The following is a 52,274-nucleotide window of genomic DNA, read 5'->3' as shown; positions in this document are numbered from 1 at the left end:
AAATAAAAACCCCGCCGGCAAGGTAACTTGCCGGCGGGTTTTTTTTGTTGAAACAGCTTATTTCGACGTCGTTGCCTTGGCGCCGCTTTCGCCCTCTTTCGCCACCTTGGCAAAGTCGCCTGCCGTCACCACCGAGACGGCCGTTGGCTTCAGGTATTCGCGCAGGCCCTGGTTCACTTGCGCCAGGGTCAAGGCGGCCACTTTCGTTTCCAGGTCCTTGTCGTACGCCATGGTGCGGTCCTGTGCCAGGTAGCCGGCCAGTTCGCGCGCCAGGCCCGCGTCTTGCGTGCGGCCCACTTCTTCCGATTGCAGCCAGCCTTTCTTCGCTTCGACCAGTTCGGCTTCCGTGAAGCCATCGGCCAGCACCTTGGCGATTTCCTCGCGCAGGGCCGCTTCCACCTTGACCGTGTTTTGCGGCGCGCTGATGGCGTAGGCCATCCAGTAGCCGGCCGGCTCGCGCGACGGGATGCTCACTTGCGAACCGACGCCGTACGACAGGCCTTCCTTCTGGCGGATACGGTCGGCCAGGCGGCTGCGCAAGGCGCCGCCACCGAGCATGTGATTGGCGATCAGCAGGGCCGGATAGCTGGCGGCGTCATCCTTGAGGGGAATCGGCTGGATGGCGAACAGCACGCTGTTGGCCTTGTCCGGCGTTTCCAGCGTGACTTTCTCGCCGCTGACCGGCTTGACGGCATCCAGAATGCGCACGTACGGCTGCTGCGCCTTCCAGCCGCCGTACAGGCTGGCCACTTGCGCCTTCAGCGCGGCCGGGTCAAAGTCGCCCACGGCTGCAAAGGTGGCGTTCGACGCGCCATAGTAAGCGCCGTGGAAGGCTTTCACATCGGTAACCTTGATGGCTTTCCATTGCGCCAGTTCGGCTGGCAAGGTGGCCACGTGGCGCACATGGCCTTCCGGCGTCGCGTCGAGCAGGCGGCGGAAGGCGTTCACGGCCAGCGGCTGGGGCTCAGGCAATTCCTGCTCCGCGCGGCCGACTCTTTCGCGCTGCAACTCCAAAAATTCCGTTTCGTTCAAGGCCGGCTTTTGCAGCACTTGCGCCAGCAAGTCCATGGCGGCCGGCAAGTTCTCGCGCTTGCCCGTCAGCATCGCGGTGACGCCCTCGGCGCCGCCCGTGATGGCCACTTGCGTGCCCAGCTGGTCAAACTTGTCCTTCACTTCCTGGCGCGACAGCTTATCCGTGCCGCGCGACAACAGATTGGCCGTGTAGCTGCCCACTTGCGCCTTGCCGCGCAAGCTCTCTTCGCTGCCGATCTGCAATTTCAACACGACGCTGACAGTATTGCCCTTGGTTTTCTTCGGCAGCAAGGCACCCTTCAAGCCGTTCGGCAAGGTGAAGCGCGTCGTGCGCGCTTCGATATTGTCAGGGCTCGGGTCGAACGCTTCGCCCTGCGCCACGACGGCGCGGCCCGTGTAGCCGGCCAGTTGCGGCGCCACGTCGGCGTAGGCCGGCACGACGGTGCGGTCCGGTGCATCGGTGGGGATGAAACGGCCCAAGGTGCGGTTCGAGCTCTTCAGGTATTTCTCGGCCGCCGCCTGCACCTGCGCCGTCGTCAGCTTGTCGAGCTGGTCGCGCTGCAGGAAGAACAAGCGCCAGTCGCCGGCCGCCAGCGATTCCGTCAGGGCAATCGTCATGCGCGCCGTGTTCGACGTGATCAGTTCGACCTGCTTGTTCAGCTGCTGTTTCACGCGCGCCACTTCCGCGTCCGTGACCGGTTGCGACTTCAAGTCCTCCAGCACTTTCAGCATGGCCGCTTGCGCCGCGTCGAGGTTGCCATCGACGGGCACCAGCGCGCCAAACAGGTTGTAGCCCGGCTCCAGGTTGCTCACCGCGTTGTATTCAATCTTGCTGGCCAGCTTGGTTTCCACCAGCGCCTTGTGCAGGCGGCCAGCCGGTGCGTCCGTCAGCACGTGGCCCAGCACCTCGATGGCGACGGCGTCCGGGTTGCCGGACGGCGCCACGTGGTAGCCGGCTCCGACAAACTGCGTGCCGCCGCTGCGGCGCACCGTCACGGCGCGCTCGCCATCCTGCACGGGTTCCGCCGTGTAGGTCGGCTCGATCACGCGCGTCGGTTTCGGGATCTTGCCGAACAGCTCATTGATCTGCTTCAAGACCTTGGCTTCGTCGAAGCGGCCCGCCACCATCAGCACAGCGTTATCGGGCTGATAATATTTATGATAAAACGCGCGCAGGCGGGGAATGTTCACCTGCTCGATGTCGGAACGGGCGCCGATGGTCGACTTGCCGTAGTTGTGCCAGTCGTAGGCGATGGCCTGGATGCGTTCGCTCGTCACGCCGATCGGATCGCTCTCGCCCATCTCGAACTCGTTGCGCACGACGGTCATTTCGCCCTTCTGCGTCTTTGGATTCCACAGGTCGTTCTGGTCGATGGCCGCGTTGACCATGCGGTCCGCTTCCATGGCCAGCATCTGGCGCAGGTTGTCATCGTTGGCGGGGAAAGTGGCGTAGTAATTGGTGCGGTCGTACCACGTGGTACCGTTGAAATCGGCCCCCGTCGAGTTCAGGATCTCGACCGGGGTTTTGCTGCCCTTCTTGATGCCGAAGTTGGCGCTGGGCTTGAACAGCAAGTGCTCGAGCAAGTGGGCCATGCCCGTTTCGCCATAGTTTTCATGGCGCGAACCGACCAGGTAGACGATGTTGGTGGTCAGTGTCGGCTTGCTGGCGTCCGGGAACAGCAGCACGCGCAAGCCATTGGCCAGGCGGTATTCGGTAATGCCTTCGACGGACGTGACCTTGACGGCGGCGGCGCGGTTCGGCGCAGCCTTGCCGGCTTTCTGGGTCGGCGCGGCTTCCACCGGAGTGGCGGCCAGGATGAACGACGGCGACAGGATGCCGGCGGCAAGCAGGAGAGCGGTAATTGGTTTCAAGGCAAGGTCCTGGTAACACTACATGATTAGGCAAGGCGCAACGGCAAGCGCCATGGAATACATACTGAGTGCAAGAATGATCACGGAGCTCGCGCTGCGTCTTCGCCGCCACGTGAAATTATTGCCATTTCATAATTTACGTCATGCTTATCAGTTACGCAAGCCCCTGTCATCAAGCTGTTATGTGCGCGTGCTATACTCCACGGTTCCAGAACTATCTGCCTGTATATGAGACGAGCTCTCGTCCTGCTCTGCCTTTTTGTTTTCATCGCGTTACCCCAGGCGTTCGCCAGCATGGCCTACGCCAGCCCTTCCCCATTCCAGCACCTTGATGTGGCCGGCGTTGCCGCCACGCCTGCCGCAGATTGCATTGACCCCAGCGCCCATGCCGGATTGCCCGGCGACAGCTGCGCCGCCGACGAATGCGACAACGACCCCATCACGCTGTACCCGACCTCGCGCCAGGCGGTGCCGTTTTACGCCATCATTTGGCAAGCGGGACCGGGCGCACTTTCCGAAGCGGACGTGCGGCTGGCCACCCGGCCGCCGCGCGTCCGCCACTGAGACGAACACAGCAGCACCCATCACGCCCGGGGCACTAGCCGCCAGGCAAGCTTGATACTTACTGACTTTACAAGGTTACACACATGGAATGGTTATTTGACCCGACAATCTGGGTCGGCCTGCTGACGCTGGTCGTACTGGAAATCGTACTGGGTATCGACAACCTGATCTTCATCGCCATCCTGGCCGAAAAGCTGCCGCCGCACCAGCGCGACAAGGCACGCGTGCTGGGCCTGACCCTGGCCCTCGTCATGCGCTTGGGCCTGCTCTCGCTGATTTCCTGGCTGGTCACCCTGACGACGCCATTGTTTTCCATACTGACATTCTCGTTTTCGGGGCGCGACCTGATCCTGCTCGTCGGCGGCCTGTTCCTGCTGTTCAAGGCCACCAGCGAGCTGCACGAGCGCCTCGAAGGCGTCACGCACGCCCAGACGGGCCCGAAAGTCTACGCCGGCTTCGGCCTCGTGGTGGCGCAGATCGTCGTGCTCGACGCCGTCTTTTCGCTCGACGCCGTCATCACGGCCGTCGGCATGGTGGAAAACCTGTACGTGATGATGGCGGCCGTCGTCATTTCCATCGTCGTCATGATGCTGGCCTCGAAGGTGCTGACGCGCTTCGTCAACGCCCACCCCACCGTTGTCGTGCTGTGCCTGAGCTTTTTGCTGATGATCGGCCTGTCGCTGGTGGCCGAAGGCCTGGGCTTCCACATTCCGAAAGGCTACCTGTACGCCGCCATCGGTTTCTCCATCGTCATCGAGTTCTTCAACCAGCTGGCGCGCCGCAACTTCCTCAAGCTGCAATCGAACGCCCCGCTGCGCGACCGCACGGCGCAAGCCGTCCTGAGCCTGCTGGGCGGGCGCAAGGGCCGCGAAACCGTCGAAGAACACGAAGTCAAGGAATTGCCCGACGTCTCCGCCTTCGGCGTGGAAGAGCGCAACATGGTCAGCGGCGTGCTGACCCTGGCCGAACGCTCGATCCGCTCCGTGATGACGCCGCGCGGCGACGTGTCGTGGGTCAACCTGAACGACAGCAGCGACAAGATGCTGCAACTGCTGCGTGAAACGCCGCACAGCATGATTCCTGTCTGCAATGACGACCTCGACAATGTGGTCGGCATCGCGCGCAGCAAGGACCTGATCGAAGACCTGGTATCGCACGGCAAGATCGACCCGGCCAGCATGCGCGAAGCCGTCGTCGTGCCGGAAGCGGCCGGCGTGCTGAAAGCCATGGAAACGCTGAAGCGCTCGCGCGGCCAGCTGGTGCTGGTGGTCGACGAGTTCGGCACCGTGCAAGGCGTGCTCACGCCGATCGACATCCTGGAAGCCATCGCCGGCGAATTCCCCGACGAGGACGAGCAGCCCGACGTGGAAGTGCTGGGCCCCGGCCACTGGCGCATCGACGGCGCGACGGACCTGCATTACCTGGAGCAAGTGTTCGAAACGGAAACCCTGGTCAGCGAAGACGGCGAGTACAACTCGCTGGCCGGCTTCCTGCTGGCGCATTTCGAAAACATGCCGGCCGTGGGCGAAGTACTGGAACTCGACGATTTGCGCTATGAAATCGTCGAGGCGGACGAGCGCCGCATCGCCTGCGTGGACGTGCGCCGCATCGAGCCCGATCACAGTTTGTAACACAATGGCAAGCGTGCCCCGCTTGCCATGCCGTATGCTGGGGTCTGCCTTTTCTGGAGACGCCAACATGAAACATTCTTTGCTAAGCCTCAGTTTACTGGCTTGCGCCGCCTTGGGCAGCCAGGCCAGCGCCCAGGCCGCCTCGTCGTCCCCCACCATCAAACCGGGCCTGTGGCAGGTCGACAGCAAGATGGCGTCGCCGGACGCCGCCACCGACAACGCCATGTCCATGGTGCTGCAGCAGCTGGGCAACCTTCCTCCCGATCAACGCAAGCAGCTGGAAAGCATGGCGGCCAGCCGCGGCATGGCCATGCCCACCGTGGACGCCAGCGGCGCCGTGCGCGTGACGGCTTGCGTGACGCCGGAAATGGCCGCGCGCAAGCAGATTCCCACGGGCCAGCCCGGCGATTGCACCTCGAAGAACAAGGACATCGCGGGCGGCATGCAGGTGTCGTTTACGTGCGCGAATCCGAAATCGAGCGGCGAAGGCAAGGTGATATTCAGCGGCGAGCAGGCGTTCAACATGCAGCTGGCGGTGACGACCAGCGCGCGCGGCACGCCGGAACAGGTGAATGTGACGAGCAACGGCAAGTGGCTGGGAGCAACGTGTCCTGCGCCATCAAGCGCTGCTGGTCAGAAACCGTGACGGAAGCCCATGTTGAAGGCGGCGTCGCCACGGCCCGCGTCGCTGGCATTGCCCACCGTGTAGCGGGCGCCATTCTTGTTGTGGATCTTCGCGTAGGACGCGTAGAAATCGCTGCGCTTTGACAGGGAATACGTGAGGCCGACGGCTACCTGCTTGGCGTCGCGGTCGGCCAGGTCGCGGTCGTCCTTGCGCACGTACGAGGCCAGCAGCTTGAAGCCGCCCACGGGCACGGACACGCCCAGCAAGGTGTCGCGGCTGTCCGACGACGACATCGACAGGGCCAGCGAGCTGTAGGCATTGTTCGGGTCCCACGGCGAACTGCCATAGCCCTTGTTGACGCCCACGGCGGCAAAGGCGGTGGCCACTTTCAGGTCAATGTTCGCCGCGATGAGGGTGTTGCGGGCCGACATGTCGATGGCGGGCAAGGTGCCGGAGGCGAGGATGAAGTTGTTTTTGCGCTGGTGCGACACGCTGACATTCACTGCGCCGGACGAATAGCCGAGGGTGGCGCCATAGGCGCGGTTGTTGGCGCTGCTGTACGGCGACTCGCCAAAGCTGTAGATGGCGCTGGCGGTTACGCCGCGCAAGGCCGGTGTCACGTATTTGACGGTATTGTCGTAGCGTTTCACGCTGTAGCCGGCCAGGTTGCTGGCGCTGCCGGCCATGCCGCCCTTGAACGGGTCGGCCACGTCGGTCAGGGTCAGGTATTGCAGGTTGTACTGGCGCCCCAGGGTCAGCGCGCCCAGGCGGCTGTCGAGGCCCACGTAGGCCTGGCGGCCGAACAAGCGCCCCTCTTCCGACTGGCCCGTGTCGTTCTGGATGCCCGCTTCCAGGGTAAATACGGCCGATACGTCATTGCCCAGCGCTTCGCGGCCCTGCACGCCCAGGCGCGAACCGGAGGCGACACCGCCGGACACCTTGGCGCCGGCGCAATTGGCGGCGCAGCCCCGTTCGGCCACGATGCCCGCGTCGAGCACGCCGTACACGGCAACGTTACTGGATGCGGCACTGCCTGCGCCATCGGCAGCCTGGGCCGTCGCGCCCAGCGCGAAAGGCCCCATCCCTATCACAGCAAGCGCAAAATACGAGGTCTTCATGATAAATATCTCGGTAACGTGAATGAAACTTCCCGGTATTGATCAGGACATGCGCTGTGTGTCTGATCTCAGTGTTACCTTATCCCCGCTTTTTGTCCAGCCATCCGTGCGTTGTACAACAGAAACTTCAGCTTAGTCCCGGGAAATGCGTCGTACCCTGACAACACGCAAGATTGACCATGATTGTGGCAATTTGCGGCGAAATGGCGGTAATTGCAGGCCCTGCCGTAAAGCAATGTTCGGTGGCGAACGTTGCGCGATCTGACGCAGGCGGTACACTACTGGTTTTACCGACAGCGGCTCGCCCGTTTTTTCTGCATGCTAGCTATCCTCGAACGCATTGACCCCAACTCCAGCAATATCGACTTGCTGGTGGAATTGTTCAACTCACTGCGTCCCAAGCGCTCCCACGACAGCGCTACCGCGATTGCCAACGTGCGCACCCTGCGCCAGCTTCTCAAAGGTAACCCCGCCCAAGCGCGCGCCCTGCACGAATACGTGCTGCGCGTGCTGGCCGCGCGCCGCCACGCCAGCCTGTACACCGATATCGGCGTGCTGTCGAACAGCGGTTTTTTCACGGAATTGAAACGCCGCATCGCCTACCGCATGCTGCCGCCCGCCTTGGGCGACGAATACCTGAACGACGCGCTCGACCAGGTGCTGTACCTGAAGACCGATTATTTATGGATCAGCAACGTGCCCGCCACGGACTGGCTGGAACTGTTCGACGTGCTGACCAGCGACGAGATCGAACTGGCCGTCGGCGATGGCAACATCATGCTGCCAGGCATGCTCGACGCCATCCGCACCCTGTCCTACCGCGTCTGCGCCATGGGCCTGGAACCGGAACTGACGCGTTTTCACAATGAAATCGAAGTGTTCCAGTCGCCGTTCATGGTGCAGAATACGGAAGTAAACGCCTACCTGGACGCCTACACGAGCCTGCTACAAGGCGATATCGAACACATCGAGGACGCGCGCCATTTGCTGGTGATGCTGGACCAGTGCGACGCTGTCATCGCCAAGATCCGCAAGAAGGCGCTGTACCAGGGCACCAGCATTCCTCTCACGTATTTATTGGTGGCGCTGGCGCAAAGCATCGAACGCCTGCGCAAGCTGCTGTTCCTCGTCGACACGAGCGGCGAGCTGCCCGCATCGAACAACGTGGACATCGCCGCCATCACCGTCGACGCCACGCAGGACTTGCTGCACCCGCAGCCCGTCAGCCGCCGCCGCGCGGGCGCCGTCGGATTGGCGCTGGAACTGATACGCGCGCATAACCACAAGTACAAGGTCAGCGACCTGTTTTCCGACAATATCAACTTGCTGGCGCGCAATGTGACGGAAAACGCCAGCCGTACGGGCGAGCACTACATCGCGGAAAACCGCCGCGAAATGGGCGCCATGTTCCTCTCGTCCGCCGGCGCGGGCGTGATCATCGGCTTCATGGCCCTGTTCAAGATATTGATGTCCTACCTGCGCTCGGCGCCGCTGGTCGAAGCGTTCATGTTCAGCATGAATTACTCGATCGGTTTCATGTTCATCCACTTGCTGCACTTCACGGTGGCCACCAAGCAGCCGGCCATGACGGCGTCGCGCATCGCGGCCGGCCTGCACAGCAAGGATGGCCGGAACATCGACCTCGACAGCATGGCCGAACTGATCAACAAGGTCTTCCGCACGCAAAACATGGCCGTGCTGGGCAACCTGGCCACCGCCATTCCTACGGCCTGGCTGATCGCCCTCGGCTACAAGGCGATCACGGGGCACAATCTGGTGACGCCCGAAAAAGCCATGCACTTGCTGCACGATATCGACCCCATCGGCAGCCCCGCCATCTTCTACGCCATGATCGCCGGCGTGTGCCTGTTCGTGGCCGGCCTGATTTCCGGCTACTATGACAACCAGGCCCTGTACACGCGCTGGGCGCAGCGCATCGCGCAATTGCGCGGCCTGGGCCGGGTGATCGGCCAGGAACGCCTGCAGCGCCTGGGCCTGTACCTGGAAAACAACCTGGGCGGGCTGATGGGTAACTTCTATTTTGGTATCTTGCTGGGCTCCATCGGCACCCTGGGCTTTTTGATCGGCTTGCCGATCGATATCCGCCACATCACCTTCTCGGCCGCCAACTTTGCGACAGCCCTCGTGGGCCTCGACCACAACATGAGCTGGCAACTGGCCGTCAAGTCACTGTCGGGCATCTTCGCCATCGGCACGGCCAACCTGCTGGTCAGCTTCGGCCTGGCCCTGTGGGTGGCCCTGCGTTCACGCCAGGTGCGCTTCAAGCACGGCATGCAATTATTGAAGATTCTGGGCAAGCGCTTCCTGCGCTCGCCCATCGTCTTCTTCTTCGGCTCGAAAAACCCGCCACCCCTGGCACTGCTTGACGAGTCGGCAACCCTGTCACTGACGAACAAGGCTCAAAAATGACCGCTCGGCGCATGCAACCCTGTCTCACCGCCCTACTGCTGTGCTGGACCCTGGCTGCATGCGCCTCGCTGCCCAATGTCAAGAATCTCAATACCACCCTGGAGCCGGTGGCCAAGCCCAAAGTCATCACGGGCAAGGGCGCCGTGCTCAACGTCAACAGCCGCGCCGCCCTGCTCAACAAGCGCTGGGCCAAGTCCGGCATGGACTTGAAGACCCAGGCCGCGCTGGAAGAGGCGGCCACGGGCGTGCCTTTAATCAAGGGCAACAAGGTGACCCTGCTGTTTGACGGCCCGCAAACGATGGCCGCCATGTTCCAGGCCATCAGCGAAGCGAAGACCAGCATCAACCTGGAAACGTATATCTTCGACCAGGACCCGCTGGGCCTGAAATTTGCCGACATGCTCATCGAAAAGCAGCAGGCGGGCGTGACGGTCAACGTCATCTACGACAGCGTCGGCACCATCGGCGTGCCGCAGGCGTTCTTCGACCGCATGCGCGCGGCCGGCATCCACCTGGTGGCGTTCAACCCCGTCAACCCCGCCAAGCTCAAGGGCGACGACTGGAAGATCAACAACCGCGACCACCGCAAGGTGCTGATCGTCGACGGCAAGATGGCGTTTACGGGCGGCATCAATATCAGCGATACCTATGCGAAAAGCTCGCTGTTCCGCTCGAAATCGAAACCCACGGACAAGAAGGACGTAGGCTGGCGCGATACCCACGTGAAAGTGGAAGGCCCGGCCGTGGCCGCCTTCCAGTGGCTGTTCATCCGCACCTGGGCCCAGCAAGACCAGGCCGACTTGCCTGATGCCAATTACTTCCCGACCCTGTCTGAAGTGGGCGACAAGCTGGTGCGCGTGGTGGCCAGCGAGCCGGAGGGCGGCTTCGAGATCTACAAGGCGTACATCCTGGCCATCCAGGAAGCAAAGAAATCGATCCACATCACGTCCGCCTATTTCGTGCCCGACCAGCAGACGGTCGACGCACTTGTAGCCGCCGCGAAACGGGGCGTGGACGTCACCGTGGTGCTTCCCGGCGTGTCCGACAGCGGCCTCGTGTTCCATGCGGGACACGCGCTGTACGACCAGCTGCTGGCTGGCGGCATCCGCATCTTTCATTTGAAACTGGCCGTGCTGCACGCCAAGACGGCCGTCATCGACGGCGCCTGGTCGACCGTCGGCTCGACCAACATCGACATGCGCAGCTTCCTGCACAACAGCGAACTGAACGTGATCGTGCTCGGTGACAGTTTCGGCCGTGAAATGGAAAACGCCTTCCAGGAAGACTTGCGCGACTCGGAAGAGATCACCAGGGCGAAATGGGAAACACGGCCGCTCTCCGACCGCATGAAGGAGTGGGCGGCGCGTTTCATGAACTACTGGCTGTAGGTCGGATTAGCGGAGCGTAATCCGACATCACCACAGCCATTACCAAAGCCAACAATCTTGTCGGATTACGCCCGGCTTCGCCGCGCCAATCCGACCTACGGGAAACCTACAGCGGCCGCAAGCTGGCCCACACGCCGCCCTGGCGCTCGAACGCTTCCGTGCTGACTTTTTCAAAGTCGGCGCTGTCCTCATTCCAGCTGTAGCGCTCGACCCGGATGCAGCTGTTTTCCACGCGCAGCACATTGAAGGAGTTCGACTCGCCCCTGCCCCGCGTGGACGTGGCCGTGCCCGCCTGCACCATCAGCGCAGCATAGCCGGCGATCTTGTAGCGCTCGGCCGTATTGCCCGCCACGCTCGCATGCAAGTGTCCCGCCAGCAGCAAATCGACGCCGCATTCGGAAAACATTTGCAGCGCCTGCGGCGCGCGGTCGACCAGGTCATCCTTGTCGAAGTTTTCCGGCAAGTCAAATGGATGATGCGTGACGATGATGCGCGTCAAACCGGGCGGCAAACTGCCCAGGCGTTCACGCAGGAAATCGATCTGCTCGTGGCTGATGCGCCCATCCTTGAACGTCAGGGAACGGGCCGTGTTGATGCCCAGCACGGCGATTTCCTCGTCCACATATTCGGGCGACAAATCGTCCGTCACATGGCGCCGGTACTTCACCAACGGCGTGAGGAAGCGGGAAAAGACGTTGTACAGCGGCACGTCATGGTTGCCCGGCACCACGATCTGCGGCCCCGGCAAACTGTCGAGAAAGTGCCGCGCCTGCTGGAACTGGGCGCTGCGGGCGCGTTGCGTCAGGTCGCCCGAGACCACCACCACGTCAGGCTCCAGGCGCTCGACCAGTGCGCGCAAGGGCGCCAGCAGGTCCGCATCGACCCTGCCAAAATGCAAGTCGGACAAATGCACGATGGTACGCATGGCCTTACTCCCCAGAAAGTGCCGGCGCCGGCACGAGCACGGCCAGCGCGGCCGTGCGGATACGGTACTGCAGCGGCGTATTCATGATGGTCACTTCGCCATCGGTGGCCACGCGCAGGCGGCGGTGATGCGTGGCGATTTCCAGGTCGGTGGCCGTCAGCACATCAAAATCCTTGGCCTGCGACAACTTGCCGAACAGCGCGTGCAATGCCAGCTTCAACAAGCCCAGGCGGCCCGGACGCTGCGCCACGTACAGGCTCAGCTGGCCGCCATCAAGCCGCTCGCGCTCACCGATATTCAAGCCTTCCATCATGTATTCATTATTACCGATGAAGACGAATGGCGTGCGCCGCGCATGCACGGCGTCGTTGAGTGTCAATTGCACGCTGAGGAACGGATAGCGGCGCAAGGCGGCCAGCAGGGCCCAGCTGAAGGCCAGCCACTTGCCCCGCCCCAGCCGGCGCTGCTGCTTTTCGCGGTCGCGCACGATATCCGGATACAGGCCCAGGCTGGAATTGTTCAGGAAGATGCGGCCATTGACTTCGCCCACGTCGACCTGGTGCGGCACGCCCTGCGCCACGTTGGCAATCGCCGCATCGAGCTCGAGCGGAATATTCAAATCCTTGGCGAAATGGTTCAATGTGCCCAGCGGCAAGACGCCGAACGGCGTGCCGCTGCCGACAACGACGGAGGCGACGGCATTGATGGTGCCGTCGCCTCCCCCGGCCACGACGACGGGCGCGCCATCGCGCAGGGCTTGCTCGGCCGTGGCAATCATCTCGGCGCCGCTTTGCGCCAGGGTAATGTCGGCGTCGAGCCCCACGGCGGCAAATTTCGCTTCGAGCTGCTGCGCCCAGTCGGGCGCATAGCCGCAGCCGGCGCCCCCGTTGATGATGACTGCAATCTTGCTCAGGATCGTTTCCCCTTATTTGGTTTGCCGGATGTGCCGGCGCCGGCGCAGGGTCGACACGCCGGCGATACAGATGGCCAGCCAGCCATAGCTTTCCGCCATGGCCGCCAGCACATCGCTCAGGTAATGCGCGCCCAGATAGATGCGGCTGAAGCCCACGAGTGACGCCATCAGGAAAGCACCCAGCGCGATGGCGATGCGCTTGCCCCAGGCACCCGGCGCCGTCTGGCAAATCAGGTAGGCGGCCAGCAAGCCGTACAGGGCAGTCGAGGTGGCGGTATGGCCACTCGGAAAGCTGTACGTGCTCAAGGCCGTCTGCAGGATGGGCTCGTCAAAACTGGGCCGCGCGCGGACAAAAATGTACTTTAGCAGCAGGTTCAAAAACATGACGCCCGGCATGGTGATGATCAGGGTAAACAGCCAATAGTCGGCACCCTTGCGGTGCAGATACCAGCCCAGCAAGACAGCCAGGGTGATGGCGCCGATCACGCCATGCATGTGCGTGACGACCAGCAGGAAACTGGTGATCCACGGCACGGCATGCTGGTTGAACCAGTGCGCCACCTGCAAGTCGATCACGGTGATTTGCTGCATGCCCATCACGGCTTCGGCGATCTCGTGGAAGACGACAATGGCCACCAGCATCAGCGCCACGCCCACCGTCATATGCAAACCCAGTTCGCCCTCGGGCGACAGACGCGCCTCGACGAAGCGGCGCAGTTTCGTGGTCCAGCCCGTGGTCATGCCCAGGTCATTTTTCTCTTGCAAACTACTTACTCCTCAAATTAAGCGTGGTGATCAAAAAAACCACACCAGTAAAAAAATACTGTTTATTCATACAGTAGCTGTGTATTCATACAGTAGTTATGCTATTCTGATGACTCGTTCAACACATCTCCCTCAAAGGAATTGTCATGGCAACATTGAATAGCGGTTTTGGCTCACGGTTCGGCCTGGAATACGCCCCAAGCTCTTTCCTCGTCCGCATGGGCAAGCGCGAAATCCTCGTCTGCCGCGACTTCCGCAAGCGCTACTACACCGTCAATCCCCTGATCGAGTGCGGTACGGGCATCGAGCCGGGCTATGTTGAAGTGCTGCTGATGCGCCGTTGGTTGCTCATTCTATCCAAGGCACATTAAGAATGACTTTAAAACAAGGTACTCGCACCCTGTTGTAAAGTCAGCTCCGTCCGGCCACGCCTGGAGCGCGCCAGTACTGGCCAGCGGCAACGCTGGCCAACCCCTCATTACTGTGTGCGTTCTGGCGCGGCCGGGCTGGCAGGTGTTTGCACTGGCAGCGCCTTGTCAGAGACGTTCGCTTCGTACCAAAGCGTGACGAACAGCACCATCACGACAGGGCCGATGAACAGGCCCACGAGGCCCAGGGTTTCCACGCCGCCCAGAATGCCGAACAGCACGGCCAGGAAGGGCAAGCGCGTGGCGTTGCCGATCATTCCGGGGCGCACGAAGTGGTCTGCGACGAACAGCACCACGGTGCCCCAGACGGCCACACCGATGGCGGCGCCCACATTACCCTGGAAGACCAGCAAGGCGGCCGCGCATAGGTAAGCGAGCGGCGCGCCAAACGGAATGATGGCCAGGATGCCTGTGGCGAACGCCCACAAGGCCGGCGACGGCAAGCCGGCGATGGCGTAGGCGATGCCGATCAGCACGCCTTCGGCCAGGCCCACCAGCACCAGGCCATTGACGGTCGCGCGGATGGCGGTCGGGATCTTTTGCGCATAGCGGCCCCACCGTTCTGGACGCAGGAAATGGCTGCCGACGGCCGTGATCTGGCGCGTCAGCGCTTCGCCATCCTTGTAGAAGAAAAACAGGCACAAGAAAGCCAGGCCGAAGTCGACGAGGCGGTGGAACACGTCCGCACCCAGCACCTTGAGCATGTCGCGCGCGGAATGAAAGCCGCCCACGGCGCTGCCCGCAAAGAAATGGCCGAGGCCGTGGGGCTGGCTCAGGGTGGCTTGCCACCAGTCGCCGATGGCGCTGCCAGCCAGCGGGATATGCGCCACCCAGTCCGGCACGGGCAAGCCGTCCGTATTTGCATGCACGACGAAATTGGCCAGCGCTGGCACTTCGCGCGCCGCCTGCGCCACGCCGAACAGCACGGGAATGATGAAGATGCAGGCGAACGCCAGGGTCAGCACGGCCGCCGCCACGATGGGGCGCTGGCCCAGCGCCGCGCGCACGTGCAGGTACAGTGGCCAAGTGGCTACGCACAGGATGCCGGCCCACACGAGCGGCAAGAAGAAACGCTGCATGACGAAGGCCGTCACGGCAATCAGAGCCAGGGAAAAACCTGCGCTGACAATATCGCGCTGGGTATCGTTCATGCCACTCCATTCGTGCCCCGCACACTGTAAAGGTGTGCAGGCTTATAGCGCCTAACAAAACCGTAGCGAGCGGAAGGAAGTTGTGGCTGAGAAGCGCAACTGTACGAAGGTACAGTGAGCATCGCAGGCCGCAAATTACGACGCGCAGTAGGTTTTGATAGGTGCTAGGCTACGCGCCAGTTGCGCAGGCATAGCGTAACACGACGGTTCGCTGCATCACACGAGACCCAGCTCCACCGGCTTGACGCCGGCAAACACGTGATCGAGCTGCGCCGGCGTCAAACCGAAGGTGCGGCGCAGCAAGCCGCCCAGCACGGCCCGGTATTCGTTGAGCACGGGCATGTCGCGGTTCTGGAACAGCGTCGCCTGCGAAATCGCCACCTGCTCGCCCGCCACCTGTTTCCCATGTATAGCCCCGCCCAGCACCCAGAACACGCTGCCATGGCCGTGGTCCGTGCCGCGGTTGCCGTTTTCGCGGAAGGTGCGGCCAAATTCGCTGACCACGACGACGACGGTATTGCGCCACTCGCTACCCATTTCCTGCGAGAACGCAGCCAGGCCACGCCCCAGCTCATCGAAACGCCCCGCCAGGTAGCCGTTGGCGCCGCCCTGTCCCACGTGCGTATCCCAGCCGCCCACGTCAACGAAGCCAAGATTGTATTTGTCCTTCATCAGGCGGGCGATGCGCTGCGCTTCCAGTTCAAAGCCCTTGGTACTGATGGCGTTGCGGTTGGCCGCCTGCATCTCGCCCGTCAATTCCTTCGTCACATCGTCGCGCACGGCAAATCCCGCGCTGACCGGTTGCTGCAGGGGCGTACCCTTGTACATGGCCGCGATGACCTGGCTTTGACGCGCATCAATGCCCGACTTGCCCACGGAACGCAACGCCATGTTCGGCACCTGCACGCCGCCCTGGAAGATCAGCGGCAGCTGGTCCGTGAAGGAAATGGCGTGGTTGCCTTGCTTGGCATTCAAGCTTTGCGCCAGCCGGTTCAAAAAGCCCGAGCGGAAATCGCGGCGCCCGCCCAGTTCCTGTCCCAGCTCGATGCTGTCCTGCGTCTCGAAATGGCTGCGCGTCAAATCCGTCGTGCCCCCAAACGGAATGAAGGCCGCCTCACCGCCCATAAACATGGGATAGATGGTTTCGCGCAAAGCCGGATGCATGGCCCAGTCGGCGTTCAAGGCCAGCGCGCCGTTTTCCTCGCCCGGCTTCGCGATGGCGATATTCGGCCGCGATGCATAGTAAAAATCGTTGCCGATGGGCACCAGCAAGTTGTTCGCGTCATAGCCGCCGCGCAAAAAAACGAACAATAGCTTCGCATTCGTGGCGGGCGCGGCCAGCAAGCTGCCCGCGTGCGACAACATGGGCGCGGCGGCCAGGGCTTTCAACAAATCACGACGATTCATGGCGATTCCTTCAGTTTCAACTTAGCGGTGCATCATTTCAGGGGATGACAGCAAAAAGGTATTCCACTCCTGCGGCGAAGCGGCCTGTTCCAGAGCCTGGCGCGTCGCCGGACTCAAGGTTGGCTGCAGCGACTGGAAGTACAAGGCGCTGGCCAGCTGAGGAAACGCCACCTTTTCCTGCGGCTGCGGGCCATCCGTCTTGAACAGGCCGGCGCTGCCCGAACCGATGGTGCGGGCGATATCGAAACGCGTCGTCATCTGGCCGGGGCTGGCCCAGGAGGCGTCCGTCAGAGGATAGCCGTCCGGGGTCTGGCGTCCGTACAAAGACTGGCCCATGCGCGAGAGCCAGCTCAGCATGGGACCCGCGTTCAGGATGGGCTTGTCGTCATAGCTGAGGCGCACGGCCGACACCACGTAATGCATGGGGTCCTTGAATTTCTTGCCCAGCGACTGCTTGAATTCGGGGCTGTTGAACATGGTTTGCAGCACGTCGGCGATCATGCCGTCGCTCTGCTGGAAGGTAGCCGCCATGCGCGCCACCAGCGGCGCGGGCGGATTGTCGCCAACGAAATACTGGGCCAGCTTGCCGCTGATAAAGTGCGCGGTGGCGGGACTGCGGCTCAGGCGGTCCAGCGCTTCATCGAGCTCGGCCAGGCCTCTGCCCTTCACCGTTTGCCCGAGGAATTGCTTGTCGCCATAATCGTGGCGGTTCGGGTTGAACTCGAACAAGCCCCGGCGCACGTATTGCGACTGCAGCGCCGGTTTCACCTTCGGCGTGTCCGCGCCCAGGTTGACGCCCACGCCCGTCAGGATGCGCGCCAGCTCCTGCACGTCCGCCTGGCTGTAGCCGCCGTTCACGCCCAGGGTGTGCAGCTCCATCAGCTCGCGCGCATAGTTTTCATTGATGCGCTTGACGGCGTTGGCTTCATTGTCCAGGTAGCGCAGCATGGCCGGATGGTGGACGGTCGCGCCCAGCAAGTCGCGGAATTTCCCCAACGCGTGCGGGGCGATGGCGTTCGCCTCATAATCGCCGACCATGGCGCGCAAGTTGTGCTTGCCCTGGTGCACGCTGAAATGGTTGAGCCAGAACCAGCTCAGCTGCTGTTGCAGCTGGTTCGGCGAATACACGTCCAGCAACAGCGAACGCGTGGCCGCTTCGCGCGCCAGACGGTTGAGTTCTTGCTGGTAATCCTTTTGCGCCTGCTGCTTGGCCATGTCGTCCATGACGGCAGCCGACTCCTTGCGCTTTTGCTCCACGGACATGACGAGTTGATCGAGCGGTACCTGGCTGATCGTCATGGCGTCGATCTGCGCCTGCACGGCGGGCGGCAGGCTGGCTTTACCTGGATGCAATTGCGCCTGCAGGTAAGCGCTCCAGCCTTCCTTTTGTAACTGGCGCGCGCTGCCCCCGTTCACGCCCCAGCTGACACGCTCGAGCATCGCGATGCCTTGCGCGGCATTGTCTGGCGCGACGACGGCATGCTGCGCGGCCGGCGGCGCCGTCGCGGCGCAGCCGGCCAGCAACAACAGGGAAACCAAGGTCGTCGGCAATATTCGGTGAGGGGTCATGGCAGTCCTTCAAGCGGTTTCAACCAGAATGCCTGAGGGTACGCCCTGGTTGACCTGCGCATGATTGCCATTTGCAACGAGTTGTAATCAATAATGCTATTTTTATAATTCAGCACACTTGTCGCGCAGGAAATCGCGCAGCTGCAGCACCAGCGGCGTCACTTGCGCCCGGTGCGTGCAGACCAGGTGCAAGGGCGTAGCCTCGCCCGCCACCTGGGGCAACAGTGCTTGCAGGCGGCCGGCGGCCAGGTCGCCAGCCACATCGAGCCGCGATTTATAGGCGATGCCCAGGCCCGCCACGGCCCAGCGGCGCACCAGGTCGGCGTCGTCGGCGCTGCGGTTGCCGCTCACGGATATCGTCACTTGCTCGCGCTGCGGCAGGCGGTAAAAGGTCCAGCGGTCGTGCAAGCCGTCTTCCAGCGCGAAGCGCAGGCAATTGCGCTGCGCCAAGTCTTCCAGCGCCAGCAGGGGGCCGTATTCGCGCAGGTAGGCGGGCGACGCCACCAGCACCCGGTCGTTGGCGGGCGCGACCGGCATGGCGACCATGCTCGAATTGTCCTGCTGCCCATAGCGGATGGCCACGTCGACTTGCTGGCGCACCATGTCGGCCACCCGGTCGCTGACGCTAAGCTGGTAGTGCAGTTTCGGATGGCGCGACTGGAACTCGTCGAGCCAGCCCAGCATCAGGTTGCGGCCCAAATCCGAGGGCATGGCAATTTTCAAAGTTCCGCCGAAACTGTCCTTGCCAGCCAGCAGCGCAGCGTGGCCGGCGCGCAGCAGGCGCAAGGCTTCGCGCGCGTGTTCCAGGTATAGCGTGCCTTCCGCCGTCAAGCTCAGCGAACGGGTCGTGCGGGCCAGCAGGCGCAAGCCCAATTCCCCTTCCAGGCGCTTGACGGCGGCGCTGGCCAGCGCGGGCGAAATGCCGATCTCGCGCGCGGCCGCCGACAAACTGCCCCGGTCGGCCGTGCGCACAAATACCTGCAAATCATCGAGTCGCAGCAATTTTCAGCATTCCTTTGAAAGTGTTTCGGTACGCGCCCCCTGTTTCCAGGGCGAGAAAATGTTCATGATACGTCATCAAGCCTGTATGGCGTAGGTCGGATTAGCGGGGCACAGCCCCGCGCAATCCGACACCGCCATCGGCCGCGCCATCACTGTTTACCGAAGGAACACCCATGAAAGCCATCGCCTACCGCCACAGCCTGCCCATCACGGATGACAACGCCCTGCTCGACATCGAACTGCCCGTGCCCGTCGCCACGGGACGCGACCTGCTCGTCGCCGTCAAGGCCATTTCAGTCAACCCCGTCGACACCAAGGTGCGCAAGAACCGCGCGCCGAAAGACGGCCAGCCGGAAGTGCTGGGCTGGGATGCGGCCGGCGTCGTCACTGCCGTCGGCCCCGACGTGACCCTGTTCCAGGTGGGAGACAAAGTCTGGTACGCGGGCGCCATCAACCGCCCCGGCAGCAACAGCGAATTCCAGCTGGTCGACGAGCGCATCGTCGGCCACATGCCGGCCAGCCTGGACTTTGCTCCGGCCGCCGCCCTGCCTTTAACCGCCATTACTGCCTGGGAATTGCTGTTCGACCGCCTGCAGATCAGCCGCGACAAAAATCTCACCGGCAAGTCCCTGCTGGTGATCGGTGCGGCCGGCGGCGTCGGCTCCGTGCTGGTGCAACTGGCGCGGCAGTTGACGGGTGTCACCATCATCGGCACAGCGTCGCGCGCGGAAACGGCGGACTGGGTCAGGGAACTGGGCGCCCACCACGTGATCGACCACAGCCTGCCGCTGGCGCAGGAAATTACGCGCCTGGGTTTGCCGCCCGTCAATTATGTAATCAGCCTGAACCAGACGGACAAGCATTTCGAGCAAATCGTGGAACTGATCGCGCCGCAAGGCAAGTTCGCCCTGATCGACGACCCCGAGCACATCGACGTGCGCAAGTTCAAGGGCAAGAGCGTGTCGCTGCACTGGGAACTGATGTTTACCCGTTCGCTGTTCCAGACGGCCGACATGGTCCAGCAGCATGAACTGCTCGAAGAGCTGGCGCAGCTGGTGGACGCAGGTGTCATCAAGACGACCCTGGCCGAGCGCTTCGGCACGATCAACGCGGCAAACCTGAAACGCGCGCATGCCCTGCTGGAAAGCAATACCGCGAAAGGGAAAATCGTCCTGGAAAATTTTAACTAATCAGGTAATCAAAATAGCCCGGAAATCATTGACGTTCGTCAATGTCGGACCCGTGATCACGCTATCTCCCAGCGCCTGGAAGAAGCCGTGTCCATCGTTGTTGTCCAGGCTGTCGCGCGGCTTGATGCCTTGCGCCCAGGCCCGTTGCAGGGTGTCGGGCGCCAGGACCGCACCGGCGATGTCTTCCTGGCCGTCGACGCCATCCGTGTCGCCGGCCAGCGCGTGGATGCCCTCGTGGCCGTCCAGCGCGATGCCCAGCGCCAGCAGGAACTCCACGTTGCGCCCGCCGCGGCCGTTGCCGCGCACGGTGACCGTCGTTTCGCCGCCCGACAGCAGTACGCACGGGGCGGGAAACGGCTGGCCCCGTACGGCCGTCTGCAGCGCGATGCCGGCCATGACCTTGCCCACGTCGCGCGCCTCGCCTTCCAGGCTGTCGCCTAATATATACGGCGTGACGCCGGCCGCGCGCGCCACGGCAGCGGCCGCTTCCAGCGCCATCTGCGGCGTGGCGATCAGGGTCGTGCGCGTGCGCGCCAGGCGCGGATCATCGGGTTTCACGGATTCGCCGCGCCCGCTTTCCAAGGTCTTTCTTATGCTGTCCGGCAAATCCATGCCATAGCGGCGCACGATGGCCAGCGCATCGTCGCACGTCGTCGCGTCGCCCACCGTGGGGCCGGAAGCGATGTCGCCGAGCTTGTCACCGGGCACGTCTGAAATGGCTAACGTCACCACTTGCGCCGGATGGCAGGCAGCCGCCAGCCTGCCGCCCTTGATGGCGGACAAATGGCGGCGCACGCAATTCATTTCGCCGATGGTGGCGCCCGACGCCAGCAGCGCGCGGTTCAGCGCCTGCTTGTCTTCCAGGCTGATGCCGTCAAGTGGCAAGGCCAGCAGGGACGACCCCCCTCCCGAAATCAGGCACAGCACCGTGTCGTCGGCGTGCAGGTTGCCGACCAGCTCGAGCATGCGCCGCGCCGCCTGCATGCCGGCAGCATCGGGCACGGGATGCGACGCTTCCACGATCTCGATGCGTTCGCACGGTACGGCATAGCCGTAGCGCGTCACCACCAATCCCGACAGCGGCCCCGGCCAATGCCGTTCCACGGCTTGCGCCATGGCGGCCGACGCCTTGCCGGCGCCGATGACGATCAGCCGGCCCTTGGGCGCGGGCGGCAGATGGGGCGGGATGCAGTGCGACGGCTGGGCCGCGGCGATGGCGGCCTGGAACATGGCTTGCAGCAAGGCGCGCGGCGCCGCAGTGGTCGTCATTCTCAATTCCTCCTTCGATGACATCAGCGATTCACAATGCGCGCGGGAACGCGCAGCACCAGTATGGCGCCCAGCAGCATCACTGCGGAAAGAATATACAGGGCCACGTCGGTGCCGCCCGTCGCATCCTTGATCCAGCCGACGAGGAAGGGGCTGACGAAACCCGCCACCTGGCCCAGCGAATTGATCAGCGCCAGGCCGCCGGCCGCCGCCGCGCTGCCGAGAAACGCCGTCGGCAAGGGCCAGAACATGGGCAGGCCGGACAACGCGCCCATGGTCGCCAGCGACAGGCCGATCAGGGCGATAACCACGTTGCCGTGCGCCTGGGTCGCCAGCAGCAAGCCGCACAGCGCCATCAGCAGGGGGCCGCTCAAATGCCAGCGGCGCTCCTTGTGCTTGTCGGCCGATCGGCCCACCCAGATCATGAAGATGCTGGCGCACAGATAGGGAATGGCGCTGATCCAGCCCACGGCGACGGGGCTGGCGAAACCCAGCGACTTGACGATGGTGGGCAGCCAGAAGTTGATCGCGTACACGCCCATCTGGATACAGAAATACACGAGGCCCAGCATCCACACATGCTTGTTGCGCAGCACGCTGGCAAAGGTGTCGGCCGTATTCGCGCTGTTGCGACGCTGGCGTTCATCCTCGTCGAGGTCGGCGCGCAGCAGCTGCTTTTCTTCGGTATTGAGCCACTTCGCCTGGGCGATGCCATCATTGAGCAGTACGTACACGAGAAAGCCCAGCAGCACGGTAGGAATGCCTTGCAGCAGGAACATCCATTGCCAGCCGGCCAGGCCGCCGTGGCCCGCGAACGATTGCATCATCCAGCCCGACAAGGGGCTGCCCAGCAAGCCGGAAATGGGGATGGCCGACATGAACAGGCCCATGATGCGGCCCCGGCGCGACGCGGGATACCAGTTCGTAAAGTAAAGCACGATGCCGGGGAAGAAGCCCGCCTCGAACACGCCGGTGATAAAGCGCAGCGAATAGAACGCGGCCGGCGTGGTGACAAACATCAGGCAGGCCGAGGCGATGCCCCAGGCAATCATCAGGGTGCCGATGACCTTGCGCGCGCCCAGGCGGTGCAGCAGCAGATTGCTGGGCACGCCGCTGGCCACGTAGCCGATGAAGAAAATGCCCGCGCCCAGGCCGTACACGCTTTCGCTCCATTGCAGCGCATCGAGCATTTGCAGCTTGGCAAAGCCGACATTCACGCGATCCAGGTAATTGAACAGGTAGCAGATGAAGATAAAGGGGATCAGATGCAAGGTCACCTTGCGGTAGGCGCCTTCGCGCACGCGGTCCTGCGCGGACGCGCCGGCGGACAGGCTGGCGCCTGGATGGGTGGTCATGGGTGTCTCCTGACTATTTTTTATGGGATACGGCCAGCCCATCGTACAATCGCCCACAGAAACAGTCATCGTGCGGATGCATGAAGAAATATGGTGCTTTATACGATGATTCCATGCATATGCACAAGACGGACACCACATGCCGAATATTGACCTTCCCCTGGCGCAGGACATCGTCCAGCGCACCATGCACATCATTCCCTTCAGCGTGAACGTCATCGATGCGCGCGGCGTGATCCTGGCCAGCGGCGATCCGCAGCGCGTGGGCGACCTGCATCCGGGCGCGCAACTGGCGCTGGCCCGGCGCGCCAGCGTGGAAATCAGCGCGGCCGACATGGCCAGACTGCCCGGCACGCGGGCCGGCATCAACCTGCCCCTGACGGTGCGCGGCGAGATTTGCGGCGTGCTGGGCCTGACGGGCGAGCCGGACGCCGTGCGCCAGTTCGGCGAACTGGTGCGGGCCATGGCGGAAATGATGCTGGAGCAGGCGCGGCTGGTCAGCGAGCTGCAACACGAAAAGCGCTACCGCGAGGAATTCGTGTTCCAGCTCGTCTATCGCACGGGCATTTCGGACGCCAGCATGCAGGCGTGGGCGGCGCGCCTGGCCGTCGATTTGCGCGTGCCGCGCGCCATGTTCGTGCTGGAAATACCGGATGCGGGCGAAGGCCCGGGCGAGCGGCTCGACCAGGTGCTGACGCAGCTGCAACAAGTGCAGTCCGACCTGTCGGCCCGCTGGCCATCCCTGCTGATGGCCGTCGTCTCGCCGGGCGAACTGGTGCTGCTAGACGCCTTTCCCGCCAGCGGCCCGCAGCAGGCGCGCGCGGCGCAGGCCAGGCAGCGCCTGCTCGAACTGCACCAGGTGGCGCAGCAGGCGCTCGCACCACCGGCCACGCTGGCCATGGGCGTGGCCTTGCCGGGCCTCGATGGCGCGACGGCCTCGTATGAATCGGCGAAGCAGACGGCGCGCGTGGGCCGCGCCCGCGATGGCGAACAAACCACTTTTTCCTATCTGGAACTGAGCCTGCCCGTGCTGCTGTCCGGCCTGCAAGCCGGTTGGCAGGCGGAGCAGTTGCGCCAGACCCTGGCGCGCCTGCAGGCGCACGACCGCAAGTCGGGCACCCTGATGCGCACCTTGGCCGCCTGGTTCCGCCACCACAGCCACCCGATGGCCACGGCCAGGGCCTTGCACATCCACCGCAACACGCTCGATTACCGGCTGCAAAAGATCGCCGAACTGACGGGGCTGGACCTGGACGACACGGATGACCGCCTGCTGCTGTATGTTGCCCTGCAGCTCAATGAAGGCTCACCCGTCTACAATGGCGGCTCGACTGAAAAAACAGGAATGCAATGAACGACGCCATCGAATGGACCAGCCTTGCCCGCACTTTCGGGCTGTTTACTGTCACGGCCGTGGCCGAACTGCTGGGCTGCTACCTGCCCATGCTATGGCTGAGCAACAAGGGCAGCGCCTGGCTGCTGTTGCCGGCCGCCCTCAGCCTGTTGATCTTCGTGTGGCTGCTGACCTTGCATCCGGCCGCCAGCGGCCGCGTGTACGCCACGTATGGCGCCATCTATATCGCCACGGCGCTGGGATGGCTGTGGCTGGTGGACGGCGTCACGCCCGCCTGGACCGACGTCGCCGGCGTGGGCCTGGCCCTGGCCGGCGCCGCCGTCATTGCCATGGGGCACAAGGCGCAGTAATTACGCCGCATGCCGGCGGAAGTTGGTTTCCGCCGACCATGCCGCGCTGGCGCGGGCCAGCAACACGGCTTCGCCATCGGCCAGCCAGTCGTCCGCATCGGCGATCTTCCACATGGTTTGCAGCAGCTTGCGGCGCAAGTCCGGGTCGGTGATTTCATCGAGCAAGCTGTCGATCACGCCATTGGCCAGTTGCACGGCGCCATGCACGGTCGATGTCAGCATGTCATCGCACAGGTCTTGCAGCAGTTGCTGGAAGGCGGCCGGCTCCAGGTCGATGTGATCAAGGATCTTGCTGCGGTGCATCGCTTGCAGCTCGGCGCTGGCCAGGTTGCCATCGACCACCATCATCAGGGCCAGAATACGTCCCGCTGCCTGGGGACTGTTCATTGCATAGGTACGCATAGTTCCTCTTTCCATTCTTGGTTAAAAAGCGCGCCCCGCCATTGCAGGGCGCGCGGTACGGCATTTACTTCTTGTCGCTGCGGGTGATGAACACGCTCGCCACGCAGCTAGCCACGATCAGGACCGCCACCACCAGCAAGGACGCTTCGACGGGCACGTGATACCACGGCATGATCAGCATCTTTGCGCCAATGAACACCAGCACCATCGCCAGGCCATACTTGAGCATGTGGAAGCGGTCGGCCACGTCCACCAGCAGGAAGTACAGGGCGCGCAATCCCATGATGGCGAACAGGTTCGACGTGAAGACGATGAACGGGTCCGTCGTGATGGCGAAAATCGCCGGGATCGAATCGACCGCAAAGACCAGATCCGTCACCTCGATCAGGATCAGCACGAGGAACAAGGGCGTGACATAGCGCAAGCCATTCTTTGCGACGAAGAAACGTTCGCCATGGTCGCCGTCGGCCACCCGCAAGTGGCGGCGGGCAAAGCGCAGCACGGGGTTGTTCGCCACGTCCGGTTCCGCATCGGCCGCCACCAGCATGCGTATACCTGTAATCAACAGGAAAGCGCCGAACAGGTACAGCACCCAGCTGAACTCGCTCACCACCCACGCGCCGGCCATGATCATCACGGCGCGCATGACGATCGCGCCCAGCACGCCATAAATCAACACGCGGCGCTGGTACTGGATCGGCACCTGGAAGGCGCTGAAGATCAGCAGGAAGACGAACACGTTATCGACCGACAGGGCTTTCTCGATCAGGTAGCCGGAGAAAAATTCCAGTGCCTTCTGGTTGGCGATCTCGGGACCGGCCGTGCCGTTCAGATACCACCACAGACCGCCGTTGAACAGCAGGGCCAGGCTGACCCACACGAGCGACCACGTGGCCGCTTCCTTGACGCTGACCTTGTGCGCTTTGTTGCCGCCAAAGACGAACAAGTCCAGCGCCAGCATCACCAGGACAAAGGCGATGAAGCCGGCCCACATGGGTGCCGTAGCAATACTTTCCAGGCCATTCATCGGCGGCCTCCGCGACCATCTGTCTGTATTCTGAAGTCCATGACACTCTCCTTGCATGAATTGAGCAGCCATCATAGTCCGAATACAAACATCGAACAAATCGAATATAATTTAATAATACATCGGAAAAATCGATGTATTAACCTGCCGGGAAACACCATGTCGACACTCAATTTCAAGCACTTGCGCTATTTCTGGATGGTGGCCAAGACGGGCAGCATCGCCCGCGCGGCCGAGCAGCTGCACCTGACGCCGCAATCGATTTCCGGGCAGCTCAGCGAATTTGCCGACACCCTGGGCGTGGAACTGTTCCGCCGCAGCGGGCGCCAGCTGGAATTGACGGACACGGGCAGGCGCATCCTCAGCCATGCCGAAAGCATTTTCAGCACGGGCGATGAATTGCTGGAAATCGTGCGCGACCAGTCGCGCACCACGACGACGACGTTTCGCGTGGGGTGCGCCGATTCCGTGTCGAAACTGATCGCCTGCCGCCTCGTGGAACCGGCGCTGGGCCTGGCCGAACCGCTGCGCATCATTTGCCGCGAAGGCCGGCTGGCCAGCCTGCTGGCGGACCTGGCCGTGCACCGGCTCGACCTGATCATGGCGGACCGTCCCATGCCGGCCCACTTGAGCGTGCGCGGCTTTAACCATCTACTGGGCGAAAGCGGCATGACCCTGTTCGGCACGCCAGCCCTGGCCGCCACCCTGACGGGCGGCTTCCCGCAATGCCTCGACGGCGCGCCGCTGCTGCTGCCCGGCGAAGACTTCGCCATCTACGGGCGCTTGCTGCAGTGGCTGGGCGATAACAACCTGCACCCGCGCATCGTCGGCGAGTTCGACGACAGCGCCATGATGAAAGCCTTCGGCCAGTCGGGCGCCGGCCTGTTCTTCGCCCCCACCGTCATCGCGCCCCAGGTGTGCGAGCAATACGCCGTGGTGGCGCTGGGCAGGGTCGACAGCCTCGTCGAGCAAGTCTACGCGATCACCACGGAGCGGCGCTTGCGCCACCCGGCCACCGTGGCCATCAGCCAGAGCGCGCGGCGCGAGCTGTTTGTGTAAAAGTCCACAATGGAAGCGCCACAACTGGGCAGGCAAATACATTCGAGCAAATACATCTATATAATGGCAAGTCTCCCCGACGCCCTGCGCGCCCCTTCCTGGACTTGCCGCAATGAAGCACTTGCACGATATTCCCTCTGCCTTCAAGCATGAATTTGCCAACCCGCGCCTGTGGTGGTCGCGCGCCGTCGTCGTCGGCATGGCCGCCATCGCGGGGCTCGTCGTCGTGGGATTTACGTGGCTGGCGGAGGAAGCGCTGGACCTGTTTCTCTTTTTTAACGGCAAGGCCTGGTGGTTCGCCCTGCTGTGGACGCCGGCCTGCGCCGCCCTGCTCGTCTGGCTGACGCGCCGCTATGCGATGGGCGCGGCCGGTTCCGGCATCCCGCAAGTGATGGCGACACTGGACCCGGCCGTCGCGCCCGAGCAGCGCTCGCTATTTGTCTCATTGAAACTCAGTGCCGCGAAGATCGTCCTGACGGCGGGCGGCTTGCTGGGCGGATTATCGCTGGGGCGCGAAGGGCCGTCCGTGCAGATCGCCGCCGGCGTGATGCTGTCCGCGCGCCGCTGGCTGCCCCGTCACTCGCAGGTCAGCGCCCATTCCCTGCTCGTGGCGGGCGGCGCGGCCGGCATCGCGGCCGCCTTCAACACGCCGCTGGCCGGCGTCATGTTTGCCATCGAGGAACTGTCGCGCTCGCCGGAACAGCGCAACAGCGGCCTGATCGTCGCCGGCATCGTGTTGGCCGGCATGATGGCCGTGTCGATCCACGGCAACGCCACACACTTCGGCATCATCCATCCTGGCCCCATCGGCCTGGCGCTGGCCTTGCCGGGCTTGCTTGTGACCCTGGTCGCGGGCGTGGCGGGCGGCTTGTTTGCGCGGCTGCTGCTGGCCTCCTCCCGGGGCAATCCGCTGGGGAAATTGTTTGCATGGCGGAAAGGCCGGCCCGTGCTGTTCGCCGCCGTGTGTGGCCTGCTGGTGGCGGCCATCGGCATCGCCAGCCACGGCGCCACGTTCGGCAGCGGCACCGTGGCCACGCGCGCCATGCTGGAAGGCTCGTCCGACGTGGCGCCCGCCTTTGTTGCCTTCAAATACGTGGCGACGTGGCTGACCGTGTGGTCGGGCGTGCCGGCTGGCATTTTCGCGCCGTCCCTGGCCATCGGCGCCGGTATCGGCCACGATATCGCCGCGCTGCTGCACTACCCGCACGCACCGGCCCTGATCGCGCTGGGCATGGTGGGTTTCCTGGCCGCCGCCACGCAGGCGCCGCTGACGGCGTTTATCATTGTCATGGAAATGGTCGACGGCCACGGCATGGTGCTGAGCCTGATGGCCTGCGCCGTCGTGGCCAGCACGGTCTCGCGCGTCCTGAGCGAACCGCTGTACGGGGCGCTGGCGCAGCTGCAGCTGCAACGGCTGCCGCAGGCCAGTCGCGACACTACATCGTAAACGGAAACGGCTGCATGCCGGCCAGCCTGTCATCGGGAGCGATGACGGCCAGCAAGGCGCTCAAGCCCTGGTTCAGGCGCGCCAGGCTGGCGGCATCCAGCTGGCTCAGGGCGCTGGGCAGCAAGCCGCGCGCCGGCTGCGGCGCGCCGGCGATCACGGCCTGGCCTTCCAGCGTCAGGGTCAATGTCACCACGCGCTGGTCGGGCTGGTCGCGCGCCTTGCGCACATAGGATTTTTTCACCAGCGCGTCGACCAGGTTGCTGGCCGTCGTCTGGTGGATCGACATCTTGCCGGCCAGCTCGCCCATGCGCAGGCCCGGCCGCTCCAGCAATTCCTGCATCACCCACAATTGCGCACCCGACACGCCGCACTGCTTCTCGATCTGCGCCGAGTGCCGCTGCGCCGCGCGCATGACAACGCGCATGTTTTGCAAGGCCATGCCCTGCGCCCTGGCTATCGCCGATACTTCCGCTTCCGCCACCATTGCCTCCAGTTATCCCGCCGGCTTCGCGCCTGCTGGCGGGCCGGAATACATACATGATACCTGCAATGGCGGCGCGGAACTAACTGCCTGTCACCGGCTGGTCATCACGCCAAGCCTGTTCCAGCACCAGCTTGCCGGCCTTGTCCCACTGGCGCTCGATGCCGTGCTTCTTGCCGTGCTCGTACGGCACGATCTGCCGCAGGCTGCCATCGCTGTACCAGGTTTGCAGCAAGCCGTGGCGCTGGCCTTTGACGAACGGGGTCACGCTGGCGCGCACGCCGTTGGCATGCCAGTCCGTCGTGTCGCCATGGTCGCGCCCCTGCGCGTCTTTTTGCCAAGCAAACACTGGCCGGCCACTAGGGCCCCACGTTTGCAAGCTGAGCACGGCGCCTTTCCGGTACAGCGTTTTGTTCGACATGACGCCATTGCCATGGCTTTCAAACGACCAGCCGTCGGGCTGGCCGTGCACCCAGACGGTTTTGCCCAGCACCTTGCCGTCCTGGGCATACGTGACAAACTCGCCCTCGCGCTGGCCATCGACGAACTGTCCCCGTTGGAACAGCTTGCCATCGTCATAAAACGATTCCTGCACGCCATCCATCTTGCCATTGCGTTGATACGAGCGGTTGCTGACGGCCCCGTTCGCGCCATACGACACGTGCTCGCCATCGGCCATCTCGTCGTCGTGATACAAGGTGCGGCTCATCAACTGGCCATTCTCGTGATACGTTTCCGAGATGCTGTCGCGCCCGTTCGGCAAGGCCGTCACCCGCTGCTTGACCTGGCCATTTTCAAAGTACACGCAGCCGCCGAGCAGCTCCTCGCCCTGGTCATTGAAATAGGTTTCGCGCAGCAACTGGCCATTCTCGTAGTAGTGCTTGCGAAAACGCACGAACCTGACCTGGCTCAGGTCCAGATCCGTGGTGTAGGTTTCAAAGGCCAGCACGCCCGGCGTGTCGGGAAATTCCAGCCGCACGTGCCAGGCGCCAAGCGCCTCGTCGCGCACGGGCGGCGTGCGCAGCGCATAGGTGGCGCGGCGCTGGTTGCTTGGCATGAAATTTTGATCCAGATACATGGTCTTGTCCTCTTCCTGTGCTTGATCGATTGCGCTTGCCGGCATTGGGGTCTGGGCTCGCGCCGCCAACGGCAAGGCCGCGCTCATGCCAAGCGCGGCGGCCAGCACCCAGCGCATCGTTTGTTGATTCTTCATGTTGCTCCATTGATCATATTGCTTTGCGGCCACCATCATAAAGGCAAGCGCCCTGCGCCATGGGCACGATTGCCGCCCCATGAAAAAAGGCCGGGACGGACCTGCTGGTCAGGCTCCGGCCCGGCGGATGCGCTGGCGCGCCACACCTCAGCCCAGGCTATCCTTAACTGGCGACAACTGGCTCGCATGCAGGCGCGCATACGCGCCGCCCTGCCGCAGCAAGTCCGTGTGGCTGCCCGACTCCACCAGGCGCCCGCCCTGCATGACGACGATGCGGTCGGCGCTTTCGATGGTCGACAAACGGTGGGCGATGACGATGGTGGTGCGGTTACGCATCAGCACTTCCAGCGCCGCCTGCACGGAGCGCTCCGACTCCGTATCGAGCGCGCTGGTGGCTTCGTCGAGCAAGAGAATCGGCGCGTCCTTGTACAGGGCGCGCGCGATGGCCAGGCGCTGGCGTTGCCCGCCCGACAGGCGCGAACCGTTCTGGCCCGCCTGCGTGGCATAGCCTTGCGGCAGCTGCATGATGAAGTCATGCGCGTAGGCGGCGCGCGCCGACGCTTCGATGCGGGCCTGGTCCGGGGCCGGGTCGCCGTAGGCGATGTTCGCCGCCATCGTGTCGTTGAACAGGATCACATCCTGGCTGACGAGGGCGAACTGGCGCCGCAGGGCCAGCAAGGCGTAGTCGCGCAGGTCGACGCCGTCGAGCAGGATCTGGCCGCCGCTGACGTCATAGAAGCGCGGCAGCAAGCCCAGCAAGGTTGTCTTGCCGCCGCCGGAGCCGCCCACCAGGGCCACCGTCTCGCCGGCGCGAATGTCGAGCGTGATGTCGCTCAAGGCCGTGGGCGCGTCAGGGTCGTCGCTGTTGTAGCGGAACTGCACGTTCTGCAAGGACAAATTGCCCTGCACGGCCGCCGGGGCCACTGTGCCCGGGTCCGGTTCCAGCGGCGTGTCGATCAGGCCGAAAACGGACTCGGCCGCCGCCAAACCCCGTTGCAGCGGCTCATTGATCTTCGTCAAATTCTTGATCGGCGACTGCATGGCCATCAAGGCGCCCATGAAGGCAACGAAGGCTCCCGGCGTGATGGCACCGCTTTGAGCGCGCAGCATGGCGAAATAGATCACGGACGACAAGGTGATACCGACGAGCATCATGATGAAGCCGGAATTCATGGCCGACGTGGCCGCATGCTTGACGGCCAGCTGGCGGTTGCGCTTGACCACGTCGACAAAGCGCGCCTGTTCATAATCCTGGCCGCCGAAGATTTTCACGACGCGCTGGCCGGCGATGCTTTCGTCGAGCACGGACGTCAACTCGCCCACGGCTTGCTGCGAACTCTTGCTCAGGTGGCGCATGCGGCGCCCCGCCAGGGTCACGACGATGGCCACGATGGGCATCGACGCCATGCAGAACAGGGCCAGCTTCACGTCGATGCTGAACAGCAAGATCAAATAGCCGACGGTGGCGACGGAATCGCGCACCATCACGTTGAGCACGTTCAAGCCTGCCTGCGACACCTGGCTCGCGTCGAAGGCCACGCGCGACTGCGTCAGGCTAGTGGTGGTGGTATCGAAAAAGCGGCTGGGCAGGCGCATGATGGTGGCGAACATTTTTTCGCGCAAATCGGCCTGCACGCGGCTCGATAGCCAGACGGAACCGTAATCGCCGGCAAAACTCGACACCATGCGCAGCACGGCCAGGCCCAGGATGGTGGCGGGAATCACCCACAAGTCCACCTGCCCCGCCTGTGCCGGCAAGAAACGGTCGACCCAGCCCTGTAGCATGCCCATCACGCCCGATGCGGGCGCCACCTGCGTGCTGGCCGTCTCGCGCATGGCGTCGACGACGTTTTGCAACTGACGGATTAACAGCACATCGGTGGCGGACGCCACCCCGACAGCCAGCAAGGTGACGGCAACGATGGCGCCATAGCGGCGAAACTGGCCGGCCAGGCGGAAAAACAGGAGGCGACTTTGCTGCATGCAGGTGAGAAAAGTGAGGGTAAAGCGTGATTCTAACCGCTGCAACACTTACTTATGAGAAAGTCGCACCTTGCCGGTGCAGAGCCGGCAAGGGAACAACACGGACGATCAGCTCTTCGCCACTTTCCACGCGGCCGTGCCGGCCTTGCAGACCTTCAGCTTGAGCGTCTGTTCCTGGCCCTTGGCGCTCAAGCCCACCTGCACCTTGCGGCAGGTTTGCGCATCCGTCTTTTCCGTGTCGCTGGCCGTGATTTCGGCGGCGATGCGCACGGAATTGCGCAAGCCTTCATTGCTCCATTGCACGGTTTCGCCATCCTTCTTGTCATTGAGCACGTCGGTGACGGCCTTCACGAAGACGGGCTTGTCGTTCTTGTTCAGGTAAGCCATCGGCGTATCGGCCAGGAAACCCAGGCCGACGGCGGAAGCGGAAGCGCTGAAGACGACGCTGCCGAAGATCAGGGCGGACAGCAATGTGGCGGGACGAATACGCATGGAAAACTCCTAATAAAAGTAAAAATCGGAACCGCCGGGGCGGCCCTTAGCCGGGATCCGCCGGCGAAATGCCCACGGCCAGCAAGGCATCGATGCTGGGCACGAAATAGATCGCCGACGACAGCGCCGTGGAAAAATCCAGCAGCCTGTCCGTCTTGGTGACGCCATCATAGCCTACGCCGTACATTTGCCGCAGCATGCCCATGGTCACCGTGATGTCCTTGCAGAAACCGACAAACATGACGCCCGCCTCGCCGGCACTGGCGTAATTGGCATTGCGGCGCACGATGTCGACTTCCTCGCCATCGCGGATGAATTGGTTGCGGCCCACGTGGGAATCGACGGGCAGCGGCGACAATTCATGGCTGCCGGCCTTGGTGCGGCCCCATACCTGCTCGGCCGCGTGCACGGGCAAGGCGCGCAGGCGCTCCACGTCCATGCGCCATTTCTGCAGCAGCACGGTCGAACCGCCCGCGCCCGCCTCGCCGTCCGGAATGATGGCCACGCCATTGGCGCGGAACGGATTCGGGTTGGCGACGCCGTCGGCAAAGCCGTCGAAGGTCACGTTATTGTGATACGGAAAACACACCTGCTCGCTGGCCAGCTCGGCGAACGGGCTCAGCAAGGTGAGCGTCGTGCGCATGCTGTCATACAAGGTGGCCGCGTTCGACTGCGTGATCCAGACCCAGAAATCGTGCTGGGTGGCCGGCGCCGTCTTGCCGTTGGCGCCCACCAGGTCTTGCGTGAACGACGCCATGTTGTCCGGCACGCAGCCGGGGCAAGCGGCGCGCCACAGCTCGGGCTTGAATCCCAGCACCACATTGGCCGTGCCGCCCGTCAACTGATGGTGGCGGTTCAAGGTGGGGTCGAGGATGCCCGTGACTTCGGATTCCCACAGCTTGCCCAGCAGCTTGAACAATTGCCGCATATCGACGCCGGCCTTCACATTGAACTGCAAATGCACTTCGTCGCGCGCGACGACAGACAACATGCTTTGTGGAATTGCCATGACCAATGTTCCTTTTTTCGTTTTCAAGGTGGATCTTAAACCAGAAGTGCCGGATGGCAGTTTCATTTAGGCAACATGCGATAACTGTAACTATAGGTAGTCATGAATTGGACGATAATGCAATGACGTAGAGCAAGAATCAAAGAATGGATACCATTGCATGAAACTGTATGAAAAGCTCGTCGGCGACATCGAGCAACTGGTGGCCAAGGGCGTGCTCTTGCCCGGCGAACGCATACCCTCCGTGCGCCAGACCAGCCAGCAGCACAAGCTGAGCATCACCACGGTGCTGCGCGCCTACGTCAAGCTAGAAAGCATGGGCGTGATCGAAAGCCGGCCCCAGTCCGGCTACTTCGTGCGCGCCCGCGCCGGCGATGCGCAGACTGCGGACCTGTGCATGCAGGCCTCCCAGCCCAGTACCGTGCCGGCGGAAGTGCACGTCAGCCGCCTGGTGCTGTCGACCTTGCGCTCGATCGGCTTGCATGACGCGATCCCGCTGGGCTCGCCCTACCCCGATCCGTCGCTGTTTCCCTGGGAACGCATCAACCAGTATGCGGGCGCCGTGGCGCGCCGCAACCGCGCGTGGAACGTGACGGACGATCTGCCGCCGGGCAACCCGCAACTGATCCGCGAAATCGCCCGCCGCTACATGGAAAACGGCCTGGCCATCGATCCCGATGAAATCATCGTCACCGTGGGCGCCACGGAAGCGATCAACCTGTGCCTGCAAGCCGTGGCCAAGCCGGGCGACACCATCGCCGTCGAATCGCCCACCTTCTATGCCATGCTGATGGCCGTCGAACGGCTGGGCATGAAGGTGGTGGAAGTGTCCACCGATCCGTACGACGGCATCAGCGTCGAAGCGCTGGCCGACATCATGGCGCGCCAGCCCATCGCCGCCGTCATGGTGATGCCGAACTTCCAGAATCCGCTGGGCTTCCAGATGTCCGACCAGCGCAAGCGGGCCCTGGTCCAGCTGCTGGAGCAACACGAGGTGCCCGCCATCGAAAACGGCGTCTACAACGAACTGTATTACGGCGACGCCCATCCATCGTCGCTCAAGTCGTACGACCGCAAGGGCATGGTGCTGCACTGCTCCTCGTTTTCCAAGAGCCTCAGTTCCGCCCAGCGCGTGGGCTGGGCCTTGGCCGGGCGCTACCGGGGCAAGGTGGAGGAACTCAAATTCCTCAACACCCTGGCCACGTCCTCGTTTCCGCAGCTGGCGATTGCCGAATACCTGCAAAACGATGGCTATGAACAGCATCTGCGCCGCACCCGCAAGGCCTATGCCCAGCAGGCGCGCATCATGGCGGCTGCCGTACTGCGCTTCTTTCCTACCGGGACGAAAATCTCGCATCCGCAGGGCGGCTACGTGCTGTGGGTGGAATTGCCCGGCGACATAGACTCCATGCAGCTGTACCGGCGCGCGCTGGAATGCAAGATTACGGTGGGTCCGGGACGCATGTTTTCCGTCAGCCAGGCCTACAAGCATTGCATTCGCCTCAACTACAGCTATCCGTGGAGCGTGGACGTCGAGCAAGCCATTATTCTGCTCGGCAAACTCATCACCGAATTTCTCTAGACCACTCACCCGCCCACCAGCGACATGCGCACGGTGGGATATTGCTTGCGCCCGCCAAGCTGGTCCAGGGCGCCGCGCACTTCCGAATAGCGGTCGCCACGGCGCTGCCAGTGCTGGCGCAGCAGGGCTTCCAGGCCTTGCGCGGAGTCCAGATGGGGCCGCAGGTCGAGGCCGTCCTGGGCGAACAGGCAGGTAAACAGCTTGCCATCGGACGAGACGCGCACCCTGCTGCAGTCGCCGCAGAACGGCTGCGACACGCTGGAAATGAAACCCACTTCGCCGCCGCCATCAAGATAGCGGTAGCGGCTGGCCGTTTCGTGCAAGACAGGCTTGCCTTCGGCCAGCGGCACGAGGGGGAACTCGGCCGCGATCAGCGCGCGTGCCGCCTCGGACGTGACGACGTGCGTGCGCGACCAGGCGCCGATGCCGCCCACATCCATGAATTCGATCAGGCGCAAGTTCACGCCCGTGTGTCGAAAATGGCGCGCCAGCGGCACGATCTGGCTATCGTTGACGCCTTTCTGCACGACCATGTTGACCTTCACGGGGTTCAAACCCACGGTTTGTGCCACCTCTATGCCGTGCAGCACTTTCTCGACGGGAAAATCGACGCCATTCATGCGCTGGAAGATGCCGTTATCGAGACTGTCGAGGCTGACGGTGACCCGCTCCAGACCCGCATCCTTCAGCGAACGCGCCTTGGCCGCCAGCAAGCTGCCATTCGTCGTCAGCGCGATGCTCACGGCGCGCCCGTCCGGCGTGGTGAGCCGCGCCAGACGCTCGATCAACTGCTCCAGGTTCTTGCGCAGCAGCGGCTCGCCACCCGTGATGCGGATTTTATTCACGCCAAGGCGCACGAAGGCGCGCGCCATCGTTTCAATCTGGTCGAAGGACAGGCGCTCGCTCGATGGCAGAAACGGGTAATCGCTGGGGTACAGCTCGGCCGGCATGCAATAGGTGCAGCGGAAATTGCACTGGTCGATGACGGAAATACGCAAGTCCGTCAGGGGGCGGCCCAGCACGTCCACGCACGGTTCACTATGGTCTGGCTGCGGATACCTGATGGTGTTCATTGTGCTTCCCCTTGATGTGCGTTCGTCTGGAAGTAGCATAGGACGAAAGCAGGCACTCAAGGAGGTACAGTCCGGCGCCAGGCGATAGAGTACAGATTCGGCTTTACTCTCCTGGTGGCGCGAACACGCTGGCGCACAGCTCGGCGCCCGCCGTACTCAGCGAAGCGCTGTCGCCGCCGCTCTCCGCCGTGGCGACTGTCACCAGTCCCGCACTGGACAGCGCATTGAGCTGGCGCAGCAAAGTACTCATCTGTATTCCTGCCCGCTTGGCCAGCTTGGCCAGTGACCACGGTTTTTCCGGCGCCTCCTGCCGTGCTTCCCACAGCAGTGCCAGCAGCGCGATCAGCGCCGCGTCGATTCCCTCTTCCTTGTCTTCCTTGTGCATGTTCTTTCTCCTTGTCCTCATCATAAATCACGGCCGGCGCCGGCGCGACCGGCATCGTCGTCTTGCCATCTGTACTCTGTTTTTTTAGCCGGAACTGTGCGCCTACGGGGCAAGCCGCCGCCCCTACCATGTGATTGTCCCATCGCATATCACCAGGAGAGTCATCATGAGCAAGCCAAAGTCCGACGCGCGCATCGCGCCCTACACCCATGCCGCGGCCGGTTGGGGTGCCCTCAAGTACGTGGCCATCAATCTGTTCAAGGAAAAAGTCAGCGCGGGCAATTACCGCTCGCTGTTCGAGCAAAACCAGCCCGATGGTTTCGACTGTCCCGGCTGCGCCTGGCCCGACCGCGAACACGCGTCGACGTTTGAATTCTGCGAAAACGGCGTCAAGGCCGTGGCCGCCGAATCGACGAGCAAGCGCGTGCGCCCCGAGTTTTTCCAGGAGCACACGGTCACCGAACTGATGGAGCAGTCGGACTATGATCTGGAACAACATGGCCGTTTGACGGACCCCATGGTGTACGACTCTGCCAGCGACAAATACCAGGCCATTTCCTGGGACGACGCGTTCGCCCTCGTGGCGCACCACCTGCACGCGCTGGACGACCCGAACCAGGCCGCCTTCTATACGTCTGGCCGCGCCAGCAACGAAGCCGCTTTCCTGTATCAGCTGTTCGTGCGCGCCTACGGCACCAACAATTTCCCCGATTGCTCCAACCTGTGCCACGAAGCGACCAGCCGTGGCTTGCCGGAAACCGTGGGCATCGGCAAGGGCACGGTGCTGCTCGACGACTTCGAGCATGCCGATACCTTGCTCTTGTTCGGCCAGAATCCGGCCACCAACCACCCGCGCATGCTGGGAGAATTGCGCGAAGCGTCGCGCCGTGGCGCCACCATTGTTTCCATCAACCCATTGCACGAACGGGGCCTGGAGCGCTTCACGAGCCCCCAGCACCCGCTGGAAATGCTGACGGGCGGCAGCACGAACATTTGCTCGCTGTTCATCTGCCCGACCCTGGGCGGCGACTTCGCGCTGATCAAGGCCATGGCCAAGCGCATCGTCGAGCTCGATGACGACGCCATCGCCCACGGCCAGGAGCGCGTGCTCGACTGCGCCTTCATCGCCGAACACACGACGGGCTTCGACGCGTTCGCGGCCGACCTGCGCGCGGAAAGCTGGGACTTGCTGCTGGCCGAATCGGGCGTGGCGCGCGACAAGATCGAAGAGCTCACGCAGATCTACGTGAAGGGCAAGGCCGTCATCGCCACCTGGGGCATGGGCGTGACGCAGCACAAGAATTCGCTGGCCACCGTGCAAATCCTGTCGAACTTGATGATGATGCGCGGCAATATCGGCAAGCGCGGCGCGGGCCTGTGCCCCGTGCGCGGCCACTCGAACGTACAGGGTGACCGCACCATGGGCATCGAGGAACAGCCGACCAAGGAATTCCTCGACCGCCTGGGCCTCGTCTTCAACTTCGAGCCGCCGCGCCACCACGGCTACGACGCCGTCGGCACGATAGCAGCCATGCTGGAAAAAAAAGTCAAAGTGTTTGTCGCGCTCGGTGGCAATTTCTCGATGGCCACGCCGGACACGCCGCGCACGTGGAGCGCGCTGCGCTCGTGCGACCTGACCGTGCACATCGCCACCAAGCTCAACCGCAGCCACCTCGTGCACGGCAAGGATGCATTGATCCTGCCCACCCTGGGCCGCACGGAAATCGACGTGCAGCAGGGCGTGGCGCAAGGCGTGACGGTGGAAGACTCGATGAGCATGGTGCATATCTCGTTTGGCATGAACCAGCCCGCTTCACCCAATCTGCGTTCGGAAATCGCCATCGTGGCCGGCATGGCGCAAGCGACCATCGGCAGCGAAAAGATCGACTGGCTGCGCTATGCCGGCAACTATGCGCTGCTGCGCGATTCCATCGAACAAGTTTTTGACGACTTTTTCGACTACAACTTGCGCGTGGCCAAACCGGGCGGTTTCCACCTGAAAATCGCCTCGCGCGAGCGGGTATGGAAAACGGACAGCGGCAAGGCGCAATTCCTCGTCAACGCCATCGAACTGGACACACCGATCCACCGTGCACGCCAGCAATATGGCGAGCGCCTGATGGTGCTGATGACCACGCGTTCGCACGACCAGTACAACACGACGATCTACGCCATGGACGACCGCTACCGCGGCGTGTTCGGCCAGCGCCGCGTGGTCTTCATCAACAAGGACGACCTGGCCATGCTGGGCTTTGCGGCCGGCGACTGGGTCGACTTGATCGGCGTGTGGCATGACGGCATAGCCCGCCGCGCCGACCGCTTCCTGCTGGTCGAGTACGACATCCCGCGCGGCTGCATCGGCGCCTACTACCCGGAAACCAATCCGCTGGTGCCGCTCGACAGCGTGGGTGAAGGTTCGCGCACGCCGACCTTCAAATCCATCCCCGTGCTGCTGTCGCCTTCGGCCGCCCTCAGCTGATCAGGAGAACGCCATGTTCGGTTTCGATACCCTGGACCTGTCGCGCGCGCAATTTGCGATGACGGCCATCTTCCACATCCTGTGGCCCATATTGACGATCAGCCTGTCGCTGTTCCTGTTCGTTGTCGAGGCGCTGTGGCTACGCACCAGCGACCCCGTCTACTACCGCCACGCGCGCTTCTGGAGCAAGCTGCTGGTGCTGAACTTTGCCGTCGGCGTCGTCAGCGGGATTCCCCTCGAGTTCCAGTTCGGCACCAACTGGGCGCCGTTCTCGCACCACTCGGGCCAGTTCATCGGCAACATCCTCGGCTTCGAGGGTGCCATGGCCTTCATGCTGGAAGCGGGCTTCATCGGCGTCATGATGTTCGGCTGGGGCCGCGTACCGAAGGGCGTGCACCTGTTTGCCACCGGCATGGTGGCGCTCGGTTCCAGCATTTCCTCGTTCTGGATCATGGTCGCCAATTCCTGGATGCAGACGCCCGCCGGCGTGCGCGTGGTCGACGGCAAGATCATCGTCACCGATTACGTGGCCGCCATCTTCAATCCCGACATGGCCTGGGCCGTGGGCCACATGTGGGTGGCCGCCGTGGAAACGGGCTTGTTCGTCATCGCCGGCATTTCCGCCTGGTATATGTTCAAGCGCCGCGAACCGGCCTTCTTCGCCCGCTCGTTCAAGCTGGCGCTGATGCTGCTGCTCATCATCGCACCGTTGCAGGTCTGGCTCGGCGATTCGAGCGGCGTCGATGTCTTCAAGACCCAGCCCGCCAAGGGCGCGGCCATCGAAGGCCACTGGCACACGAACCGCGATGGCGAGGGTGCGGCCTGGTCCCTGCTGGCCTGGCCCAACCAGGCCGAGCAAAAGAATGACTGGTCCATCGAAGTGCCCGGCATGCTCAGCGTGATCGCCACGCATAGCGCGACGGGCAAGATCACGGGCCTGGCCGACATCGCCCGCGAAGACCAGCCGCCCATGCTGCCGCTGCTGTACTACGCGTTTCGCGCCATGGCCGGCATCGGCATGTGGTTCGTGCTGCTGTCGTTCTGGACCTTCGTGGTCTGGCGCAAGGTGGGCGGACGGGTGGAAGAGTTCGTACGCAATCGCAAGCTGCTGCTGGCCTGGGTGCTGACGATACCGCTGCCCTACATCGCCGTCGAGTGCGGCTGGATCGTGCGCGAAGTGGGACGCCAGCCGTGGGTCGTGTACGGCCTGCTGCGCACGCGCGACGCCGTCTCCGACGTGGCGGCCCATGCCGTGGCCGGCAGCATGCTGATGTTCTTCGTGTTTTACGTCGTGCTGTTCGCTACGTTTTTTGTGTTTGCCAAGAAATGGCTGCAACAAGGCCCGGACGTGGCGCTGCCGCTGCCGGACGCTGCCCATGCCGTGGGCTACTGAAATGCGCCGCTACCAATCAAGGAGTTTGTAATGGAGATGAATTCGCACGCCATGCTGGGCAATGCATGGTTCGGCCTGATCGGCCTGATGCTGATCTTTTACGTGGTCACGGACGGTTTCGACCTGGGCGTGGGCATCCTCAGCCTGTTCACCCGCCGCGAACAGGAACGCAACCTGATCTTCCAGTCCATCGAGCACGTGTGGGACGCCAACGAAACCTGGCTGGTGGTGGTGGGCGGCGCCCTGTTCGGCGCCTTTCCCAGCGCTTACGCCACGTTGCTGGAACAGCTGTACATCCCCATCATGCTGCTGATCGCCAGCCTGATCATGCGCGGTGCCTCGATCGAGTTCCGCCATGCGGCCGGCAGGAAGCGCCAGTGGGACCTGGTCTTCGGCGTGGGCAGCCTGCTGGCCGCCGTGGCGCAAGGCGTGGTGCTGGGCGAAGTCATCACGGGTCTACAGCCGGGCTGGCTGAGCGGCATCTTCACGGCGTGCACGGCGCTGGGCGTGGTGGCCGGCTATTGCCTGCTAGGCAGCACCTACCTGATCAAGAAGACGGGCGGCCAGCTGGAAGCGGCGGCGCGCCGCTACGCGACGGCCAGCGTGCTGGCGACTGTCGCGGCCGCCATCGTGCTGTCGGCCGGCACCATGGTCTTCAGCGCCATCGGCCACGACCGCTGGGCGCAGCCGGGCGTGTTCGGCGTGCTGCTGGCCCTGGCCGCTATCGCCGCCAGCGCTTTTATTTATATCCTGTGGGCCGTGCACGTGAATGGCGTGCGCGGACCATTCCGCGGCGCCATCGTGCTGTTCCTGGCCTCGTTCGCGGGCCTGGCCATCAGCTTTTTCCCCGACCTGGTGCCGGGCAAGCTGAGCATCGCGGCGGCCGCCTCCGATGAGCCTACCCTGATCTTCATGCTGATCGGCATGGGTTCCATGCTGCCGATCATGGTCGGCTACAACCTGTTCCAATACTACGTCTTCGAGGGCAAAGTCGTGCCCCGGAAACATTAACCGGCAGCACGGCATGCGCATTCCATCATGATTATCCGCCCCACCACCAACTGGTTTCGCATGCTGTTCGTCTGGGATGGCTCGGTGCTGCAAGCCATCATCCCGCAATTGCTGCTGATGCTGGTCGTCAGTTCGCTGGCCTTGCTGACGGATGGCCGTATCTTCGGCGTCAAGATTCCGCTCGATACGGCGCCGTTTCCCATGGTCGGCATCAGCCTGGCGATCTTCCTCGGCTTTCGCAACAACGCCAGCTATGCGCGCTTTGTCGAGGCGCGGCATATCTGGGGGCAATTGCTGATCGCCGCGCGCGCCCTGGCTTCGCAGGCGCTCACGTATCTGCCGCAGGAAACGAGCGGCCTGGACCGCGAATTTCTGCTGCGCCGCCTGGTCGCCTTCGTCTACGCGCTCAAGCACCAGTTGCGCCAGACGGACCCGCAGGCAGACCTGGCACGCTACCTGCCGGCCGAGGAAGTGCAGCGCTTGCAAGGCGTCAACTTCAAGCCCGTCGCCGTGCTCCATTCGGTACGCGCCATGCTGTACGACGCCGTGCAGCGCCAGCCGGGCCAGACGCAGTTGCTGTGGATGCTCGACACCCAGCTCAACGATCTGGCCGCCACCGTGGCCGGCTGCGAGCGCATCAAGAACACGCCGATCCCGTATCCGTACGGCGTGCTGGTGCACCGCACCGTCTATATGTACTGTTTCTTGCTGCCGTTGGGCCTGGTGGACGCCATCGGCGTGGCCACGCCCCTCATTTCCGTCTTTGTTGCCTACACCCTGTTTGCGCTGGAAGCCATCGCGCAGCAGATCGCCGAACCGTTCGGCCTGGCGCCCAACTGCCTGGCCCTGAACGCCATGACGCGGGAAACGGAACGCTCGCTGCTGGAATTGAACGGCGACCCGCTGCCGCCCTCGATCCGGCCCTGCCCGCGCTATCAAATCAATTAACGGGAGAACAGCATGGACTTTGATACCACTACCACCGAACGCGACGGTTACCTGGAAGTTCCCATGGTGCGCCACCAGGCCGGCGTGGCCACGGCGGGCCACGACCTGGTGGCCGAGGAGTATCCCGTGGCCCTCGTCTACAACGGCATCGCCCACGCGGTGATGATGGCCACGCCGCGCGACCTCGAGGAATTCGCCGTCGGCTTTACCTTGACGGAAGGCATCGTCGGCAGCGTGCGCGACATCTACGACCTCGACGTGTGCTGCGGCGAGGACAGCGCGGAAGTGCGGCTGACCATCGCCCAACCAGATTTGATGCGGCTCAAGGCCCGCCGCCGCGCGCTGACCGGGCGCACCGGTTGCGGCGTGTGCGGCATCGAAAGCCTGGCCCTGCTGGACCTGGTGCCGGAAAAGATCACGCGTCCCTTGCCGCCGCTGGTCGCCAGCAGCGCCATCCTCGGGCGCGCCGCGCGCGAACTGCTGCCTTACCAGGAGCTGATGCACAAGACGGGCGGCGTGCATGCCGCCGCCTGGTGCACGGCCGAGGGCGCCATCGTGAAAGTGTTCGAGGATGTGGGCCGGCATAACGGCCTGGATAAACTGATCGGCTACCTGGCGCTGCACCGCATCGCCATGCACGACGGCTTCGTCTTCCTGTCCAGCCGCGCCAGCTATGAACTGGTGCGCAAGTCGGCGCGCATGCATATCGGGCTCGTCGCCACCATCTCGGCGCCCACCTCGCTGGCCATCCGTATCGCGCGCCAGGCCGGCATGCAGCTGGCCAGCTTTTGCCGCCGCGACGGCTTTGTCGACTACACGACGCAGGCAAGTTGCCTTGATACTGCACAAATCCGCCGCCCTGCCGCATAATGCGCCCATGTTCAAACTGACTTTTCTCGGCACGTCTTCCGGCGTGCCCACGCGCCACCGCAACGTCACGTCGCTGGCCCTGCAAACCACGCACAACCGCGACTGGTGGATGATCGATTGCGGCGAAGCGACGCAGCACCGGCTGCAGCGTATTCCCCTGTCCGTGCACGACCTGGTGGGCATCTGCATCACCCACGTGCATGGCGACCACAGCTATGGGCTGCCGGGCCTGCTGGCCAGCGCCTCGATGACGGGGCGCAAGAAGCCCTTGCTGCTGATCGCCCCGGCCGCCATCAAGGCGTGGATCGACGCAACCTTGCTGCACACGGAACTGTTCCTGACGTACCCGCTGATCCACATCGACGTGGACAGCGCGCCAGTCGTGTACGACGAAGCGGGCCTGACCATCGAGCGCCATGCGCTGTCGCACCGCGCGCCAAGCGTGGGCTACCGTTTTGCGCTGGAAACGAGCAGGTGGAAGCTGGACAAACCGGCCCTGCTGGCCGCCGGCGTGCCCCCTGGCCCCGCCTGGGGCCTGTTGCAGGCGGGCCAGGATGCGATCCTGGACAATGGCACGGTACTAGCGGCCGGCGCTTTCCGCCAGACGGAAACACAGCGCGCCACGGTGGTAATCGGCGGCGACAACGACACGCCGTCGTTGCTGGCGGACGCCTGCGCCGGTGCGCAATTGCTCGTACATGAAGCCACCTACACGGAAGCCATGCTGCAGAAAGTGGGCCCCGGCCCCACGCACAGTTCCGTGCAGCGCGTGGCGCAGTTCGCCGAAGCGGTCCGCTTGCCAAACCTGATCCTCACCCACTTCAGCGCCCGCTATCACCATGCGGAAGGCATGGCCGAACTGGAAGAGGAAGCGCGGCTGCACTATTCAGGCAAGCTGTTCCTGGCACGCGATTTCGACAGCTACGAGCTCGATGCGGCAGGTGTGCTAAGCAAGCTGCCTGGGAAATCCCAATAACAAGGCCTAACAAAACCGTAGCGAGCGGAAGGAAGTTGTGGTTGAGAAGCGCAACTGTACGAAGGTACAGTGAGCATCGCAGACCGCAAATTACGACGCGCAGTAGGTTTTGTTAGGTGTTACTTTAGTGGGGATTGACGCCATACTGCGCCGCATACTCGGCCGCCAGCGCACGCGCCGCCTGCTGCTGTGAGGGCGTCAGAATTTCCAGTAACTGGTCGCGGTTCTTGATCGATTGCGTGCTGCCCGCCTCGGCCGGCATGGCGATCCACGCATACGCCTGCACGTAATCGAGCTCCACGCCCTGCCCTTGCGCGTACAGCAAGCCGTATTCATTCTGCGCCGACAGGGAACCGGCCTCGGCCGCCTGCTTGTACCAGAACGCCGCCTCGGCATAGTCTTGCGGCACGCCATCGCCCTTGCGGTACGCCTGCGCCAGATTGAATTGCGACTGGCCATCGCCCGCCTCGGCCGCCTGGCGGCCATACGCGAGCGCTTGCGCCGTATCTTGCGCGACGCCATCACCGCTCGCATACATCAGGGCCAGGTTGGCCAGCGATGGCGGAAAACCCGCTTGCGCGGCGGCCGTGAACAATTCCACCGCTTTCGCCAAGTCTTGCGTCACGCCATGTCCCTGGTAATACAGGCTGGCCAATAAATGCTGGCCGGCAGGATCGCCGGTGCGCGCGGCCGCGTCGAATTGCCTGAACGCCTCGGCATGATTATTATCGTTATAAGCGAGGATGCCCGCTTCATTCAACGATTCGGGAGAGGATGTCATCAGAATTCCTTGTTCGGAGATTTTTTGGCATTGTACACAGCACTGTTCCGCGCAGAATGCACGATAGGAAACGGTGTGGCGCATTAGCGGAATCATGCAGTATGATCACTCTCTGCCTGATGCAATCGGGGCATTGCTTCCCAATACCCGCCCAAGAATATCGCCATGAAACTGATTGCTCTGCTTTTATCCCTGATTTCCACCACAGTTTATGGTGGCACCTTGCACCTGGAGAAAGCCGCGACAGGCAAAGTACGGCAAGCGGCCGATATCCGTTATGTGAATCACGATGAAAAACAGACCTACCAGCTGAAAGCCGGCAAGCAGTGGATCAATGGCAGTTGCAGCAGCAGCGGCACGGGCAATTTGCACGCGCTGCTGGTCGACATGAATTTCGACGGCCACGCCGACCTGTGGGTGACCGGCTACACGGATAGCCAGGGGCGCATCCGCTGCTCCGATGTGTGGCTGTGGGATGCGCCGGCGAAGCAATACCGTTTCAACAAGCCATTATCTGCCATTCCGAATCTGGATATCAGCATCACCGGTCAAGGAATCGAAGGCGGCATCCCCAATTGCGGCTGCGCGGCGCAATGTTTTTATGAAGACAGCTATCAATGGCAGGCGAACAAGTTAATCACCATCGCCCGGCGCGAACAGGATTGCGAGCGCTACCGTGAATATCGCTTGAATGAAAAAAACGACTTGATCATCGTCAAGGATGAAATCATCGATAGCGGTAATCCCGGCCAGCAAGCCATCGAAAAGAAAAATGTAGTTGACTGGCAGCGCCAAGCGCAAACCATGCGCAAATCCTGGGAATAATCTTATCCACTATCCGACACCATCGAACAACACATGACGACACACCCAGCATCGATTACTTTCCATGCAGCCAAGGCAGAAGATACCCCGGCCTTCATCGCATTGCGCGGCAAGACGCGGCAAAACGCCATCCCCGAGGAACGCCTGGCGGAAGTAGGTATCACGGCCGACACCTGGGCGGAAATGATGCGTTCAGGCAGCCTGCCTGGCCAGGTCTGCCATCACGACGGCCAGCTGGTCGGCTACTGCTTTGGCGAGCGCGACTCGGGCGAAATCATCGTCCTGGCCCTGCTACCGGAATTCGAAGGCTTAGGGTTAGGCAAGACCTTGCTGGAATTGGTGATGACGGAGTTGCGCGCACAAGGCCACCAACGGCTGTTCCTCGGCTGCTCCAGCGACCCCGCCTCGCGCTCCTACGGCTTTTACCGCTACCTGGGCTGGACGGCGACGGGCGAAACGGACAAGTATGGCGACGACGTGCTGGAGTTTCGCTTTACAGTCTAGGCAGTCAAGCGGTTGGCATCCCACACGCGCATCACCTGCGTAATGGCAGAGCCAAACACGGCGTAGCCAACGCCATCGCGGGCCTGGATCGCCACGCCCGATAAAAAGCTGTCGAAGACGGACGCCAGCGCCACTGCATCCGTATCTGCTAACAATTCGCCGCTCGCCATGCCCCGCTTGACGCAGTGCACGAAGCCGGCGCGCGTGCGGGCGCGCGAAGCCGTCAGCGGTGCGGCCACGGCCGCATGCTCGGCCGTCGGCGCGCTCATGCAGCCGAGCGCCACCATGCAGCCGGGCGGGTGGCCCGGCTCGGACTGCATGCTGGCCGACTGGCGCAAGGCCTGCTCAATGGCCGCGCGCGGCGCCAGGCTATCGTCCCACAGGCATTCCGTCACGCGGGCAAACGTGTCCAGATAGCATTGCGCCGCCTCGCGGAACAGTGCTTCCTTCGAACCGAACGCCGCATAAAAGCTGGGCGCGGAAATGCCGCCGCCCAGGCTCGCCTTGAGCTGGCTCAAGGACGTCGATTCATACCCCTGTTGCCAGAATAAAAACATGGCCTGTTCCACCGCTGCCTGCCGGTCGAACGTGCGCGGCCGTCCCATTTGCGCCATCCATCGCTCCTTCTCATCTGCTTATACGCTACTTACATACTACTCGATACAGAAGTCGTTGACAACGCGGCGCGCCATCGCCTATATTTATACTGATCGATACATATATACCGCTATAACGGTCGTGGGATTTCTGCGCCCGATTACTTTACAAGGATGTTTGCCGTGAATCACGCCACTATCACTACCGGAACCAGCCCAGTGCTGGCCGACCGCCTCCCCGTTGCCGGCCTGCTGGCCCTGGCCATGACGGGTTTTATCTGCATCGTTACTGAAACCTTGCCCGCCGGCTTGCTGCCGCAGATCAGCGCGGGGCTCGACATCAGCGCCGCGCTGGCCGGGCAAATGGTCACGGCCTACGCGCTCGGCTCCCTGCTGGCGGCCATTCCGCTCACCATCGCCACGCGCGGCTGGCGCCGTCGCAACGTGCTGCTGCTGACCATCATCGGCTTTCTCATGTTCAATACCGTCACGGCCCTATCGTCGCACTACTGGCTGACCCTGGCGGCCCGCTTCTTTGCCGGCATGGCGGCCGGGCTGGCGTGGAGCTTGCTCGCCGGCTACGCGCGTCGCATGGTGGCGCCGCATCAGCAAGGCCGCGCCCTGGCGCTGGCCATGGTGGGCGCCCCCGTCGCCCTGTCCCTGGGGGTGCCGCTGGGTACCTTGCTCGGCTCGCTCGTCGGCTGGCGCGCCGCGTTCTGGATCATTTCTGCACTGACATTGATCCTGATCGCCTGGGTGCTGGCGAAGGTGCCCGACTACCCGGGCCAGTCCATCCATGAACGCCTGCCCCTGCGCCGCGTCTTCACGACGCCGGGCGTGCGCCCCGTGCTGGCCGTCGTCATCGCCTGGATGCTGGCCCACAACATTCTCTACACATACATCGCCCCGTTCGTCGCGCCGGCCGGATTGACGCAGCGAATCGACCTAGTGCTGCTCGTCTTCGGCGCCGCCGCCATGGCCGGCATCTGGATCACGGGCAAGCTGGTCGAGCGCCACCTGCGCGCCACCGTGCTGGCCAGCCTGGCAGTGTTCGCCGCGACGGCCCTCGTGCTGGGCCTCGCATCGCACATCCCCTTTGTAATCTACCTGGGCATGGCCGTCTGGGGCCTGAGCTTTGGCGGCGCGGCCACCCTGCTGCAAACGGCACTGGCCGACACGGCCGGCAGCGGTGCCGACGTGGCCTTGTCGATGAATGTCGTGGCGTGGAATGGCGCGATTGCGGCCGCGGGCGTGGTGGGCGGCGCCCTGCTGGAAACCTGGGGCGCGGACGCTTTCCCATGGGCGATGGTGAGCCTGCTGCTGCTGGGGTTCCTTGTCGCCTGGTCGGCCCGCGAACACGGTTTCCGCCCGGGACGGCGCAGCGGCGGCGCGCCCGTGACCGGGCATTGAAAGACGCTATTTAAATAGCTGCCGGCACGTTCAGAATGCGGGGCACATGGCCCGTATGCGCGAGAAAACGGACCAAAGTGGCATGCGACAGCGCCACCGTGGCCGTGTTGCGCAGCGGGTGGGCTTGCACTGAGTCAGCATCCCACACGGCCTCGTCCAGCACCAGTTCCACCGCCTACACGCTGTCGTGGATCAGCGCAAACAGGCTGACGGACCCGGGCGTGATGCCCAGGTGCTGCAGCAGGCGTTCGGGCGAGGCCATGCTCAGTTTGCTGGCGGGCAGCAAGCGCCCCAGCGCCGCCAGGTCGACACGCTTGTCGAAAGGCACGATGACGAGAAAATGCCGGCGCCCCTTCTCGTCGCGCACGAACAGATTCTTCACCATCAAGCCAGGCATGGCTGGTACATGGATGAGCGCTTCGGCGATCGTGTGCACGGCCGGGTGTTCGACCAATTGGACATCGGCGGCGCTGCTTTCCAGCCAGCGGGACAGTATCTCTTGCATGGGTATTTCCTCGGCGCGGATGCGATGAGGAATTGTAGCGGGTCAATGCGCGGCAGGGGTTGCCATCACGGCTTATTCTCCTGCTCCTTGTCGGCCTTGTCGGCCGCCGCCAGCCCCCAGTCATTCCAGCCTTCGCCAAACAGTTCGATCGGGTGCTGCGTGCGCTCGGAACCATTGCCACAACGCATGGCATCCGGCGGGCAATACTTGTCGCAACCCCAGCAGATGCGTTCGGGGTTCTTGGGATTCAGGGGAAAGGGCTTGGCCATGGGGGACGCAGTCGGTTGAAGTGTCCTTGTTGACTCTAGACCTGGTGCGGGGGGCGGTCAAACGAATTCCAGTGCAGAATTTGTCCGAGGTCAACTCTGTGCAGATAGCGGGTGTGGCGGCAAGACGCAGTACCCTTCCAGCACGATACGCGCCACGTTGACACTGCTGTCGGCGGCTGGCTGCGCCTTGAGTTCGTCCAGCGCATACACCATCGTCACCATGGCGCCGGGCACGAACAACTTGATGTCGTGCTTGCTGTGCGTGTAGATGCTCTCGTCGACTGCCGAGCCATCGTCCAGGCGCAAGGTAAAACTGTTGACTTGATCGCCGCGCCGGCTATCCTGGCCCGCGAAATACGTGCGCTCGATCCTGCCCGTCACCGTTTGCGTCTGGATGCGGCCGGCCTTGATGCTTTCCCACCACTCGTCAGAGGCGAACAGGCCGTAGCTGCCTTTCAAGCCCATGTGGGGCCTGGCGTTATCAAGGGTGAGGGATTGGGTTTTGGCGATGCGAGCAGGGTCTTTTATTAAGGCTTCGGCGAGAGTGTATACAAGTTTCATAACTGTGCAGGAATTCCTCGAAATACTCACTCAATGTTTGCGCCGAATGACGAAAGCATTGCCGGCAGGCTCAAAACCAAGCGTCGGATAGTAGGACATGGCATCGGGGGCGGAGAGCAATATCAGGGATACTTCGTCACCGATGATGGCCTGGGTGCGCTTGACAAGCTCTTTGCCGATACCCAGGCCCTGGTATTGCTTGTCTACCGCCAGGTCCGAGAGATAGCAGCAATACGCATGGTCGGTGAGCGACCTGGCCAGCCCCACAAGTTCGCCATCCACCCAGGCCGACAGCACCAGGCAAGGCGCGGCAAACATGCGCGCGATTCTCGGAAGGTTGCTGGTGGGCCGCTTGATGCCGGAGTGATCGAACACGCGAACAACGTCCAGCGGATCAAGGGGAAAGTTATGACGATATTCGACGGTGGTGTTTTTCATTGGTTCACGGATGTAAGGAGATGGCGCATGGGAAGCCTCTTCATGGACATAGTATAACCAGCGATGATCGAGGCATGGGGACGATACGGCATCTGTGAAACGTGCCCCTTGCGCCGATGCTTGACCGCTGGCGTCGCGAGTGGGCGCCATCAGGCCAGCGGGCACATCGCCGGCATGCCCTTTCAGTTATTTGGGCGCCTCCAGTCTGTTAAAATAGTTGAAAATTTTAATGATCAGATCATGTATCACCTGGATTTCTCAAACACAAGGAATGTGCGTAACAAATGAAAGCCATTATATTCTGCACCAGTTTTATAAAAGATGCCCCGTCATGGGAAAGCCGGTATCAACGGTGGCTCGATTACTACGAAGATATTCCAATCAATGCAGTAAAGAAGATAATGATCGATGATGCATCACCATTTCTCCCACCTGCCGACATTATCAATACAGTTTCCCATAATGCTCCACTGGCATCGAATGACGACAAAAACCTCATCATTCGCTTCGACAACAATTTGGGACGGCAAAGCGGGGCCGACTACCCGGGCTGGTGGCGCAGTTTTCTCCACTCCGTCAAAGTGGCAAATGAATTAGGCGTGGATAAAATCATCCATATCGAATCGGACGCCTATATCATGACGCCGCGCCTGGTAAATTTTATCAATGAAATCGAATCAGGCTGGAATGTCCTGTGGTCGCCGCGCTATCGCTTCCCGGAAACGGCCATTCAGGTTATCTGCAGAGATCAATTTGAAATTTTCGAGAAACTCAAGGATAACCATCCGGATTATTCTTTCCCGGATATTGCGGAAAGACTGCTTCCTTTCACCACCGTACACAAGCAATTCAAAGGCGACCGCTACAGCGATTTCACGAAAAACAGATGGATATTCCGTTCGAAAAAATTCAACAAAATTCCCATCTTTAAACATGTATATTTCTGGGAAACGATACCGCCGGATGCGGATTTTGTTACGCAGGGTATTGGCCGTCAGAAATTTGTGTATCGACGGGGTGAAGTGGCTTGATTTTGTGAGGGTGGGGAATGCCGATCTGGATTGTAAATATGTTGCTACCGTCACGATGGAATAAGCACGTGTGCACCGCCCTTGTCGGCTTTCTTGTCGCCGGTGTCGCATCGGCACGCGCCACCACGCTTGACGAGGATCGGACACGCGGCGACATACATGGCTTGTTCGAGATCAGGGATGCAGCAGTAAAATTCATGGCTGCCGAGAATTCCAAAAATGGAACAAGCTGGCAGGTATTGGAGCCGAACCGGAAGATTCTGGTGGCGAAATGTGCTGTAGCTTTGCGGGTGAAATGGGTTCCGAAGAGCCATGGCCTGTCTGGGCCGAATGTTGCTGTGAATTGCGACAAGACCGTAAAGCCCACTCCACAACATAAATGGGAAGTGTTTGTGCCGGTCGATAAGGGGCCGGTTGCGCGTAAATGATCAGGTCACGATCGAAGGAACGCACTGATGCGTTGGGTGCTGTAAAAGCTGGCTCAGCCGAAATCTGATTAGAACCTCGAACGCGCACCCACGGCGCGCGAAGTTGCCGCGCGGCGGCAACGGCCTGGCCACGTTCAGCACTATCAGAGCGAAGCTCCGCCAGGAACGAAGCTACAGTACTTTGTTGGGCGGCACTACTCCGCCGTAGTCGGGTCAATTACTGATATGACTTCCGACACCCGGTTTGCAGGGAAGCCGCCTTGCTGGGCATGTTCGCGAACGAGCCCTTCATTTTCGGCGATGTAAATACAGTAGATTTTATCGCCGGTAACATAACTTTGAACCCATTGAATTTGCGGTCCCATCTTGTTTAAGACACCGCATGACTTCTGCGAAATGGCTTGAAGTTCTTGCTCTGATAACTTTCCAGCCCCGGGAATATCACGCTCAATAACGTACTTTGGCATAGCAGTCTCCTTTGAGGTTTTCGGGCGAGCACAAGGCTCACTGGTTCTGTGAGTCACAGGTGCAGTGGCATCTATTAGTTATATACCATGCTGACCGGTTAGTATTGCTTCAATTGCCATAAATTTCGATATGGGCTCGAGGCTCAATTGCGTCATTCAGACACTGACTGATGCATTGGGTGCTGTGAAAGCTGGCTCAGTCGAAAAACTGATTAGAACCACGAACGCGCGCCTGCGGCGCGGGGCTGCCGCGCAGCGGCAGCGAATGGAGGATTCGGGGCGGGCTGGGCC

The 52,274-nt window shown here is 62.5% G+C and carries 50 protein-coding genes; 23 read left to right on the top strand and 27 right to left on the bottom strand.

Going from position 1 to position 52,274, the window contains the following annotated elements; genetic code table 11:
- Positions 1-57: 57 nt before the first annotated feature.
- Positions 58-2,904 (bottom strand): M16 family metallopeptidase, encoded by a 2,847-nt coding sequence (locus ASN89_RS08530; protein ID WP_058048981.1) that lies wholly within the window; start codon positions 2,902-2,904, stop codon positions 58-60.
- Positions 2,905-3,198: 294 nt separating this feature from the next.
- Between ASN89_RS08530 and ASN89_RS08525 the strand changes: the two genes are divergently transcribed.
- The 3 genes from ASN89_RS08525 (at position 3,199) to ASN89_RS08515 (ending at position 5,745) form a co-directional block, all read left to right on the top strand.
- Positions 3,199-3,468, top strand: a complete 270-nt coding sequence (locus ASN89_RS08525) for a hypothetical protein (RefSeq protein WP_046682419.1) — start codon at positions 3,199-3,201, stop codon at positions 3,466-3,468.
- A gap of 83 nt (positions 3,469-3,551) precedes the next feature.
- The gene (locus tag ASN89_RS08520; RefSeq protein WP_046682418.1) at positions 3,552-5,099 is read left to right on the top strand and encodes a TerC family protein; all 1,548 of its coding nucleotides are present in this window, start codon (positions 3,552-3,554) and stop codon (positions 5,097-5,099) included.
- Between the two features lie 67 nt (positions 5,100-5,166).
- A complete protein-coding gene (locus tag ASN89_RS08515) occupies positions 5,167-5,745 on the top strand; it encodes a DUF3617 domain-containing protein (RefSeq protein WP_046682417.1) in 579 nt (192 codons plus the stop codon).
- Here the strand turns inward: ASN89_RS08515 and ASN89_RS08510 are convergent.
- A complete protein-coding gene (locus ASN89_RS08510; RefSeq protein ID WP_046682416.1) occupies positions 5,733-6,842 on the bottom strand; it encodes a porin in 1,110 nt (369 codons plus the stop codon). The genes ASN89_RS08515 and ASN89_RS08510 overlap by 13 nt on opposite strands.
- A 318-nt stretch (positions 6,843-7,160) precedes the next feature.
- Between ASN89_RS08510 and ASN89_RS08505 the strand changes: the two genes are divergently transcribed.
- Positions 7,161-9,272: a site-specific recombinase gene (locus ASN89_RS08505; protein ID WP_058048985.1), complete on the top strand. Its 2,112-nt coding sequence runs from the start codon at positions 7,161-7,163 to the stop codon at positions 9,270-9,272.
- An 11-nt stretch (positions 9,273-9,283) separates the two neighbouring features.
- Positions 9,284-10,660, top strand: a complete 1,377-nt coding sequence (cls, locus tag ASN89_RS08500; protein WP_414842508.1) for a cardiolipin synthase — start codon at positions 9,284-9,286, stop codon at positions 10,658-10,660.
- Positions 10,661-10,766: 106 nt separating this feature from the next.
- Here cls and ASN89_RS08495 read toward each other — a convergent pair whose 3' ends face one another.
- Genes ASN89_RS08495 through ASN89_RS08485 form a run of 3 tightly spaced genes read right to left on the bottom strand, consistent with a single transcriptional unit; the run spans position 10,767 to position 13,263 of the window.
- The gene (locus tag ASN89_RS08495; protein ID WP_046682414.1) at positions 10,767-11,585 is read right to left on the bottom strand and encodes a metallophosphoesterase family protein; all 819 of its coding nucleotides are present in this window, start codon (positions 11,583-11,585) and stop codon (positions 10,767-10,769) included.
- Between the two features lie 4 nt (positions 11,586-11,589).
- Positions 11,590-12,498: a diacylglycerol/lipid kinase family protein gene (locus tag ASN89_RS08490; protein ID WP_152988518.1), complete on the bottom strand. Its 909-nt coding sequence runs from the start codon at positions 12,496-12,498 to the stop codon at positions 11,590-11,592.
- A 12-nt stretch (positions 12,499-12,510) separates the two neighbouring features.
- Complete coding sequence (locus ASN89_RS08485; protein ID WP_321166318.1) at positions 12,511-13,263, bottom strand: phosphatase PAP2 family protein; 753 nt, start codon at positions 13,261-13,263, stop codon at positions 12,511-12,513.
- Between the two features lie 146 nt (positions 13,264-13,409).
- Between ASN89_RS08485 and ASN89_RS08480 the strand changes: the two genes are divergently transcribed.
- Positions 13,410-13,634 (top strand): hypothetical protein, encoded by a 225-nt coding sequence (locus ASN89_RS08480; RefSeq protein WP_010396348.1) that lies wholly within the window; start codon positions 13,410-13,412, stop codon positions 13,632-13,634.
- Positions 13,635-13,741: 107 nt separating this feature from the next.
- Here the strand turns inward: ASN89_RS08480 and ASN89_RS08475 are convergent, their stop codons facing one another.
- The 4 genes from ASN89_RS08475 to ASN89_RS08460 form a co-directional block, all read right to left on the bottom strand.
- Positions 13,742-14,842 carry an AI-2E family transporter gene (locus ASN89_RS08475; RefSeq protein ID WP_058048978.1) on the bottom strand — a complete coding sequence of 367 codons (1,101 nt, stop codon included), beginning with the start codon at positions 14,840-14,842 and terminating at the stop codon, positions 13,742-13,744.
- Between the two features lie 216 nt (positions 14,843-15,058).
- The gene (locus tag ASN89_RS08470; protein ID WP_058048977.1) at positions 15,059-16,249 is read right to left on the bottom strand and encodes a DUF1501 domain-containing protein; all 1,191 of its coding nucleotides are present in this window, start codon (positions 16,247-16,249) and stop codon (positions 15,059-15,061) included.
- Positions 16,250-16,270: 21 nt separating this feature from the next.
- On the bottom strand, positions 16,271-17,818 hold the full coding sequence (locus ASN89_RS08465; protein ID WP_058048976.1) for a DUF1800 domain-containing protein: 1,548 nt from the start codon (positions 17,816-17,818) through the stop codon (positions 16,271-16,273).
- A gap of 102 nt (positions 17,819-17,920) precedes the next feature.
- Positions 17,921-18,820: a LysR family transcriptional regulator gene (locus tag ASN89_RS08460; protein WP_058048975.1), complete on the bottom strand. Its 900-nt coding sequence runs from the start codon at positions 18,818-18,820 to the stop codon at positions 17,921-17,923.
- Between the two features lie 173 nt (positions 18,821-18,993).
- Between ASN89_RS08460 and ASN89_RS08455 the strand changes: the two genes are divergently transcribed.
- Positions 18,994-20,010, top strand: coding sequence for a zinc-binding alcohol dehydrogenase family protein (locus ASN89_RS08455; protein WP_058048974.1), 1,017 nt, complete (start codon positions 18,994-18,996; stop codon positions 20,008-20,010).
- On the opposite strand, the gene ASN89_RS08450 is transcribed toward ASN89_RS08455, so the two are convergent.
- Together ASN89_RS08450 and ASN89_RS08445 are read right to left on the bottom strand one after the other, a co-directional pair.
- A complete protein-coding gene (locus ASN89_RS08450) occupies positions 20,011-21,279 on the bottom strand; it encodes a glycerate kinase (RefSeq protein WP_058048973.1) in 1,269 nt (422 codons plus the stop codon).
- Between the two features lie 23 nt (positions 21,280-21,302).
- Positions 21,303-22,634 carry an MFS transporter gene (locus ASN89_RS08445; protein WP_058048972.1) on the bottom strand — a complete coding sequence of 444 codons (1,332 nt, stop codon included), beginning with the start codon at positions 22,632-22,634 and terminating at the stop codon, positions 21,303-21,305.
- Between the two features lie 139 nt (positions 22,635-22,773).
- Here ASN89_RS08445 and ASN89_RS08440 point away from each other — a divergent pair, with 139 nt between their 5' ends.
- Together ASN89_RS08440 and ASN89_RS08435 are read left to right on the top strand one after the other, a co-directional pair.
- Entirely contained in the window at positions 22,774-23,988 is a 1,215-nt protein-coding gene (locus ASN89_RS08440; RefSeq protein WP_058048971.1) for a sugar diacid recognition domain-containing protein, read from the top strand.
- Positions 23,985-24,338: a YnfA family protein gene (locus tag ASN89_RS08435; RefSeq protein WP_046682404.1), complete on the top strand. Its 354-nt coding sequence runs from the start codon at positions 23,985-23,987 to the stop codon at positions 24,336-24,338. Before ASN89_RS08440 ends, ASN89_RS08435 begins: the two co-directional genes overlap by 4 nt.
- Here the strand turns inward: ASN89_RS08435 and ASN89_RS08430 are convergent, their stop codons facing one another.
- Both ASN89_RS08430 and ASN89_RS08425 read right to left on the bottom strand, forming a co-directional pair.
- A complete protein-coding gene (locus ASN89_RS08430) occupies positions 24,339-24,740 on the bottom strand; it encodes a TerB family tellurite resistance protein (protein WP_235501913.1) in 402 nt (133 codons plus the stop codon). It lies immediately after the preceding gene.
- 64 nt (positions 24,741-24,804) lie between these two features.
- The gene (locus ASN89_RS08425) at positions 24,805-25,767 is read right to left on the bottom strand and encodes a TerC family protein (RefSeq protein ID WP_046682402.1); all 963 of its coding nucleotides are present in this window, start codon (positions 25,765-25,767) and stop codon (positions 24,805-24,807) included.
- A 159-nt stretch (positions 25,768-25,926) separates the two neighbouring features.
- On the opposite strand from ASN89_RS08425, the gene nhaR reads away from it, so the two are divergent.
- Both nhaR and ASN89_RS08415 read left to right on the top strand, forming a co-directional pair.
- Positions 25,927-26,826, top strand: coding sequence for a transcriptional activator NhaR (gene nhaR, locus ASN89_RS08420; protein ID WP_046682401.1), 900 nt, complete (start codon positions 25,927-25,929; stop codon positions 26,824-26,826).
- A gap of 112 nt (positions 26,827-26,938) precedes the next feature.
- Complete coding sequence (locus tag ASN89_RS08415) at positions 26,939-28,273, top strand: chloride channel protein (RefSeq protein ID WP_058048969.1); 1,335 nt, start codon at positions 26,939-26,941, stop codon at positions 28,271-28,273.
- Here ASN89_RS08415 and ASN89_RS08410 read toward each other — a convergent pair.
- From ASN89_RS08410 to ASN89_RS08390, 5 genes are all read right to left on the bottom strand, one after another.
- On the bottom strand, positions 28,263-28,712 hold the full coding sequence (locus ASN89_RS08410; RefSeq protein WP_235501912.1) for a MarR family winged helix-turn-helix transcriptional regulator: 450 nt from the start codon (positions 28,710-28,712) through the stop codon (positions 28,263-28,265). The two genes, ASN89_RS08415 and ASN89_RS08410, sit on opposite strands and share 11 nt — an antisense overlap.
- A gap of 124 nt (positions 28,713-28,836) precedes the next feature.
- Complete coding sequence (locus ASN89_RS08405) at positions 28,837-29,967, bottom strand: toxin-antitoxin system YwqK family antitoxin (protein WP_161911762.1); 1,131 nt, start codon at positions 29,965-29,967, stop codon at positions 28,837-28,839.
- Between the two features lie 147 nt (positions 29,968-30,114).
- Entirely contained in the window at positions 30,115-31,950 is a 1,836-nt protein-coding gene (msbA, locus tag ASN89_RS08400; protein ID WP_058048967.1) for a lipid A export permease/ATP-binding protein MsbA, read from the bottom strand.
- Positions 31,951-32,058: 108 nt separating this feature from the next.
- On the bottom strand, positions 32,059-32,442 hold the full coding sequence (locus tag ASN89_RS08395; protein WP_046682396.1) for a hypothetical protein: 384 nt from the start codon (positions 32,440-32,442) through the stop codon (positions 32,059-32,061).
- A gap of 46 nt (positions 32,443-32,488) precedes the next feature.
- Positions 32,489-33,451 carry a Dyp-type peroxidase gene (locus ASN89_RS08390; RefSeq protein WP_058048966.1) on the bottom strand — a complete coding sequence of 321 codons (963 nt, stop codon included), beginning with the start codon at positions 33,449-33,451 and terminating at the stop codon, positions 32,489-32,491.
- A 160-nt stretch (positions 33,452-33,611) separates the two neighbouring features.
- Here ASN89_RS08390 and ASN89_RS08385 point away from each other — a divergent pair, with 160 nt between their 5' ends.
- Positions 33,612-35,033, top strand: coding sequence for a PLP-dependent aminotransferase family protein (locus tag ASN89_RS08385; RefSeq protein WP_058048965.1), 1,422 nt, complete (start codon positions 33,612-33,614; stop codon positions 35,031-35,033).
- 5 nt (positions 35,034-35,038) lie between these two features.
- Here ASN89_RS08385 and moaA read toward each other — a convergent pair whose 3' ends face one another.
- Both moaA and ASN89_RS08375 read right to left on the bottom strand, forming a co-directional pair.
- Entirely contained in the window at positions 35,039-36,106 is a 1,068-nt protein-coding gene (moaA, locus tag ASN89_RS08380) for a GTP 3',8-cyclase MoaA (RefSeq protein ID WP_058048964.1), read from the bottom strand.
- A gap of 103 nt (positions 36,107-36,209) precedes the next feature.
- Positions 36,210-36,491: a helix-turn-helix domain-containing protein gene (locus ASN89_RS08375; RefSeq protein WP_058048963.1), complete on the bottom strand. Its 282-nt coding sequence runs from the start codon at positions 36,489-36,491 to the stop codon at positions 36,210-36,212.
- 166 nt (positions 36,492-36,657) lie between these two features.
- Between ASN89_RS08375 and ASN89_RS08370 the strand changes: the two genes are divergently transcribed.
- The 6 genes from ASN89_RS08370 to ASN89_RS08345 are packed head-to-tail and all read left to right on the top strand — an operon-like array spanning position 36,658 to position 44,168.
- The gene (locus ASN89_RS08370) at positions 36,658-38,970 is read left to right on the top strand and encodes an FdhF/YdeP family oxidoreductase (protein WP_058048962.1); all 2,313 of its coding nucleotides are present in this window, start codon (positions 36,658-36,660) and stop codon (positions 38,968-38,970) included.
- Between the two features lie 13 nt (positions 38,971-38,983).
- Entirely contained in the window at positions 38,984-40,363 is a 1,380-nt protein-coding gene (locus ASN89_RS08365; RefSeq protein ID WP_058048961.1) for a cytochrome ubiquinol oxidase subunit I, read from the top strand.
- 30 nt (positions 40,364-40,393) lie between these two features.
- Positions 40,394-41,374: a cytochrome d ubiquinol oxidase subunit II gene (locus tag ASN89_RS08360; protein ID WP_058048960.1), complete on the top strand. Its 981-nt coding sequence runs from the start codon at positions 40,394-40,396 to the stop codon at positions 41,372-41,374.
- Positions 41,375-41,401: 27 nt separating this feature from the next.
- Complete coding sequence (locus ASN89_RS08355) at positions 41,402-42,322, top strand: bestrophin family protein (RefSeq protein ID WP_058048959.1); 921 nt, start codon at positions 41,402-41,404, stop codon at positions 42,320-42,322.
- Between the two features lie 12 nt (positions 42,323-42,334).
- Complete coding sequence (gene fdhD / locus ASN89_RS08350) at positions 42,335-43,192, top strand: formate dehydrogenase accessory sulfurtransferase FdhD (protein WP_058048958.1); 858 nt, start codon at positions 42,335-42,337, stop codon at positions 43,190-43,192.
- A 7-nt stretch (positions 43,193-43,199) separates the two neighbouring features.
- Positions 43,200-44,168, top strand: a complete 969-nt coding sequence (locus ASN89_RS08345) for a ribonuclease Z (RefSeq protein WP_058048982.1) — start codon at positions 43,200-43,202, stop codon at positions 44,166-44,168.
- Positions 44,169-44,292: 124 nt separating this feature from the next.
- Here ASN89_RS08345 and ASN89_RS08340 read toward each other — a convergent pair whose 3' ends face one another.
- Complete coding sequence (locus ASN89_RS08340) at positions 44,293-44,949, bottom strand: tetratricopeptide repeat protein (RefSeq protein ID WP_161911761.1); 657 nt, start codon at positions 44,947-44,949, stop codon at positions 44,293-44,295.
- Positions 44,950-45,114: 165 nt separating this feature from the next.
- On the opposite strand from ASN89_RS08340, the gene ASN89_RS08335 reads away from it, so the two are divergent.
- Together ASN89_RS08335 and ASN89_RS08330 are read left to right on the top strand one after the other, a co-directional pair.
- On the top strand, positions 45,115-45,774 hold the full coding sequence (locus ASN89_RS08335) for an XAC2610-related protein (protein ID WP_058048956.1): 660 nt from the start codon (positions 45,115-45,117) through the stop codon (positions 45,772-45,774).
- A gap of 33 nt (positions 45,775-45,807) precedes the next feature.
- Entirely contained in the window at positions 45,808-46,278 is a 471-nt protein-coding gene (locus tag ASN89_RS08330) for a GNAT family N-acetyltransferase (protein ID WP_058048955.1), read from the top strand.
- Here the strand turns inward: ASN89_RS08330 and ASN89_RS08325 are convergent.
- Entirely contained in the window at positions 46,275-46,892 is a 618-nt protein-coding gene (locus ASN89_RS08325) for a TetR/AcrR family transcriptional regulator (RefSeq protein WP_058048954.1), read from the bottom strand. The genes ASN89_RS08330 and ASN89_RS08325 overlap by 4 nt on opposite strands.
- A 156-nt stretch (positions 46,893-47,048) precedes the next feature.
- On the opposite strand from ASN89_RS08325, the gene ASN89_RS08320 reads away from it, so the two are divergent.
- Positions 47,049-48,284, top strand: coding sequence for an MFS transporter (locus tag ASN89_RS08320; RefSeq protein WP_058048953.1), 1,236 nt, complete (start codon positions 47,049-47,051; stop codon positions 48,282-48,284).
- A 175-nt stretch (positions 48,285-48,459) separates the two neighbouring features.
- Here the strand turns inward: ASN89_RS08320 and ASN89_RS08315 are convergent, their stop codons facing one another.
- The 4 genes from ASN89_RS08315 to ASN89_RS08300 form a co-directional block, all read right to left on the bottom strand.
- Positions 48,460-48,789: a YbaK/EbsC family protein gene (locus tag ASN89_RS08315; RefSeq protein WP_058048952.1), complete on the bottom strand. Its 330-nt coding sequence runs from the start codon at positions 48,787-48,789 to the stop codon at positions 48,460-48,462.
- A 65-nt stretch (positions 48,790-48,854) separates the two neighbouring features.
- Positions 48,855-49,058, bottom strand: coding sequence for a DUF3079 domain-containing protein (locus ASN89_RS08310; protein ID WP_034759072.1), 204 nt, complete (start codon positions 49,056-49,058; stop codon positions 48,855-48,857).
- A gap of 90 nt (positions 49,059-49,148) precedes the next feature.
- On the bottom strand, positions 49,149-49,523 hold the full coding sequence (locus ASN89_RS08305; protein WP_235501911.1) for a hypothetical protein: 375 nt from the start codon (positions 49,521-49,523) through the stop codon (positions 49,149-49,151).
- Positions 49,524-49,649: 126 nt separating this feature from the next.
- Positions 49,650-50,057 (bottom strand): GNAT family N-acetyltransferase, encoded by a 408-nt coding sequence (locus tag ASN89_RS08300; protein WP_058048950.1) that lies wholly within the window; start codon positions 50,055-50,057, stop codon positions 49,650-49,652.
- Between the two features lie 284 nt (positions 50,058-50,341).
- Between ASN89_RS08300 and ASN89_RS08295 the strand changes: the two genes are divergently transcribed.
- A complete protein-coding gene (locus tag ASN89_RS08295; RefSeq protein ID WP_138828871.1) occupies positions 50,342-51,088 on the top strand; it encodes a hypothetical protein in 747 nt (248 codons plus the stop codon).
- Positions 51,089-51,105: 17 nt separating this feature from the next.
- Positions 51,106-51,516, top strand: a complete 411-nt coding sequence (locus tag ASN89_RS28650; RefSeq protein ID WP_152988514.1) for a hypothetical protein — start codon at positions 51,106-51,108, stop codon at positions 51,514-51,516.
- A gap of 194 nt (positions 51,517-51,710) precedes the next feature.
- On the opposite strand, the gene ASN89_RS08290 is transcribed toward ASN89_RS28650, so the two are convergent.
- Positions 51,711-51,983, bottom strand: a complete 273-nt coding sequence (locus ASN89_RS08290) for a DUF4242 domain-containing protein (protein ID WP_046682377.1) — start codon at positions 51,981-51,983, stop codon at positions 51,711-51,713.
- Positions 51,984-52,274 lie beyond the last annotated feature (291 nt).

The organism is Janthinobacterium sp. Ant5-2-1 (assembly GCF_001445815.1).
Classification (GTDB): Bacteria; Pseudomonadota; Gammaproteobacteria; order Burkholderiales; family Burkholderiaceae_D; genus Janthinobacterium; species Janthinobacterium lividum_E.
Note: the sequence above shows the minus strand (reverse complement) of the source record. Positions and strands in the feature narration are given on the sequence as shown.

What these genes read in the sequence shown, in the direction of transcription:
- ASN89_RS08510 (WP_046682416.1), bottom strand. Translation starts at nt 6,842, where the DNA reads ATGAAGACCTCGTATTTTGCGCTTGCTGTGATAGGGATGGGGCCTTTC.
- ASN89_RS08320 (WP_058048953.1), top strand. Translation starts at nt 47,049, where the DNA reads ATGTTTGCCGTGAATCACGCCACTATCACTACCGGAACCAGCCCAGTG.
- ASN89_RS08410 (WP_235501912.1), bottom strand. Translation starts at nt 28,712, where the DNA reads ATGGCCTTGCAAAACATGCGCGTTGTCATGCGCGCGGCGCAGCGGCAC.
- ASN89_RS08430 (WP_235501913.1), bottom strand. Translation starts at nt 24,740, where the DNA reads ATGCGTACCTATGCAATGAACAGTCCCCAGGCAGCGGGACGTATTCTG.
- ASN89_RS08465 (WP_058048976.1), bottom strand. Translation starts at nt 17,818, where the DNA reads ATGACCCCTCACCGAATATTGCCGACGACCTTGGTTTCCCTGTTGTTG.
- nhaR (WP_046682401.1), top strand. Translation starts at nt 25,927, where the DNA reads ATGTCGACACTCAATTTCAAGCACTTGCGCTATTTCTGGATGGTGGCC.
- ASN89_RS08515 (WP_046682417.1), top strand. Translation starts at nt 5,167, where the DNA reads ATGAAACATTCTTTGCTAAGCCTCAGTTTACTGGCTTGCGCCGCCTTG.
- ASN89_RS08335 (WP_058048956.1), top strand. Translation starts at nt 45,115, where the DNA reads ATGAAACTGATTGCTCTGCTTTTATCCCTGATTTCCACCACAGTTTAT.
- ASN89_RS08435 (WP_046682404.1), top strand. Translation starts at nt 23,985, where the DNA reads ATGAACGACGCCATCGAATGGACCAGCCTTGCCCGCACTTTCGGGCTG.
- ASN89_RS08310 (WP_034759072.1), bottom strand. Translation starts at nt 49,058, where the DNA reads ATGGCCAAGCCCTTTCCCCTGAATCCCAAGAACCCCGAACGCATCTGC.
- ASN89_RS08505 (WP_058048985.1), top strand. Translation starts at nt 7,161, where the DNA reads ATGCTAGCTATCCTCGAACGCATTGACCCCAACTCCAGCAATATCGAC.
- ASN89_RS08300 (WP_058048950.1), bottom strand. Translation starts at nt 50,057, where the DNA reads ATGAAAAACACCACCGTCGAATATCGTCATAACTTTCCCCTTGATCCG.
- cls (WP_414842508.1), top strand. Translation starts at nt 9,284, where the DNA reads ATGCAACCCTGTCTCACCGCCCTACTGCTGTGCTGGACCCTGGCTGCA.
- ASN89_RS08290 (WP_046682377.1), bottom strand. Translation starts at nt 51,983, where the DNA reads ATGCCAAAGTACGTTATTGAGCGTGATATTCCCGGGGCTGGAAAGTTA.
- ASN89_RS08325 (WP_058048954.1), bottom strand. Translation starts at nt 46,892, where the DNA reads ATGGCGCAAATGGGACGGCCGCGCACGTTCGACCGGCAGGCAGCGGTG.
- ASN89_RS08405 (WP_161911762.1), bottom strand. Translation starts at nt 29,967, where the DNA reads ATGAAGAATCAACAAACGATGCGCTGGGTGCTGGCCGCCGCGCTTGGC.
- ASN89_RS08445 (WP_058048972.1), bottom strand. Translation starts at nt 22,634, where the DNA reads ATGACCACCCATCCAGGCGCCAGCCTGTCCGCCGGCGCGTCCGCGCAG.
- ASN89_RS08330 (WP_058048955.1), top strand. Translation starts at nt 45,808, where the DNA reads ATGACGACACACCCAGCATCGATTACTTTCCATGCAGCCAAGGCAGAA.
- ASN89_RS08480 (WP_010396348.1), top strand. Translation starts at nt 13,410, where the DNA reads ATGGCAACATTGAATAGCGGTTTTGGCTCACGGTTCGGCCTGGAATAC.
- ASN89_RS08370 (WP_058048962.1), top strand. Translation starts at nt 36,658, where the DNA reads ATGAGCAAGCCAAAGTCCGACGCGCGCATCGCGCCCTACACCCATGCC.
- ASN89_RS08315 (WP_058048952.1), bottom strand. Translation starts at nt 48,789, where the DNA reads ATGCAAGAGATACTGTCCCGCTGGCTGGAAAGCAGCGCCGCCGATGTC.
- ASN89_RS28650 (WP_152988514.1), top strand. Translation starts at nt 51,106, where the DNA reads ATGCCGATCTGGATTGTAAATATGTTGCTACCGTCACGATGGAATAAG.
- ASN89_RS08395 (WP_046682396.1), bottom strand. Translation starts at nt 32,442, where the DNA reads ATGCGTATTCGTCCCGCCACATTGCTGTCCGCCCTGATCTTCGGCAGC.
- ASN89_RS08390 (WP_058048966.1), bottom strand. Translation starts at nt 33,451, where the DNA reads ATGGCAATTCCACAAAGCATGTTGTCTGTCGTCGCGCGCGACGAAGTG.
- ASN89_RS08295 (WP_138828871.1), top strand. Translation starts at nt 50,342, where the DNA reads ATGAAAGCCATTATATTCTGCACCAGTTTTATAAAAGATGCCCCGTCA.
- msbA (WP_058048967.1), bottom strand. Translation starts at nt 31,950, where the DNA reads ATGCAGCAAAGTCGCCTCCTGTTTTTCCGCCTGGCCGGCCAGTTTCGC.
- ASN89_RS08415 (WP_058048969.1), top strand. Translation starts at nt 26,939, where the DNA reads ATGAAGCACTTGCACGATATTCCCTCTGCCTTCAAGCATGAATTTGCC.
- ASN89_RS08520 (WP_046682418.1), top strand. Translation starts at nt 3,552, where the DNA reads ATGGAATGGTTATTTGACCCGACAATCTGGGTCGGCCTGCTGACGCTG.
- ASN89_RS08365 (WP_058048961.1), top strand. Translation starts at nt 38,984, where the DNA reads ATGTTCGGTTTCGATACCCTGGACCTGTCGCGCGCGCAATTTGCGATG.
- fdhD (WP_058048958.1), top strand. Translation starts at nt 42,335, where the DNA reads ATGGACTTTGATACCACTACCACCGAACGCGACGGTTACCTGGAAGTT.
- ASN89_RS08450 (WP_058048973.1), bottom strand. Translation starts at nt 21,279, where the DNA reads ATGACGACCACTGCGGCGCCGCGCGCCTTGCTGCAAGCCATGTTCCAG.
- ASN89_RS08375 (WP_058048963.1), bottom strand. Translation starts at nt 36,491, where the DNA reads ATGCACAAGGAAGACAAGGAAGAGGGAATCGACGCGGCGCTGATCGCG.
- ASN89_RS08495 (WP_046682414.1), bottom strand. Translation starts at nt 11,585, where the DNA reads ATGCGTACCATCGTGCATTTGTCCGACTTGCATTTTGGCAGGGTCGAT.
- ASN89_RS08340 (WP_161911761.1), bottom strand. Translation starts at nt 44,949, where the DNA reads ATGACATCCTCTCCCGAATCGTTGAATGAAGCGGGCATCCTCGCTTAT.
- ASN89_RS08385 (WP_058048965.1), top strand. Translation starts at nt 33,612, where the DNA reads ATGAAACTGTATGAAAAGCTCGTCGGCGACATCGAGCAACTGGTGGCC.
- ASN89_RS08360 (WP_058048960.1), top strand. Translation starts at nt 40,394, where the DNA reads ATGGAGATGAATTCGCACGCCATGCTGGGCAATGCATGGTTCGGCCTG.
- ASN89_RS08455 (WP_058048974.1), top strand. Translation starts at nt 18,994, where the DNA reads ATGAAAGCCATCGCCTACCGCCACAGCCTGCCCATCACGGATGACAAC.
- ASN89_RS08475 (WP_058048978.1), bottom strand. Translation starts at nt 14,842, where the DNA reads ATGAACGATACCCAGCGCGATATTGTCAGCGCAGGTTTTTCCCTGGCT.
- ASN89_RS08440 (WP_058048971.1), top strand. Translation starts at nt 22,774, where the DNA reads ATGCCGAATATTGACCTTCCCCTGGCGCAGGACATCGTCCAGCGCACC.
- ASN89_RS08305 (WP_235501911.1), bottom strand. Translation starts at nt 49,523, where the DNA reads ATGGGCTTGAAAGGCAGCTACGGCCTGTTCGCCTCTGACGAGTGGTGG.
- ASN89_RS08470 (WP_058048977.1), bottom strand. Translation starts at nt 16,249, where the DNA reads ATGAATCGTCGTGATTTGTTGAAAGCCCTGGCCGCCGCGCCCATGTTG.
- ASN89_RS08355 (WP_058048959.1), top strand. Translation starts at nt 41,402, where the DNA reads ATGATTATCCGCCCCACCACCAACTGGTTTCGCATGCTGTTCGTCTGG.
- ASN89_RS08525 (WP_046682419.1), top strand. Translation starts at nt 3,199, where the DNA reads ATGGCCTACGCCAGCCCTTCCCCATTCCAGCACCTTGATGTGGCCGGC.
- ASN89_RS08425 (WP_046682402.1), bottom strand. Translation starts at nt 25,767, where the DNA reads ATGAATGGCCTGGAAAGTATTGCTACGGCACCCATGTGGGCCGGCTTC.
- ASN89_RS08345 (WP_058048982.1), top strand. Translation starts at nt 43,200, where the DNA reads ATGTTCAAACTGACTTTTCTCGGCACGTCTTCCGGCGTGCCCACGCGC.
- moaA (WP_058048964.1), bottom strand. Translation starts at nt 36,106, where the DNA reads ATGAACACCATCAGGTATCCGCAGCCAGACCATAGTGAACCGTGCGTG.